The organism is Saccharopolyspora hattusasensis (assembly GCF_050972075.1).
Classification (GTDB): domain Bacteria; phylum Actinomycetota; class Actinomycetes; order Mycobacteriales; family Pseudonocardiaceae; genus Saccharopolyspora; species Saccharopolyspora hattusasensis.
Map to the genome: position 1 here is coordinate 3,025,211 of NZ_JBPCDC010000001.1, position 55,513 is coordinate 3,080,723.

A 55,513-nucleotide genomic window follows, 5' to 3' on the forward strand; every position below is an offset into this window, starting at 1 on the left:
ACCGCCCCGGCAGCGAACTCGGTAGTTCCGTCAGTCACGGCCGCGATCCGCAACAGCGCTGGCGAGATCCTGTTGATTCACAAAATTGACAACGATCGTTGGGCTATTCCAGGCGGAGGACACGACGCCGGGGAGTACATCACCGACACGGTCATGCGCGAGGTCAAAGAAGAAACCGGCTTGGATGTCGAGGTCTTGCGGCTGACCGGCGTTTACACCAACCCGAACCACGTCATGGCCTATGACGATGGCGAAGTACGACAGCAGTTCTCGCTCTGCTTCGCGTGCCGCTGGGTCGGCGGTGAGCCGCGGGAAGACGGCAGCGAAACGAAAGAGGTCCGCTGGGTTTCCCCTGCGGACCTCGATCAACTGAATATCCACCCGTCGATGCGCCTGCGAATCGACCACGCCTTGGACGAATCGCGCACGGAACCCTATCTGGGCTGAGCCTCCGCAAGCCGTTTTTCGGTCCGGGTAACGGATTCAGCGAGCGCGGGGCGCGCCTTAACCCAAGTTCGGTGAACGGGATCATCGGGTGCGTAGCGGCTGAGAATCTCGTCGATTCGCTGGTCGTAGCTCAGCCGCTCGCCACCTGGCCCAGTCGTTAGGTCAGCTGTAACGAGCGCGTCCAGCAACACGGAATCCTCGAACGGGAACTCTGAAAGCTCTTGCACCATTCCGCGTTCGGCAGCCTCGAAACGAGCGCCTGAATGGTGCGCGACAAGGTTCACCACCGCCGCCGGCCACTGCTGGCTCTGCAGCCACCGAGCCCCGTCGAGCGGGTGGAAGCGGGTGTGCCCGATCTCGGGCGAGTAGCCGATGTCGTGCAGCCACGCCGCCGCGACGAGCATGTCTCGATCCTGGGATGGGACTGCTGGGCTCAGCTCCGCCGCCCGCGCTGCGACTGCTTGGACATGCAGCCACCTCCGGCCGAGCGGTGCAACGAAGTGTTCGGCGGTCTCGGCTGCTCGCTGGGCTAGCTCCATGCGTGCTCACGCTACCTTTCTCGCTGCCGTCAGTAACTACGGTGGACGTCGGGAAATCGGGGCCCTCAGAGCGCCACAGACAAGATCGATGGGCGCGCCGAGTGTCTTTGGGTCGCGCCCGAATCAGAGCCCAACAGAGCCTGCGGCGTGCAGTTCACGTACAAGGCGACCAATCCGACGAGGCCAATAGGCCGTTGAACTGCTAAAACGTCGATACCCGGTACTGCCCTCCGGAGGCAGGTGTCACAGGTTCGAGTCCTGTCGAGGGCGCATTGCAGTGCTAGCGAGATCCGCCCCTGAGTCGGCAGAATGCCCTCAGGGGCGGGTCTGCTTTTCGGCCGGCCTGCTCGCCTGGCAGTCGTTGATCCACATCCCCGACGACGAGGCGCCCGCCGTCTTCGAGCACTTCCACCGCGCAATGCGCCCGGGCGGACCGCTCCAGCTCATGTTTCATGCTGGCGACGAGTCGCGGCTGAAGACGGAGGCTATGCCGGCCACCCGATGAGGGTCCACGTCCACCGCCGCCAGCCGGGCCAGGTGGCAACCTGGCTGCGGGAAGCCGGATTCATTGGTCGAGGCCCAAATACTGCTCGTCCCGGATGAGAATCACGCCGCCTCTCCTGATTTCCGCACATGTCCGACCTGGAACCGGAAGGCATACTGGCGCAAGAGATCAGCCCCTCGGCGGGTTGGCGGATTCTTGGGGTCCTTGCAACACCTGATGCCTATGTGGTTGCCAGTAGATCACGCAGACGCTCGGCTGGAGTTCTCCAGCCCGTGCAGGGTCTGGCCCGTGATGTGGCTCGCGCCCTCGGATGCCAGGAATTGCGCGGTCTCGGCGAGGTCGCTCGGGCGGCCCGGCCGCCCGTTGTGGGTCGAGTCGATCAGTGCCGTTCGGCGTTGTTCGCTGAGCTGCCCGTGGAAGAACCCGGTTTCCTCGATGTAGCCGGGAGCGATCAGGTTGGCCGTCAGGCCCCTCGGGCCGATCTGCGCGGACAGGCCGGCGTTCCAGGCCCCCAGCGCCGCCTTCGCCGCGCCGTAGCACGTCGAGGCGTATTCGGCGCCGATGGATCCGACGTTGATGATGGTGCCGCCCGGCCGCAGCTTGTCGAGCACGGCCGTCGTGGTGAGTACTGCGCTGAGCAGGTTGGCGTCCAGGTTTGCGCGCCACGCGTCCTTCACCTGCTCCAGGTCCGCCGGTTCCCCGGGCCGCTGGAGGTCGGTGTTGCCGCCGGCCATGTTGACCAGCACGTCGAGGTGTTCCCCAAGTTCGGCGGCCAGGTCTGCCAGCTGCCGGGGATCGGCCGCGTCGCAGGCGATCGAGCGGACGTCGAGCTCGGCCGCCGCGGCCGCCAGCCGTTCCTGGTCGCGGCCGGTGATGATCACGGTGTCCCCGTCAGCGCGGAATCTTGCCGCCACGGCCTTGCCGATTCCGCTACCGCCTCCGGTCACCAGCACGATGCGGTTCACTGTTGACCCCAAAATGATACGTTTAGAGCTAAACATATCGCGGGAGGGTTGTCGATGTCCAACGGTTCAGACGCCGAGGGTTATCCGCTCGCTTCGATCTCCACGTGGCCGGCGGCGGACATCGCCACCGCCTGGCAACGCGAACTCCCCGGCGTGAACACGGATTCCATCGAGGTCATCACCGCGATCTGGCGCATCGCGAAGGTCCTCGCCGACGACCGGCGGCGCACCCTTAACAAGCTCGGGATCGATCCGTCCACGCTGGACCTGCTCAGCGTGATCCGCCGCGCCGGGCCGCCGTACGAACTCACCACCCGCGAGATCACCCGCCGAACGCTGGTCACCCCCGGCGCGGTCTCCCAGCGCATCGCCCGGGCCGAACAGGCCGGGCTGGTCGCCCGAGCACCATCGACGGCATCGCGCCGAGCGGTGGCCGTCCGGCTGACCGACTCCGGTCACCGCCTCATCGAAGCCACCGTGCGCGAGCTGCTCGAACACGAGTCGCAGCTGATCAGCGCGCTCGGCGCGGCCGAACGTGCGTCCATCACCGGATTCCTCGCCAAGCTCGAACAGTCGCTCGTCGGACCGCCCCGGAACGAATCGGCGGGGTGAGCATCGTCCACTTCGGACTCGTTTCGGGGTCCTGCTCCGCCGGTTCAGCTTCCAGGTTGGGGCGGGGTGCCGAACAGATTCCACCTGCCGGGGCCCACGTTAGGTGACAGGAAGGTTCCCATGCTCCACCCGCCCGCAGAAGGCGAATCGCTGCCCAACAGCTCCGAAGCCGAACTGCGCCAGGTGACGCCGAAGTTCGCGGGCTGAACCGCTCCGGCACGTGATGGGCTTGCGGTCACTGATCGCTCTCGGCTCCGCCGGAGAACGAGCCGAGCTCGTAGAAGTCGTTGATGTGGCCGCGGACGAGTTCGACAGCCCGCGGCGCGTCGTGCTCCTCGATGACCCGCAGGATCTCCCGGTGCTCGGCGCGCACCGCCTTCGCGGTCTCGCGCCAGTCCGCCAGCTGCTCGTACGCGTCGATCATCTGGCGTTGGATGACGGTGCGCAGCGAGCTCATCAGGTAGGAGGCCAGCGAGTTCCCGGTGGATTCCGCGACCCGCACGTGGAATTCGGTATCCAGCCGGTTGAAGTCGCGGGCGGTGAGCTCAGGCGCGTCCATCTGGTCCAGGATGCCGCGCAACGCTTCGTGGTCCTCGTGGGTTGCGTTGCGCGCCGCGTCGGCGACCGCCCACTCCTCCAGCATCAGCCGGGTGCGGAGGACGTCGGTGTCGCTGAAATGCCCGAGCGCCAACTGCATCTTCAGCAGGATCGCGAAGCCCTCACCGGGACGGCCGACGAACACCGTCCCGCCTTCGGGGCCGCGGCCGGGCCGAACTTCGACAATGCCGAGCGCTTCCAGCACGCGCAGCGCCTCGCGCAGCGACGGGCGGCTGACGCCGAGGAGCTGTGAGAGTTCACGTTCGCTGGGCAGCCGGTCGCCCGGGGCGAGCAGCCCCTCCAGCATGCGCTGCTCGATCTGCGCCATGACCTGCTCGTAAGTGCGGACCTTGCGCACCGGCTCCCATGAGCTCGGGCTCGCGGAACTCATGCTTCTCCTCGATCTCCAGCGGTGGTGCCCAGGACCGCTCTACCTTACGGGCGACGTCCGCCGCTGTCCGGCGTCAGCCGCGCGTTGTCCTTTCCAGCTCGCGCCGCAACTGCACTGCCAACATCGTTTCGTCCACTTCGACGTCGTCCCAACCGAGCACGCCGCCTTCGGGAACGTCGTTGCGCAGCTTGAAACCACGCGCCAACCCCATCGGCAACGCCGCCCGACTTCAGCGACACCTCAGCCGGGGCAAGCCTGCCGTAAACCATGTAGCCGCCCTCACCGTTGAGGATTTCCCCGGCCTTGAGCGCGCGTTTGGCGACCGAGACCACGTCGCTGCGGAAGCCGGTCGGGCATCCGGTCGCCTCGCCGCGCACTGCGGCCGAAGTGACGCTGACGCCGAGTTCGAGCCCGATCATGTGGTACGGCCGGTAAAGCGAGCCGTAGCGTCCGGTCTCATCCGTACGCACACCGTATTCGGCGAAGCACTGAACGGCGTAGTCGGTGCGCGCTTCGAAGGTGACGTAGACGCCCCAACGCAGGTCTCGCGCCACCGCGGTGCCGTCGCGGTGCAGGCTGGAGGCGATCTCGACGGTGCCCCGACGGGTCAGCTGACCGCCGATCTCTGCAGGCCGGAACATGGTTGCCAGGTCGTCGACGCCGGACGGCGGGAAGAAGACCTTCGTCCTGCGGTACCAGCCCGGTGCCGTTGGCCACGGCCGCCCTCTCGATTGCCGACTTCGTCCCATCCAGGAACGAGTTGAACATCTTCGGCTTGAAGTCCCCGCGGTCGAGCCGCTCCGGCGTGAAGCCGTAGTGGTCCCACACCGTGTCCGGGGTAAAAGCGTGGTATTCCGGCAGGTACTTCGTGCCCTTGCCCGCGGCCACCACCTCGAAGCCGACCGTGCGCGTCCAGTCGACGAGCTCGCAGATCAGCGCCGGCTGGTCGCCGTATGCCATCGAGTAGACGACCCCGGATTTCCGGGCCCGCTCGGCGAGCAGCAGCCCCACCATGCAGTCGGCCTCGACGTTGACCATCACGACGTGCCGACCGGCATTGATCGCCCGGACAGCGTGATACGTGCCTGCCACGGGATCGCCGGTGATCTCCAGGACCACGTCCAGTCCCGAAGCATCGATCAACGCATCGGCGCTGTCGGTGACATGCGTCCCGCCACTGCGCAACGCCTCGTCGAAGTCGGCCGCCGCGTAACGCTCCGCTGGCCAACCGGTGCGCTCCAGCGCTGCGCGTGCCCGCTGTGGCGCCAGATCTGCGACACCGGCGACGTGCACGCCTTCGGTGCTCAACGCCTGGGTGAGGTACATCGAAGCGAACTTCCCCGCCCCGAGCACCCCGACCCTGACCGGTCCCCGATCCCGTGCCCGCTCACCCAACAAAGTGTGGAAATTTCATCAAACCCCTTACTGGGCATACGGTCTGACCATAACTGGCGTCGAACCTAACGCCGCCCCCGCCCACCGTCAATCCGCCACAGAGGGCGACAGCATGGGAACTTTCCTGTCACCCAAACCGCGACAGCACAGTTCGGAAGCGGGACCACCGTTCTCTCAATTTGTTGAAAACGATTATCATTGCATTGCTGGAGCGGTTTCAGCCGCCTCGGCTCTGCAGCAAGGGAACCTTCCTGCCATCCGAAGCGAACACGGACCATCAAATCCCCAGAGAGGACGCGATGCAGCACAACCTCGAACACCGCATCGGCGAGTACACCCTTCGGGCCGCCAAACCATCCGACGTCGACGGCGCACGAAAGGTCATGCTCGACACCTTCTACAAGGAGTTCGGACACGGCTACGACTCGACATGGCACACGGACGTGATCGGCATCGAGCACGCTTACCTCCAAAACCCCCGGCACGCCCTGTTCGTCGCGGTCCGCAACGGCGAGGTCGCGGCGACAACCGCAGTGCGCGCCAACGGACCCAGCAGCCCGCCACATCCACAATGGATCGTCGACCACTACCCGAGCGGCGAGACCGCCCAGCTGTTCCGGGTTTACGTCGACAGAGCGCATCGCCGACACGGCCTCGCACGCGCCCTGGTTGCGATGGCTTGCGACTTCGTCGCCGACACCGACGGATATTCGGCGATCTACCTGCACACCAACCCGGCGATCGAAGGAGCCGAACCGTTCTGGCGCGCGATGGCGAAGGAAATCTACGACGCGCGCGGAGATCACCAGCACAGCCCGGCCATCCACTTCGAAATCCCGATCCCGCGCTGAATGCACCCGAGGCGGACCGCGCCAGAGACAGGAAGGTTCCCATGCTTCACCCGGACAGCGTCACCACGCTCGCCGGGCGCGATAGCCATGCGAAGGAACGCGCGGCCGCTCAACTGCAGCATGGGAGCCTTCCTGCCGGCAACAGCCGCCGAACACCACGTTCAGGAAACTTAATGCGCGAGAAAGTAGCGACACCACGGAACACCTCATACATACGGCGACAATTCGCAATTAAGGACCGCCTATAGCCCCGGTCAGCCCTCGTTACATATAATTCCAACCATCACCACACCGACCCCTACCTGCCAAGACAGATCAGTCGATCAATGTTTCCACTACATAAGAGCACAATTCTGCGTATGGACGTCGCATCAACTGCCGCGTCAACATCGATTCATCCCGAAACGACGTACCGGTGATCGGTGCGCGCCGCCTGCGGCCGACGTCGGCCCCGGAGGATAGCGAGGAGAATTGACGTGAACGTGCGTCATAAGGCTGCCGCCTCTGCTGTACTCGGCTGCTTGTCCATCGTGGCTGTCGGTGCGCTGCCAGATCATGTAGAGCATGTGCTGGCCGGTAGCAGATCTAGGCGCGACCGGCCGGCGCCTGCATGTCACCGTGGGCGAACGCAACCTGCGGGACCGACAGCCCGGAGGCCTTCTACTCCTGCTCGAACGTGATCTTTGGACGACAGGGCACCGCGCAAACCGGCGCGCTCGAGGCTCAGCAACCCGCAGGCTTGACGCCTGCCGCCTCACACGACCAAGGCACCCATGAGACCACGCGACCCGCGACTCCCGCTTCGGCTACGTCCCTCTGGGATCGCGTGATGGGCTGGTTCGCCTGACCTCGAGCCCACCCCTGGGGAGAGCATGGGAACCTTCCTGTCACGGAGGTGGCAGGAAGGTTCCCATGCTTCAGCTCACGACGAGCCGATGCCGGTGAGGGAGCGCACTTCCATCTCCGCGCTTCTCGCTCACCTGGCTTGACCGCCCCCGCCCCGTACCCGATCACCAGGGTGCACAGGTAGAACACGGCCATCGTGAAGGTCGCCCAAACCACGGAGCGCCGTGCCTGCAGCGCATCGGGCACTGTGTAGAACCGCATCAGCACATGCGGCAGCCCAGCGACGCCCAGGACCAACGCCAGCGACAGCGACACGAAGTCCAGTTTGGTCACGTCGCTCTGCCCGTACTTCGCGCCGGGCGAGAAGATCCGGTCCCCCACCAGGTTCTGCTCCGCCGCGTGCTGCAGGAGCGAGGTGATGCTGAACCCGACCTTGCCCATCAGGAACAAGGTCATCATGACCGCGCACAGCAAGAGCATGCCTGTCTTGATGATCTGCACCCAGGTGGTTCCCTTCATTCCGCCCACCAGCACGTAGACGACCATGACCACACCGACGCCGCCGATGACCAGCGCCTGGCCGCCGGAGCTGTGCACGTCGAGCAGCAACGCCACCAGGGTGCCCGCGCCAGCCATCTGGTCGATCATGTAGACGAACGAAATTACCCAATGTGGACACTGCGGCGACCGCGCGGACCGGCCGCTGCCGCATCCGGAAGCTAACTAAGCACGTCACCCATCGTGAAGCGCCCGGTGTTGCGCAGGAGTTCGGCGACCAGCAGCAGGTTGATCAGCCAGCCGACTAGGAAGCCGATCGAGCAGAGGAAGCCGTCGTAGCCGTGCACCGCGATAGCCCCGGCGATTCCGAGGAACGACGCCGCCGACAGGAAGTCCCCGGACAGGGCGATGCCGTTCTGCGCACCGGTGAACCGGCCATCGGCGGCGAAGTAGTCGGTCGCGGTGCCGGTGCTCTCACGCGGTAGACCATGTAGAGCGTGATGAGCACGAACACCCCGAAGATGCTCATGTTGAGCACCGGGTTGGTGTCGATCATCGAGGGTCCTCCCCGACCGCGTCCTGGTAGAGCGCCTGCACCCGCGGATCGATCTGGCGAGCCGCGTACCGGAGGTAGAGAGCGGTGATCAGGATCGTGGTCGCGAACTGGCCGCCCCCCATGACGAGGACGATGTTGACCTCGCCGCCGAGCCGAATGCTCATGAATTCCGGCAGGTAGGCGGCGATGATGATGACTTATCCGAGGTACCAGATGAGGAATACCGCAGTCATCGGGAAGGCGAAGCGGCGCAGCCTGGCGCGCCGGTCGAGGAATTCGGGGCTTCGCGCGATGCGCTCGTAGTCCGGTGCCGACGGTCGATGAGCTCGCGGCGCGGGCTTGTCGATCTTACCGAAGGTCGCGGCCGCTGCGGGCCCGCCGCTGGGGGTGCGCGGCGGCGGGGGCTGAGTTGCGTTGGGCATGCGTCCTTCCAAGCAGTAGAACTGCATCGACGTGGTTTCGCCCGATGCTTCGGAGTTCCCCGCGCTCCGTGGCCGATCACCTGGATCCCGCTTCGATCCGGCGATATCGAGTGGTTTACGAATCCGAGGTGTCGGTGAACCGCGCTGCCTGCGCTGCCAACCAGCCCGGAAGTCTAGCCAGCGAACCCGGCCCACACAGCGTTTTGCAACAACACAGCACACACATTGATGAATTCGTCGATCACAGTATGTGGTCAACGTGATGTGCCTGATCAGCCCCGAAGCACCATCATGCCTACCTGCTAGCACCCGAAAAAGCCTGGCGAGCAGCCAGTTTCAGCTGGTCAACAAGGCAGCCAGCGGACTCGCCGGGAACCCGGGCGGCACTTCCCCCAGCCCCCTGGCCGAAAAAATCATTCGTAGCTTCAACATCTACCTATCGAGCGACAAAAGCGCATCCAGACATTGCCACAACGACCACAATCAGTGTTCACGACTTTCCCCATCCGGCACCGCCCCGGCAAGAATAATCTCCACCGGCGACGAATTCGCTGGTCAGCAAACCAAATCCGAGATACGGAGGAGATCATTTCGTTGAGGTAGTGTTCTGCCACCGACACTCGGCGACGAAGAATCCGGTGCGGCCGCGAGCACCCCCGACATCGATCGCAGGCTCCGGACTCCGGTGTCGACGACCGCACCGGCCACCAGCGAAAACCGGCCGCGAGCAGCGCCACCAGCCACCAAGACCTGCCGCGCACACCACAGACGGGCCCAGGCTGCCCACCACACGAACGCGCCGTCGGTGCAGACTTCGACCGCGCGGGAAAGGACTGCGTCGTGAGCAGCGGACTCGAAAACCCGGCCGCGAACGCAACCCGGGCGTCCACGTGGTCGCGCACCACACAAAAGCTCACCGGGTGGATCACCAATTGGCGCAACTGGAAACTACCGGTCAAGATCACCGCCGTCGTACTCGTTCCGGTGATCGTCGCACTGGTGCTCGGCGTACTGCAGATCCTCAGCCAGATCAACCAGGCCGACCAATACGCCAAGCTGGACCGGGTGGTCGCGGCCGGCAACGTCGTGCGCGCGGCCGTTGGCCAACTGCAGCAGGAACGCAGCAAGGCCGCGGAATTCCTGGTGCGCGGGCCGGTTTCCGCGCCGGAAGTGCAGGAACGCTACACCGCAACTGACCGGGCCCTGGACGAGATCCACCAGCGACTGCGGGCCGTCCCGGACAGCGATGCGGTCCGGTTCGCCCGGCAGGACACCGACCGGCAGCTCACCGGGCTCGCTCCGATCCGCCAGCAGGTGCTGGGCGGCCACCCGGACCCCGGGGTGGTGATCAACACCTACACCGAGTTCGTCGGGGTGCTGCTTGCGCTCGACCGCACGCTGACCAGCCAGATCTCGTCGTCCCAACTGGTGTCCACCGCCATCAGCGCGCACGAGCTGGCGCAGATCAGCGAGGAGATGCAGCTCCAGCAGGCCCTGGTACTCGTGGGGCTGACCCGCGGCAACTTCACCACCGACAACCTGACTCGGCTCGCGGCCAGCGAATCGCGCCGCACCTCCGCGGTCAAGGAATTCCGCGCGTCCGCCACGCCGCCACAGCGGATGCGCTACGACCAGCTCTACGCCAAGCCGGAGGTGCCGGCGCGGGAAACGTCGGTGCAGCTGGCAATGGTCGAACGCGACAACAGCAAGTCGCGGATCTCCACGCAGCTGATATCGCCCTCGGCGTGGAAGGACCAGTCCCGGACGGCGCTTGAAGCGCTCTACACGCTCCAAACGCACCTTGACCAGCAGCTGCACGACACCGCGTTCGCCTTGCAGGACACCTCCAGCAACATGGCCGGGCTGGAGTCTGTGATCCTGCTGTCCGCGCTGCTGATCGCGGGCGCGATCGTCGTGGTGGTCGCCAGGCACCTGCTCGGCTCCCTCGATATCCTGCGGCGCACCGCGCTGGACACGGCGAACCACCAGCTGCCGCAAGCTGTCGCCGACATCCGCGCCGGTCACGCCAACCGATCCCCCGTCGACCAGGTGCCGGTTGAAAGCACTGACGAGATCGGCGAAGTGGCGAGGGCCTTCGACGACGTGCACACCCAAGCCGTCAACCTCGCCACCGAGCAGGCCGAACTCCGCCGCAGCTACAGCGATTCGTTCGTCAACGTGTCGCGACGCAGCCAGAGCCTGCTGGAACGGCAGCTCCGGCTGTTCGAGCAGCTCGAACGCGACGAGGAAGACCCCGACCAGTTGGCGACGCTGTTCCAGCTGGACCACCTGGCCACCCGGATGCGCCGCAACAACGAGAACCTCATGGTGCTTTCCGGGGCTGACCCGGCGCGGCGGTTCTCGCAGCCGACGTCGCCCGCGGATCTGATCCGGGCCGCGGTGTCGGAGATCGAGCACTACCCGCGGGTGATCGTCCAGCCGCTGCCGGACGTCAAGATCGTCGGATACGCTGCCAGCGACCTGGTGCGGCTGCTGGCCGAACTCCTCGACAATGCGGCGAACTTCTCAGCCCCGGAAACCCAGGTCACGGTTTCCGGACATCGGCGCGGCGACGGATCGCTGGAAGTCGGCATCGTCGACCGCGGCATTGGCATGTCCCCGGATGAGCTGACCGCCGTCAACCAGCGGCTGGCCACCGACGAAGAGATCAAGCTGTCGACGTCCCGGCGCATGGGCCTGTTCGTCGTCGGCCGGCTCGCCAGCCGCCACGGCATCCGGGCCGAACTGCGCCCCGGGCCCGAAGCGGTCGGGGTGCACGTCGCGGTCAGCCTCGGCCCCGAACTGCTGGTGGATGTGGCGGGCCCGGCACTGCCGGTCGCGGCCAACGGCATCGTGCCCAACGACCGCACCGCTGACACGCTGGTCGAAGAGTTCGACTGGGAGGCGGCCGAACAGGACGCGTCCAGCCAGCGCCACCTCGTGCGCAACGGAATCCACCTGTTCCGTTCCCCTGCCAACGGGGCTCCGCCCGTGCCGCCAGACGAACTGTCCAACACCCAGGAGATCACCCCAGCGCCCGCACAGATCCCCGAACAGCACAACGACGAGACAGCCCCGGCACCGATCTTCAACAACCTCGCCTCCGCGTGGTTCCAGGTGCCGTCGCAGGTCTCCCACACCGCCACCCGCCCCGCCATCCAATGGCCCGCTCCCGCAGCAGATGCTGAGAGGATGGGAACCTTCCTGCCACCGATGACAGGAAGGTTCCCTTCCTCCCAGCCCGCGCGTAACGGTCACCGCGGCCAGAGCGTGTGGACCTTCGCGAACGACGAAGTTCGACAGCGGGCAGAGAAGGTAGCGGCCGCAGAACCCGCCGACTACACCACTGCGGGTCTTCCGCTGCGGGTCCCGCGAGCGAACCTGGTGGCCGGGAGCGCCGGAGCCGATCACAGCGAACGGGCACGGCCGCCCCGCGATCCGCATGTTGCCCGCGGCCGGTTGGCGAGCTTCCAGGCCGGTGTTCGGCGTGGCCGCCACAGGCAGCAGTCGGCCCCTCACAACGGCACCGCACCGGCAGGGGCGTCGCCGCAGGTGGTCCCAGAGCCGAGCACCAACGGCGCCGCCGCAGCACCCGAGCCCCTCATCGACCAGGAATCCGTCGACTACACCACTGCCGGGCTGCCCCGGCGAACCCCAAGAGCCCAACTGGTGCCGGGAACGGCTACCGATCCGGCTGTGACGCCGCGCCGCGATGCGGACCTGATGCGTGGGCGGCTGGCCAGCTTCCAACGCGGAGTCCGTGAAGGCAAGCACAGCCTCCGCGACGCGCGCTCAGCCGACTAACGCCGGTGACAACCCGAATCAGTGGAGAGGACAGGAGGGCCGATGAACGCCCAAAACTCCCAACCGAACCAATTCGGCTGGCTGGTCACGGACTTCACCGAGAGAGTTCCAGGCGTGGCGCACGCCGTGGTCGTCTCAGCCGACGGGCTGCTGCTGACGGCATCCGCGAGACTGCCCACCGACCGGGCCGACCAACTCGCGGCGGTCGCATCAGGGCTGCTCAGCCTCACCCAAGGCGCGGCGCGATGCTTCGAAGCCGGGGCCGTGAACGAAACCGTGGTTGAAATGGAACGCGGTCTCATGCTGCAGATGGCGATCAGCGACGGCTCGTGCCTGACGGTGCTGGCCGCGCCGCACTGCGACATGGGCCTGATCGCCTACGAAATGGCTTTGCTGGTGGAGCGAGTCGGCCAGATCCTGACCCCCGAACTGCGCTCCCAACTGCAGGGAACGAATCGGGTGATGACCGGCCAGTCGGTGTGAGGACGGCATGAGCACAGGTCCGGACTCGTCCGGGCGACACCGCTGGGATGACCGAGAGTCACCCGAAGCTGACGCCATGGCCGAGGTCTTCAACCGGTTCACCCTCGACAGCGGCCGTCGCGGGCGCCGCCGCAAACGGGCTCGCGACGAGCCCGAACCGCAGGAATCGGCACCGCCGACTCCGGAGCCGCCCTGGCCGTCGTCCGAACCGGTCGACCTCACGGCCCTGTCCGCGGCTCGTGAGCAAGCGAACCCCCAGGAGTTCGAAGCTGCAGCCACCTACATCCGGCCATACACATGGACGGGTGGGCGCACCCGGTCGAATCACCGGCTGGAGCTGGAAACCCTGGTGTCCACCAGCGAATCGGGTCCACCGGGGAGGCTACAGAGGCTCGAACACCACTCGGTCGCCGAGCTGTGCCAGCATCCGCGTTCGGTGGCGGAAATCGCTGCGCTGCTGAACGTTCCGCTCGGCGTGGCGAAGGTCCTGCTCGGCGACATGGCCGACCTCGGCCTGATCATGGTGCACCGAACAGTGAGCGAAAACGGCAGCAAACGGCACTTGTTGTTGATGGAAAGGGTTCTTGGTGGGCTTCGCCGGCTCTGAACGTCCGGGCGCGGATCTCATGGAGCAGCTCGCGAACCGCAGACGCCCGCTCGACTCGATACCTGAGGTTGGCAGACATGACACCTGAAACGCGATCCTGTCCCGCGCAAACCGGTGGTCGGTCCACGACCGCGACCTCGGCGAAGATCGTCGTCGCGGGTGGCTTCGGAGTCGGCAAAACCACCTTCGTCGGTTCCGTGTCGGAGATCGTTCCGCTGACCACTGAGGCCGTCATGACCGAAGCCAGCAAAGGCATCGACGACCTGCACGCCACCCCGAACAAGAACACCACGACGGTGGCCATGGACTTCGGCAGGTTGTCGCTGGATTCCGATCTGATCCTCTACCTTTTCGGAACCCCCGGCCAGCAGCGCTTCTGGTTCATGTGGGACGACTTGGTCCGGGGCGCGATCGGCGCCGTGGTGCTCGTCGACACCCGGCGCCTTGCGGACTGCTTCTCAGCCATCGACTTCTTCGAAGACCGCCGACTGCCCTACATCGTAGGGCTCAACTGCTTCGACGGAACCCTGCTCCACCGCGTCGAAGAGGTCCGGGAAGCCATCGCGATTCCAGCCGACGTCCCGATCGTCACCTGCGACGCCAGAAACCGCGAATCCACCAAGCAAGCACTGATCCGGCTGGTCGAGTACGCCATGCACTGGTGGCTGCGCCGCACCGCCTAGTCTGGTGCAGCAAGGGAACCTTACGGTCATCCCAGGCAGGATCCCCCTACCGCACTCCTACCTGTCACCTGGTAGCTGGCCGTTCGGCCACGTGAATGGGCTTTGCTGCTGGAACCGTGCGTCGTCGGCTGTTTCAGCGGTCTTGTCCTGTTCGCTGCCCAAGGCGACATCAACGGGCCGCTGGTTGCCGCCTGCGGAGTCCGCGACGGTGAGGGTGACCTTCGAGCCAGGCGCGTGGGCGCTGACCTGGGCAACCAGGTCCGAGAAGCTGCTGACCGCCCGGTTGTCGATTTTGACGATCGTCTCCCCTGCCTTGATGCCTGCACGGTCTGCGGCAGAACCGGGCACGACCGAGTTGATGGTCGCTGCTCCCGACTGGCTGTTGGTTCCGGTGACACCGAGTTGGGGCTTTGACGCCACGCCACCGCTGATGAGTTCGTTCGCGATGCGGCTCGCCGTGTCGATCGGGATCGCGAACCCCAGTCCGATGTTTCCCGAGGAGCTGCTGTTGGAAACGATGCTGGTGTTGATGCCGATCACCTGGCCGTCCACGTTCACCAGTGGGCCGCCCGAGTTGCCCGAGTTGATCGACGCATCGGTCTGAATGCCGTTGTAGATGACGGGCTGGCCGTCCTCCCCCTGCACTTCGACGGTTCGGTTCAGCGCGCTGACGATCCCCGAGGTAACCGTTCCCTCTAGCCCCAATGGCGAGCCGATGGCGACGACGGGCTGCCCAACCGTCAGCTCTGAGGACTTGCCGAGTTCCGCTGGGGTTAACCCACTCGCCCCGTTGAGCTTGATAACCGCCAGGTCGTATGAGGGTGAGGTGCCAACGACGCTTGCGCTTCTCGTCGTCCCGTCGGGCAGGGTAACGGTGATCTCGCCGCCAGAACCGATCACGTGGTTGTTGGTCAGCACGTATCCGTCCGGGGTCAACACCACGCCGGTTCCTTCCGAACCGCTTCGGCTGCCGCGAACAATGATGTCGACCGTGCTCGACGATGCTTTACCAGCCGCGTACTGCACGGTGCCGGTCTGAGCGTTGATCTGGGTGCCGGTAACAGGGTCATGCTGCGAAAGCACGAGGCTGGAGCCACCACCATCAGAGATGATCATTCCGCCACCGACCCCGATGCCTCCCCGATCACTCCGGCGATCAGCGCAGCCGCGACCACGCCTTTCCAACGTCGGGGCTCCGCGGTCCCGGGATTGGCCCGGTAGGTACTCGGGGTGCCCGGCAGCGGTCCGGCTGCAGGGCCGAATGATTCGGTAGGAGCGGTTTCCTGCCCCGGTGTGTGCTGCATGCCATCTCTGTACTCCGGCGCTCCGCCGGAACCAGCTGCTGTCATGGCACCAACAGTGCCGTGCAAATCTGAGAACTACCTTTGTGCCAGCTGTTGACTTCGTCGGAAACCAACCCGTTGGCCGGGCGCCGAACGGCTAGCCTGAGTGTCCCTCTTAACAGATCAACATCAGAGTTTCGGCTGATCAGAGGGCACGTTTCATGATCCCCAGCGTATTACCCAACTCGCTCGATCACCGCTGTGGCGTGCTCGCAGGTCACATCGGTGAGGCCGCGGAAACTCGATGTTACGCCATGGGCCGTCGGGACTGGCCGCTGCCGTACTGGGTAATACAGTGGGCCGGGTCGAAACCTAAGCGCCCCAAGGGAAATGCTGTCGAGCAATCAGCTAGCGGGGAAACTCAGGCTAGGAGCATGGGAACCTTCCTTTCATCGGATGGCAGGAAAGTTCCCATGCTCGCGCCCTAGCAGTCCGCTGCTCAAAAAAGGGTGCCCGACACAGTACCGAATCTGGGCAATCAGCGAAGCTATCGACTTGGCATGCTGGATAGTGCTTGGCATGCGTACAACGGTCACCAAAAGCTCAGTCATGCCGTGCACCGATCGACGGGTTCTTCGCGTCGTCGAGCTGGAGAATCTCGGGATCTCTCAGTCGACGTCGTATCGTCAGGCTCGCCCCGGCGGGCCCTGGACGCGGCTCGCTCCTGGCGTCCTGCTCATCGTGCCAGGACCACCGACGATCAGAGATCGCATCAACGCGGCGCTACTACGTGCCGGGCCCGGAGCGATGATCACGGGCCTGCACGCCGCACGGCTGCTCGGGTTGAGAACTCCCCCGGAAGAGGCGGACATTCACGTGCTGATCCCGCACCGCCGCAGGGTCCAGAGCTACCCCGGAACGAAATTCGAACGGACAACTCGACTACCGAAACCAATTCATGTCAACGGTATTCCGGTCGCCCCTCCGGTGCGGGCAGTCATGGATGGTGCCCGTACTTGGCAGACCTGGACCGTGACGGAAAGCCTGCTGTTCGAGGCGATTCAGCAGGAGAATCTCTGCCGGTTCGAGGACCTCGTCGCCGAGATGGAGCTCGGCAGCAGGCGCGGAACAGCAGTGCCACGTGCAATTCTCCGCACGTTCAAGGACTCACCAACGCCGTTCCGGGGTGTCCAGTCAGGTGGCGCGCCACCAGCGGCTCTGCGTGAACCGAACGCGGCCTGAGGGTCCATGGCATTGGGTCCGGGGCTGGTGCTCGACGGGTTTCCGGGGCAGCATGCCAGGCATCGACCGCGTCGTGGGAGGTGCTGTGGCAAGCGCTGGACAACCACCCACTCTGGTCACTGCCCGCCGGCTCGTCGCAATGGCCGACCAGCCGCACGTGGATGCGGGTCGGCCCGCTCTGGCGAGCCTGGGCGAATGGATTGTCGGCGTCGGTGATCTCGGTGACCTGCGCCGCCGCATGCCTGAAGCCGAGCTGGTGGACTTCGGAGACGCGACGATCGTTCCGGGGTTCAACGACGCTCACCAGCATCCGACGATGATGGCTGCGAACCAGCGGGGCGTCGACGTGTCGGCGGCGAGATCTCATGTTGCTTTGCTTGATGAGCTCAGGGGCGGCGCCCGCGACACGCTTCCCGGGCAGTGGGTGCTCGGGACTCGCTACGACCACGGAAAGTCGACTGGTGGCAACCCGCTGACCCGCGCGGACCTCGACGAGGTCACCTATACCCATCCGGTACTTCTGATCAACATCGGTGCCCATTGGGGTGTGCTGAACTCGGCAGGGTTCGCCGCAGCGGGTTTGTCCGATGCCCCGAATGGCTCGTACTGCCAGGTCAAGGCACGGAGTCCCTGGGCATCCTGTGGTTCGCCACAACGGGTCTGCTCAACGGTGTCGTCTACACGATCTTTCCGACCACTGTGGCCGGTTACCTGGGGGCGAAGAATCCGGGTGTGCTTCGCCGCAACGCGATCATCATGCCTTTCTACCAGGTGTTGTTGTTCGTTCCGATCCTTTTGGGTTTGGCCGCGGTGTTCGTGGTTCCTGGGCTTGAGGATTCCAACCTGGCGATGTTCAAGCTCGTCGTCGACTCGATGCCGGCTTGGCTGGTCGGCCTCGTCGGGGTCGCCGGGGCGTTGTCATCGATCGTCCCGATGGCGGTCTTCATGCCCGTGATCGGCACGATGTGGGGGCGGTCCGTCCTCGGCGTGCATCCCCGAACGGCACCACATCAGAAGCAGTTGTCCCAACTGGTCACCTTCCTCGTCGGGCTGGTGGCGTTGGTGTTCACCTTCATCTCGCCAAGCACCCTGGTGCAGTTGTCAGTCCTCTCCTACCAAGGCCTGGCACAACTCCTTCCGGTAGTGCTGATCAGTTTGCTCTGGAAACGCATGTCGACCGCGGGCGCTGCCTCCGGGCTCGCAGCTGGAGTGGTCGTTGTCGCCGTGCTCGTTGTCACCGGCAACGACCCTGGCTTGGGATCAACGTCGGATTGCTCAGGCTCGCGGTCAACATCATGGTCAACCTTGCGGTGACTCTCGCGCGCCCCGCTACCGCACCACCGGAACGACTCGCCGTGGATGAACTATCCGAAGCAGTATCACCGCGGGCGTGACTTTCGAGTGCAAGGGAACCTTCCGACCAGCTGGCAGGGAGGTTCCTTTGCTCTCATCGACGGGTCATTGGGCGTTGGGAGCTGATTCGGAAACCCCGAACCGACCGCTGGTGCTCGAGTTGCCACCGATGTCGACGGGTCCGGATGGCACTGGCTTGGCTGTGGGATACCACCGTTTGGCGATCTCCCAAGAAGCGTCGATCAGGGCACCCGCGTGCGCGAACGAATACGGCGAGAGGCCCACCACCGATGGGGCGGGCACCACGTAGAGCTCGCAGCGCGTCGCGTTCAACTGCATCTCAAGCCGCGCGGCAGACACCATCGCTGCCCCGAGCGCTGCGCCGTTCACTCCGCCGACCGACCTCGGCGGCGTCTTCGGCGGTGGCCAGGTCGCGATCGAACCGATCCCGCGCCTGCGCCGGTTGAATTCGAACGGTTCAGTGCCGCCGCACGGCAGCACGAAAACACGCTCCGCCCCGCGCTCAACAGCGCGGCTGATGGGCATGAACGCCGCCGGGCCACCGTCCACCAGCCAACGGTCCCCAACCTTCACCGGCGGGAACATCCCAGGAATCGAGCACGACGCGACCAGCGGAGGAAGCGCCGGACCGCTTTCGAAATACACCGGCTCACCGGTGTCCAGATCGGTTGCGGTCACGGTCACCGGGATCTGCGCGTCCTCCAACCGGCGAAACGGCAGGTTGTTGTGCAGCCAGCACGCCAACCCGTGGTTGCCCATCACGTGGTTCGACAAGCCGAGTTTCCCCGCGAATATCCGCGTGGGTTGGATCGGGAAGACATCCGTGCGCCGCATCGACATCCAGAGCTCGCGGAGTTTTGCCGCCCCACGAGGCGTCGGGTCGCCGGCAAACCATGCTGCGTTCAGCGAGCCAGCGGAGGTCCCGACGAGCAGGTCGGGTTCGACACCGGCCTCGAACAATGCCATAACGAGGCCGGCCTGGATTGCTCCGAAGGTGGAGCCACCCGGCAAGACCCAAGCCGTACGCATCAGCAATGTCCCTTCTGCGTTAGTCCTGTCCCGAGGCTAGTTGCGAACACCGGCGGCACACGTCAGCCGTCGCCGGGATCACCTCGACGACGCTGCCGCTTCACCTCGCCGCGCCGCTTTTTACCAGCGAGACGGCGCTGCTGCGATCCCTTGGTCGGCTTGGTGCGGCGCCGTTTGGGGGCGGGTGGAGCGACGGACTCGGCTAGCAGTTTTGCCAGCCGTTCCCGCGCCGCTTCGCGGTTTGCGAGCTGCGCGCGATACTCCGAGGCCGCAATCGTGATCACGCCATTGACGAGGCGGTGAGCGAGGCGCTCCATCGAACGTTGCCGTAGGAGTTCTGGGACCGACGCTGAGCGAGCTAGATCGAAGGAAAGTTCGACCCGCGAGTCCGTCGTGTTAACACCCTGCCCACCAGGACCGGAGGATCGCGAGAAGCGTTCGGATAGCTCGGCCGCAGGAATGGTCCAGCGGGTGGTGACGGGCAGGTCTGCGGGCATACCAATCAGGATGCCCCACACCGTTTCCGCAGTGCAGCGACGGCACCACCCGCCGAAATCGAGGCCGGAATACCTCGTCTGGATAGCGGCTCCGGCTGTTGAAGCATGGGAACCTTCCTGTCATGGCCGTGACAGGAAGGTTCCCATGCTCACGCTCCCAGCCGGGGGTTACCGCGCTGGGCGCCAGCCGGCTACGCCGCCGGGGACCGGGGCATCAGAGTCGTACGGAGTGCGGGTGAAGATGAACGTGTTCAGGTCCAGGTGCGTGGGAACACCGCTTTCGTCCCGGCCCACGCGCAGGATCTCTCCTGCGTAGTAGCCGTCCAATCCGGTCCAGGTGCCATCCGGGTTGGCCCGGAATCGTGAGGCTCGCCCGCGTCCCTGCCACGGCGAGAGGTCGAGCAGCCCATCGCGAAGAACCCGCAGCGCATAAGGTGTCGGGCCCCAATACCACTGGCCGGTGAGCTCCAGGAGTTGCAGGTCCACGTCTCCGCGGGGCTCCCACGCGGCCGGGATCCGTGGCTCGTGTTCTGCGAGCAAATCCAGCAGATCGGTCGCCAATGCCCCTGTGACACCTGCTGTGGTGTTGGCCATGAAGATCACGCCGGTGGCTTCGGCGGGGTCTGTCCAAACAGTCGCCAGGAAGCCGGGCATCGAGCCGGTGTGCCCGGCCAGTCGACGTCCGCGGTGTCGCATCAGCTGCAATCCGAGCCCGTAGCCGCCCCGCCATTCGGGGCCATCGTCGACCGACCCGGGCAACCGCATCTCGGCAACCGTGGCTGGGTGCAGCACCTCGCCGGTGTCGCCACTCACGAAACGCGCCCAGCTGGCCATGTCTTCGAAGGTCGACCACAGCTGGCCGGCAGGGGCCATCGCCCCCGCATCCTCGGCTGGCTCAGGAAGGACCACGTCCGCCCACGGGTGCACGGCGAACCCCTCCGCGTGCGGCGCGACGGGGCTCAGCGTGGTCCGTTTCATGCCGAGCGGTTCGAGGATCTCGCTTTGCAGGACCTCACCCCACGGAGCTCCGCGCAACCGGGATACGAGCTCGCCCAGCACCCCGAAGCCGACGTTGGAGTAGTGGAAGCCGTGCCGAGGTGTCGGGCGCCGTGCGTGTTCGTCGATGGTGGACAGCAGTTCGTCGGCGCTGCCGCCCGGGGTTCGCTCCCACCACTGCCCAGCGGGTTCCGCAGTCAGCCCACTCGAATGCGAGAGGATCTGGCCGATGCTTTGCTTTCCGATCGAGGTGCCCGGCACGTACTCGTCGAGCTTGTCGGCGAGGTCGAGACGACTCTCGTCGCGCAGCCGCATCACCAGTACCGCGACGAAGGTTTTCGTGATCGAACCAACTCGGTACTGGGTGTCCGTTGTGGAGGGCCGACCGCCGACCTGTCCGCGGGTGTCCACCCAGATCGTCTCACCATCGCGGATCAGCCCCGCGATCAACGAGGGGACACGGTTTTCACTCTGTTCCACTGCCAGACGCCGCAACAGTGCGCGCTGGGTGGAGGGCAGCAGACTCGTCATGCCCCCATGCTTTCACTCCGCCAAATCGCGGTGGTGCAGCATTTCCGCCAGTCGGCTTGTTCCTCGATGAGCGACAGGAAGGTTCCCATGCTCTCGTGGAGTCGTCAGCGTCGACTGCGCCGGTTGACTCCTCGGGTGATTCCGACCATCTCTGCAGGAAACTGCACCGGCAGTTTCCCTAGCATTACGAGGACCAGGATGAGCAGGACGAGCACGATCCATCCGGTCCACCCGAGAAGGCCCACTGATCCGTTGTCGACGGGATGTCCGGCCATGCTGAAAACCGTGCCCAAACCAGCCGCCGCATTGAGGAATCCATGGGCGATCGTCGGCGGCCAGACACTGCGCGAAACGAGCCTGAGCCAGCCGAGCAACGTCCCCACCAGGGTGCAGAAGCACACCATCATGATGACCGCCACCACGATCGGGAGCGTCGGGTAGTTGTAGCCGAGGATCAGCACCGGCACGTGCCAGAGACCCCAGAGCACCCCGGTCGTGAGGAACACGCCGGACTGCCCGAGGGGCAGCAGCGCCTGAGTGAGGTAGCCACGCCACCCCAGTTCTTCACCGAGCGCGGGAATGATCTGCAACCAGCCCAGTCCGAAGACCATTGCGATCTGGATGAGCGCGATCATCCCGGGTGGCGTTTGCGGTGCCGAACCCACCACTGTGGGCCCGGTCTGTTCTGCGAGTCCGGAGAAACCTGTCCAGTCGGCTTGGTAGACCCCCAGCAGATAGCCCACCAGCAGTGCGAGGGCCATGACCAGTGGAGGCCCCAACCAGGCGATCAGGACATAAGGCCACCATTTCTTGATGCCGCCGGGGTTTGTGATTCCCAGGCTGCGCAGCAATTTCGGTCGTGGGCTGATCCACTTGTTGACCACTAACGCCGCGACTGCGGGCATGAACATCATGATCACGAGAATGAGCGGTGCCCAATTCCACGACAGTCCTTCGCCGGTCAACCACAGCGGCAAGGTCAACAGCCATGCCGGCACATAGGCAATTGCGACGAAACTGACAACGCCCCGGACATCGACCCGGTCATGCTCGGTGTTCACGTCAGCATTTTGCCAACCCTTTCTGAGCTCCTGCTGAGGGTCACACCTGCTGTGAGCATGGGAACTTTCCTGTCACGGGTGGCAGAAAAGTTCCCATGCTCACCCCTCCACCCGCAGAAGTGATCAATTCGGGAACCAGGCGGAGGTACATCCGGAGATCGCTGTGAAGGCGCTTCTCTGGCACGCTCGCAGGCCTGCGCCGACCGCAGCGCCGCGTCCGCGAGCCGGTCCTCTCAACCTGGCTCGGCATCGAAAAAGGTCCGTGCCCGCCGAACGAGCGGGCACGGACCTCATCTGCGTCAGATCCCTTACGGGGTGCCCGGCAGCGGTGCTGCCGGTAGGCCTTCGTGGACCTTCGTCATCGCGGCAAACCAGGTTCGGGCCGGCACCTTGCCGCCGTAGATGTTGCCGCCGTTCTTGCCGCACAGGTACGGGGGCGCGTCGCCACCGCCGTCGCAGATCCCTTGGGGGCTGTTCCCGTCAGCGTAGGTCAGGACCGCACCCGCCATCTGCGGGGTTGCCGCCAAGAACCCCGCGGACTGGTGGAGTTGGGTCGTCCCGGTCTTGCCGATCATGGGGCGGTTCCAGCCGACGCTCTGCGCTGCCGCGCGCGACGTGCCGTCGGTGTCGTCCTTGCTCATGCCCTGGGCCAGCGCCGCCGCGACCTGCGGGGACACGGCCTGCTCGCAGCCGGGTTCATTGAGCTGCACGGGGTTGCCGTGCCGGTCCTTGATCTCTTCGATCGGCGTCGGCGGGCAGTAGACGCCGTCGCTCATGATCGTTGCGGCGACGTTGGACAGTTCCAGCACGCTCGTCGGGGTGTAGCCGAGGGTGAATGCGCCGCGGTTGCCCTTCTTGATCGCGTCGGCCTGGGACGGGCCGTTCGAGCCGTCGGGCTTCAGGCCCTGGCCGCTGGTGTTGACGCCGGTCATCCCGTTCCGCAGCCCAAGACGCGCGGCCATGTCAACGACGTTGTTGAGTCCGGCCCTCTCCTGCAATGCCACGAACGCCGTGTTCGGGGACGTGGCCAACGCCATCTGCAGCGTCCTCGGCCCCGGCTGCACCCCGTCAGCGTTCGAGACGGTGTACGGCGCGGTCCCGTTCTTGTACACGCGGGACGTGTAGGACGGCGGCACGTCGAGCGTGTCGTAGATGCTCATGCCTTGTTCGATCGCGGAGGCCGCTGTGAACACCTTGTAGATCGAGCCAGCACCGAAGGGCTGCACCCTGCTGACGATGTCGTAGGCCGTCTGGCCCTTGCTCGCGTCGTTGCCGTAGTCGCGGTTGGCGACCAGCGCCCGGACCTTGTGCTTGTCCTTGCCTGGTTCGACCATCGCCATCGCGTTCGCGATGCCCTCGGTCTGGGTAGGCACCTGCGCTTCGGCGGCGGCCTTGGCCGCGTCGGTGGCCTTGCGGTCGAGAGTGGTGCGAATTGTGTAGCCGCCGCTCTTCAGCTTGTCGCTTTCGATGCCGAGCCGGTCGAGGTAGTCGACGAGGTAGGTGCAGAAGAAACCGTCGGTGGCACCGTCGCCGACGCCGACGCAGCCGTTCGGCGGCCGCCCGAGAGGCGACATCACGCCGAGCGGCTCCTTCTTGGCGATTTCCGCGTCTTCCTTGGTGATGCGGATGTTGTTGTTCGGGTCCGCCATCAGGTCGATCACGAGGTTGCGCCGTTGCATCGCGTCTTGCGGGTTGCTGTTGGGGTTCAGCGAGCCCGGCTGGTTGACGATCGCGGCGAGCAGCGCGGCCTGGGCGATGGTCAGCTTGTCGGAGGTGGTGCCGAAGTAGGTCTGGGCCGCCGCACCGACGCCGAACGTCTGGTTGCCGAAGGGCACCACGTTGAGGTATCCGGTGAGGATTTCCTCCTTGGTCATGGTGTGTTCGAGTTCGACGGCGATCTTCGCCTCGCGGAGCTTTCGGGCGACCGTCGATTCCTTGGCCTTCTCGGCCTCCACCGCGTTGTTCGCCGCGACGTGCACGAGGTAGTTCTTCACGTACTGCTGGGTGATCGTGGATGCACCCTGCGCGGCCGAACCGCTGCTGACGTTGGTCGCCAGCGCACGCATGGTGCCGTGCCAGTCGACGCCGCCGTGGTCCCAGAAGCGCTTGTCCTCGACCGCAGTGATCGCGGCCTTCATGGTGTCCGAGATCTGGTCCGGCGGCGTTTCGATGCGGTAGTCCTTGAAGAAGTACGCGATCGGCGCGCCGTCCTTGTCCGTGACGGTGGTTACCTGCGGCATGTCCCGCCTCGCCAGGGAACCTGACATTCTGGACATGGCGTCGCTCGTCTGGTTGACCATCGCCCCGGCACCGGTCGCCATCGGCAGCAGCAACGCCGCTACCAGCACGCCGGCCAGGACGCACAGCCCGAACATCTTCAACAGCACGCCGCTGCGCACGCCAGCCCCAATCACCAAGTGTCCAAACGACTTGACCACCGATCGCGGGGCGCAGTGCCCACCCAGGCCCCGTCTTGTCCATCCACCGACTGGCCGACGAGCTTACCGCCGACCCGCACACGCGAAACCAGTCGACACCTGTTTCTCTTTGCTGTCAGTCGATTCGTTGATATCACATCCGCCGATCCCGGCGGCGCTGCACCAAATGGCCGAGTCCTGGCCGACAACCCCACGGGTCCGGATCAGATCACTACACTTGGTGACCAGGCGTAGTTGATCACGCGGAGGAAAAATGACCGACCCGTTCCTGGATTCCCTGGCCACCGCGCTCGCCGGTCAGGTTGCCACCGCGCTGGGCAAAGCCGGAAGCCAGGCCCTGGTGAAGGTACGCGAGCTCGTGCGCCGCAGGTCGCAGAACGATCCGGAGACGCAGGCCGCGCTCGAAGCCGCCGAGCAGGAGTCCGCGGGTAAGCCGCAGATCAAAGCCCTGGCCGAACGGCTGGACCAGGTTTGCGGAGAGGATGCCGCTTTCGCCGAGCAGCTGCGCGCCGAAGGCGCCGAAGTGCACAAAGCCATCTCGGCCGCCGACGACGGCGTGGTCAACGTGAACCACGGCGAGGTCAACAACCTGATTCAGGCGCGCGAGATCAAGGGCAACATCACGTTCAGCTAGCGCGCCGATCCGACTCGTTCAACTCCGCCAGGTACTGGTTGTAGGCGGCGAGTTCCGGATCATCCCCAGCATCGACCGGCGGCGCCGGTGGCGGCACGAGCGGCCGCTTCCGCCGCATTACGGGCGGCGCCTTCTCGGTGACCTCCGGTCCGACCGCCTCTTCCTGAACTGCAGCTTCCGGTTCTGCCTCGTCACCGCGGTGCACCTCCATGCGCGTCAGGCGGATCCACAAGAAGATCGTGAACACGCCGAACAGCGGCCACTGCAGCGCGTAGCCGAGGTTCTGGAAGCCCCCCCCAGCTTCGTGCGCACGATCCCACTGCCACACGGCCAGGAAACCGGTGGCGACCGTGGCCACGACGAACAGCGCGTGCAAAAGCAGCCAACGCGGAGTCAACAGGCTGCGGTACACGCCCCGCATTGTAGGCGGTCCCGAGCAGGCGGGGCGGCCCGGCGTCGTCACAGCCCCCGTCACAGCGCCGTGCACACTCGCCTCATGAATCACGATCCGGCGCGCTGAAATCACGCGGCACTTGTGTCCAAAAACACACCACAACCTCACCGGCTGGCGTGAGCAAGGGAACCTTCCTGTCACCGCTCGTCGGCCAGTATCCGGCCCTTCTCAATCACCACTCGTGCACCGGATGGCAGGAAGCTTCCCATGCTGCACGTTTTCGGCCTGTCCAAGGCACGCGGCAGGACCGGCCCTGCATTTGCGGTGAACGCCGACGGCAGCCGCTGGTGACAGGAAGGTTCCCTTGCTCTCAGCTCCGCCTGCGGCGGGCGGTCGTCAGGGGGATGCAGATGGTGATGAGGATCGCCGCGACCGCGAAGGTCGTCGGGTAGCCGGACAGGGTGACCAGGGCGCCGAAACCGATGGCGCCGAGGCCGTGGCCCGCGTCGTAGGCGATGTTCCACGCGGTGCTGGCGGGCCCGGACTCGGTTCGTTCGAACATCACGACCAGGGTGATGTTCTGCACCGCACCGAACCCGGCTCCGAAGGCGGCCGCGCCGAGCAGGGCGAGCGGGTCGGCTCCCCACGCCGCAACCGCGAGCAAGCCCGTGCCCAGGCCTGCCAGCAGCACGGCGGGGACCAGGACGCGGTGTTGGCCGAGCCGGTCGCCTAGCTGTCCTGCTGCCCACCGGCCCAGCATCGCGGATGCGCCGAAGGCCATCAGCGCGGCTGGGACCACCGACCCGGCGACTGCCAGCGGCAGGAACGCCGTGAGCCCGCCAGCCGCCACCGCTGCAGCGGTCATGACGATCCAGGACGGCAGCAACGCGAGGGGGAACGTGGAGGTGCCCGAGCGCTGCGCGGGTTTGGCCCGCACCCGCGACATCCCCAGCACGGCAGCGGTGGCCGCCGCGGGCAGGGCACCAGCGATCCAGAACAGCGGGCCGAATCCGATCTGCTGCGTCAACCACACGCCAGCGGGGAGGAACAGAACGTTTGGCAGGCCGACCGACAACCCGTAGAGCCCAGCCGCCCGGCCGCGTTGCGCAGCGGGTACGAGCTCGACCACCAGCGCTGCGCCGGTCACCGTGAGGAGGCCGAAGCCGACTCCTCGCATGCTGGAAACACCGAGCAGCAGCCACAGGTCGCTGGACAGCGCGTACAACGGGGTCGGCAAGCCGATCAGCATCGTGCCCGAGGCGAAAGCAACGCGGTGGTCGATGCGTTTGAGCAGCCATGGCATGCCGAGCTGGGTCAGAACTGTCACCAGCATGAAAACGGCGTTGGTCGCGCCGGCCGCAACCTCACCAGCACCGCCCGTTACCGCCCATAGCGGGAGGACCGGAAGCAGCAGCACGTATCCCGCAAACCCGCCGACGGTCGCTACCAGCAGATGCCGAAAAGACCGATGCTGCAACGCTGTTGTGTCCTTGACGCGGGGTTCTTCCGGGATTCGCACCAGTTCTTGATAGGCGTGCAGCCAACTTTTGTCCATCCGGCTCCAAGAGTCCGAGATGCCCACTCATGGCCGATTGTGGCTTTGGTCGTGATCGGTTTGGCTGGGGCGTCACGGCGACGGCGAGGAGTTCTGCATGAACCGGATGCGCGTGCTGACCCTGGCAGCCGACCGTCCGGAGTACTCCAAACAGCTCAACGTGGCCGCATACAACGCGCTGCAGGCCGCGGCCAGCAAGACCCCCGACTTCGGCGACATCATCCTCTACCCGCAGGACATCAACCTGCCGGGCACCGGACTCGGCGCGTTCCAGCTCAACGGCAGCGGCGTGGTGCTGTTCGGTGCGCGGCCAGCCCCAGACCCTCGGCGAGCAAGCATCGCGGGATGCTGACCCGAGCGGTCTACATCGGACTCGAAGGGATCCTCTCGTCGGTCGCCAGCGGCCAGGCCGGCCACTCGACCCGCCGCCTACGACCGGAACCCGCCGACCGACCGCGGCCAGCAGACCATGACGGCGACCACCGACATCGAATCCCGACCAATCGATCAGCCGTGAGCGGCGCTCGTCGACTGCATCCGCGCATCGCGAGCGCCGCTCGTCTTACGGACACCATGGAAAAGACCTGGTCGCGGTAGGTTCCCTGGGTGGTAGGTGACAGGAAGGTTCCCATGCTCACATCAGCTCCCCCGACGGGACTGGGGTTCGGGCGCTGCTGATCGTTTGTTGGCGCATGCCGCTGCCGCTAGGGCCAAAGCCGCGAGTGCGAAGGTGACGGTGCTGAAGGCGGATACCGCTGCAGGGCCGCTGGTTGGCGCCAGATCCAGGTAGACCGTGCCGAAAACAGCGACTCCCACCACCCCGCCGATCTGCAGGATTGTGTTGAACAGTCCACTCACGTCAGGCGCGTGGCGGGTTTCGACGATGCTTGTCACGTGGTCGAGCGTGGCGCTGAACGCCGCTCCATACCCCAACCCACCGAGGCCGAGCAGGGCGATCAGCAGGCCCCCGTTGGACGTGACCGGCCACCACCGGCAAGCGCCAATCCCGGCGAATGCGGTGGCGAGCAGCAGGCTTCCGATCGGTGCCACCGGTCTCCGGAGGTAGGCGGGGCAGTCGGCTGAGCAGCTGACCCGACACTCCGAAAGCCATCACCCAAGACACCAGGACCAGGCCCGAGTAGGCGGCCTCACCACGTCCCTGCTGAAGGCCCGATGCGGACAGGTCATCGCGGATCGACGGCGCGGCGATGGCTATGTCCACATTGCCGAGGACAATCCCGCCCAGCAGCGCGGCGAGCTGCCAGTTGGACCCGCGCACCTGTGGTGCCGGTCCGATCAACGAACCCCCTCTTCACCACGACCAGGCTTCTTGCCTGACATGAGTGAATCGGAGGACGAGGACCGATGCTGGCGAGCTTCGGACGTGGCAATCCGGCTCAGCGCCGCGGGATTCAGGACCCCAGTTCGTCGAGCGCCGCCTGCGCCGCGGCGAGTTCCGCGCGCAGTTGCTCGACGCGAGCGCGCTGCTGTTCGCGGGCGGCGTCGACCAGCGGTTCCACGGCTGCCGCGACGTCGTCGTGCAGCGCCTTCGCGGCTTGGGCGACGGCGTTCGCGGCGACCGGTGTCGGGCGCACCACGCGCTTCTTGCCGGTGCTGACCTCGACGCTCCACTGACCGTCCTGGTCGGCTGTCAGCGTCACCGTCGCTCCGCCGATCGGCTTCGCCTGCCGCGGCTTGCGGCGTGGCGCCGCGTCCCCGGCCGGCTTCGCCGACGTCGAGGCACCCGCGGGAGCCGAGGCCGCAGCGGCGCGGGGCTTTGCCGGAGCCGCTGGTTTCGCCTGCTCCGCAGTCGGCTTCGCCCGTCCCACCGGCGGCTTCGCCGGTGGAGCGTCGGCCATCCGCGGCTTCGCCGCGGGCTTCGCGGGTGGCTCGGGTGGTGCCGCTTTCTTGCGGGGTGGTTTAACCTTCGTGACCTCGGTGGCCGAGAAGGACAGCACGTCCTTCGATCCGGCCGGGCGGACTTGGATGAAGTCGCCTTCAGCTGGTTCGCCGAGCGCGACGACCTTGCCGGATCGGCCTTCCGGGACGCCTACGGCCGAACCGGTGAACCACACCGTCGGGGTGGTTCCGGTGCTCAGTTCTTCGCGGAGTTCACGGAGTTCGTCGGACGACAGCGGTGACATCGCCGCCCCTTGCTCAAGGGTGAGCCCCGGTCGGGGCTGCTAGACAGTGACGCCACCACTATATCGAACGCCCGTGCGAAGCTTCAACGGGATTGGCGGACCGTCGTCCGTAGTCGGCCAGGTCCGCCTTCCGGGTTCGCAGCCAGTACTTCCAGGTGAATCCGGGCCGGATCGTGCGGTTGACGCCGTTCTCGTCGAGGTACCAGCTCCGGCAGCCACCGGCCGACCACACCGCGTCGGCGAGCGCGGTCTGGATGTCGGAGTTGAAGGAGTCCTGCACCGACTGCCGCACGTCGATCTTCCCCAGCTTGCCGCGGCAGACCGGCCGCAGACAGCTGAGCACATAGTTGATCTGCGACTCGATCATGAACACCACGGAGTTGTGGCCGAGCCCGGTGTTGGGCCTCAGCAGGAAGAGCTTGCGTCCGTCGCCGTCGACGATGCTCAGGTGGTCGAACGCGTCGGCGACGTGGAAGCCGGTACCGTAGGTGATCGCGTCGACAGGGTGCTCCTGTCCGTCGCCAGTCAGCACGGATTGCGGCCTGACCTCGGCCACCCCAGTGGTCATCACGTCTACATTGGACAGGTTCAGCGCCGGGTAGTCGATACAGAGCAGGATCCGCTTGCAGCCCATGGCGTCGTCCGGCGTCACCGCGGCGCGCAGCCTCGGGTCTTTGACGGCCTTGCGGACGTAGCGCTTGGTCAGCTGCTCGACGAACTTGCCGAGGCGGCGGTTGAACACCGCGAAGTAGCGCGCTTCCGGCACCCAGTACAGCGCCGCGCGGGCAGCCCGCTGGACCAGTGGAGCGTTGCGGAAAAGGCGCTGCACCGACTCCGGGATGGGCCGGTCCGGTTTTGGCTGGACCCACGGCGGAGTGCGCTGGACAGCTGCAGTTGAGAGCCTTCTTGGCGATGCGCGGCACGAACTGGATGGCGCTGGCATCGGCGCCGATCACCGCGACCCGCTTGTCTCAAGGTCGTAGTCGTGGTTCCACTCGGCAGAGTGGAACACCTCACCCTCGAAGCTCTCCAGGCCGGGCAGTTCCGGGTAGCTCGGGATGCGCAGGGCGCCGACGCCGGACATCAGCGCGCGACCGAATTACTCAGTTCCGTCCGCGGTGGACACCGTCCAGGTGCCCTTGCACTCGTCGTATTCGGCGCCGGTGAACTCCACGCCATAGTGGTGTGGCCGCGCACCTGGCATTTGTCCGCGCAGTGCTGCAGGTAGTCGGAGATTTCGCCCTGCCTGGCGAACATCCGGGACCAGGACGGGTTCTGCTCGAATGAGAAGGAGTACATCAGGGACGGCACGTCGCAGGCGCAGCCCGGATAGGTGTTGTCCCGCCAGGTGCCGCCGAGGTCTGCGGCCTTCTCCAGCACGATGAAAGTCGCCGATCCCGGCTTGCTTGAGCCGGATCGCCATCCCGAGCCCGGAGGAACCGGACCCGACGATGATCACCGTGGTCTGGTAACTGCGCTGGCCCCGCGTTTGCCGTTGCGCCATCAGGTCCTCCTCCGGACCCCAGCATGACCAATCTACTCAACAGTAGCTTACTGTGGGTAGGTTACTTACGGTAGGGTAATTTTCGTGGAGACGCAGCAGGCACCGATCACCGGACGCAAGCGGATGCCCCGAGCCGAGCGGGAACGGCAGATCCTTGCCGTCGCCGAGCAGGTGTTCGCAACAGACGGCTACCAGGGCACGTCGATGGACGACATCGCGGCGCGGGTTGGCCTGTCCAAGCCGATGCTGTACGAGTACTTCGGTTCGAAGGAAGGGCTGCTGCTCGCCTGCCTGCAGCGGTCCAAGCGCGAACTTCTGGAAGCCACCACGGTCGCGGCTGCCGGCGCCGACACCCCCGAGCAGTTGCTGCACGACTGCTTGCTGGCGTTCTTCAAGTTCAGCGACGAACACACCCAGGCCTGGGCCCTGCTGCGCAACGAGTCCGCGGTCCCGAGCGCATCGGTGAGCACCGAACTGGAAGCGATCCGGACGCAACAGGTGGAATTCACCTCCGGACTGCTCGGGGCCGCGCGCCCAGACCTCGATCCGGTGCGGCTGGAGGCGTTTACGGAGGCGATCATCGGCGCCTGCGAGCGGCTCGCCCTGTGGCGGGACCGCCGCCCGGATATCACCGCGGAGCAAGCCACGAGCCACCTGATGGAACTGTTCGCCCCCAGCCTCACCCCGGACCTCTGACACATCCGGCCGCCCCGACACGCACAGGAAACCCACCGCGCATCCGGGCTCGCCTTGGAGCAAGGGAACCTTCCTGTCACCCGCGTGCCAATAGCTCCCGGCGTTTCCGCAGCAAGGGAACCTTCCTGTCACCTAACGCCTGCCAGCACACCTCTCGTGCCGTTGCAGCATGGGAACCTTCCTGTCATCCCCACCGGACGCCGTCCCGCGTTTCCGGAGCATGGGAACCTTCCTGCCATCCGCCGAGCGGGGCGCCATTTCCGGTGCTTGCCGGCGCCGGTCCCCGAGGGGCTCCGGACGCGGGCCCGAGGCGGCGGTTTGCAGGATTCTGTCGCTCAGTGAACGCCGTGAGTCTGCGTGAAACCCACTCGTTCAGGCGATTGGGTTGGGTATGGGCTCAAGATCGGCAGAGGGGTCTCCGATACCGAGTCAGCCGTGCCAACACGTCAGACCCAAGGAGAACAAATCTTGCGCCCCTGGACCACGCGCAAAGTGAAGGCAGCCGTTGTGGCCGCGGGGTTCGCCGCAGTCGGGACCGGTGCCACCGCTACCGCGGAGAGCACCGCCCTCCCGAAGCCGGACCTGTCGTCCGTTCCGGACCAAATCGGGGTCCTCGCCCCGTTGAACGCCTGCCAGCTGCAGGACGGCCCCGGGTACGGCCCGACCAAGGCTCCGTGCGCGGACACCGAACTGCACGTGAACACCCAAAACCTGGTCAAGAAGGTGGGCGCGGACATCACGACCACGGCCCACGGAATGGGCGGCGAGTTGCGGGACGGCCGCCCGCTGCTCGCCCCTGGAAAGCCGAACCAGGTGCTCGGGCATGTCTTCGCCGAGACCACCCGCGTCGAGCAGATGACCAAGACCCGGCCGGTCGTCGGTGGTTCGGTGGTCCCGAACCACCTCGGCGTCGTCACCGAACGCGTACCGAACGCCGCTTTGCTGGACACCGAGGTCGGCCCGCGCGAGCCCGGCCACCAGGGCACGTCGGCGCTGGACACCGCGATCGACCTGACCGCCGCCCAGGGCTACGAGACGGAACCGCTGGCCAACCCAGTCGGTGCCGTTGCTCCCGTCTTGCAGAACGACCTGCGCCCCGGTGCACCGGTCGCCCTGCCGCAGGCGGCGAGGCTCCTGCCAGCGGTCGGCAAACTTCCGGTGACCTCCGAGCTGAACGGCGGCTTGGGCACGGCGGCGAACGACCTCACCCAGCAGGCCACCGGTCGCCTCCCGCAGGCTCCGGTGCACCGGATCACCGGGCAGCTCCCGACGATCGACAGCGTCACCCGCCCGCTGCGCTGATCGACGATCCGATCGAGTGGTCCCGGATTTGGCTCCGGGGCCACTTTTTCGTTCTCCTGCAACGCTCGAATAACGCCCACATTGGAATAAATCACTCCATGGTGGGAACTTGTGCGGAAACACACGATTCGGTTCGACTTCGCCGATGGCCTCGCGCAGACTCTGCCGCGCGGTCGCCTTCGTACGGGGCGTCTTCCCGCGATTTCCCGGCGTCGCGCGGTATGACCGGCTGAATGTTCAGTCACCTAAGGAGAAGCACAGTGCGTATCGGTGCAGCGATTGCTGGTGTTGCCACGACGGCCGCGGCGATGATGGCAATCGCCGCCCCGGCCTTCGCCGACAGCGCGAACAACCACGGCGTCAACCTGCTGGACGACAACAACGCCAGCGCCGTCCCAGTGCAGGCCTGCGGCAACAACGTCGCCGTCCTCGGCGCCGTGGTGTCGCTGCTGTCGCCGCAGATCAACAACTGCGTCAACGCGCCGGCCGTCGACCACCCCAAGATGGGCTGATCACGGCCAGCCGGAAGAGGCGCCGGGACCGTGCGGTCCCGGCGCCTTTCCCGTTGGGAGCTCAGGATTTCCGGATCGCGTCCAGTGCGGTGGTCAGCTGCGCGAGCGCGTCCTCGATCCAGGGCAACGCGGTCGGGTCGCCGCTACGCAGCGTCATCAAGGAAGCACCGGTCCGGCAGCATGGCCGCCGCGCTGGACACCTGGTCGCCGTTGCGAGATCGCGGTAGATCTCGTCCGAGACAATGGCGATCTGTTTCGGCGCTGGCAGGATAGCCGATGTTGGCGAGCTCCGGCAGCACGGTCAGCTCCGCACCGTCGTCGGCTTCTTCGTGCACCCGCTAGGCGAAACGCTCGGCGTTCCCGGCGGGTCCAGGTATTCGATCTCGCCCTGCACGGCCGCTGCGGTTAACTTGGCACGCATCTGGTTCCCTCCGTCCTATGCGGACACCGGCGTGGGTTCGGCGATCCGGGCGCGGTGCCGCGGTCAGCAAGCTGACGGTGACGGTGACGGTGACGGTGACGGTGACGGTGACGGTGACGGTGACGGTGACGGTGACGGTGACGGTGACGGTGCAGTTCAGCACCATGTCAACCAATCCGGTGCTCAGTCCAAAGATGACGTTGTGACCCGGTGGTGATCAGGGCGAACGCGAACACCTCGCCGACGAGGACGCCCGCGATGACACCGGCTTTGGGCACCCGCGGCCAGGTCAGCGACAGCAGCACCGCCGGAAAGAACTGGCTGACGCCCGCATCCGAGCTGGCCGGGGAGGACCACCCATCCACCTCGCGCACACCAACGCCCACCTGCGCTGGCCATGGCGTTCGACCAGGCACCCTTCCTGCTGGGTTACCTGCTGGGCATGGTGCGCGACGACGTCGCGACGCTGCCGCAGAACCCCGGCATGCTCACCGACGAACTGCGCCGCGTCCGCGACGGGGACTGCTTCGTCGCGCTCTCCATCCACCGCTACAGCGCGGACACGGTGCGGGCCTTCGGCTGGGCGAAGCGCCGGGGCGCGACGGCCATCGCGCTCACCGACAACCCGGCCTCGCCCCTGGCCGGCGACGCCGACCACGCCTTCTACCTGGACACGACCGGGGTGTCGGTGCAGCGGTCGCTGACCGCGTTCACCTCGGTCGTCCAGGCGTTGACCACGGCCGTCGCCGCCGTCCAGGGCAAGCCGGCCCGCTCCGCGCTGCTGGTGGAGGAGGAACTGCTCGACGAGTTCGGCGTCTACGCCGGCTCGCGCATCACGCCGCCGTAGCGGCGACGATGGCCGGGTCGGGTTCACCGAGGTCGAACGGCTCCCCCGCCTCGGCCCGGTGGACCAGCGAGGCCGGCGGCTCGAACCGCTGCCCGTAGCGTTCGGCCAGTTCCCGGGCGCGCGCGACGAATCCGGCCAGCCCATCCGGGTAGCCGTTCATGTACTGCACGACACCGCCGGTCCAGGCGGGGAACCCGATGCCGAGGATCGATCCGATGTTGGCGTCCGGGACCGACCGCAGCACGCCCTCGTCGAGGCACTTGACGGTTTCCAGCGCCTCCACGAACAGCATCCGCTCCGTGAGGTCGGTCAGGCTCACCTCGGCCGGATCCCGCTCGGCCGTGCCGAAGTGCTCGACCAGGCCCGGCCACAACCCGACCCGCTTGCCGTCGACGTAGTCGTAGAAACCGGCGCCGCTGGAACGGCCCTTGCGGTCGAACTCGTCGACCATGCGGTCGAGCACCTGCTCTGCCGGATGCGGGGTCCAGGTTCCGCCGGCCGCCTCGACGGCGCGCTTGGTCTCGTCGCGGATCTTGCGCGGCAGCGTCAGGGTCAGCTCGTCGAAAAGCTGCAGGACGGGCGCCGGGAACCCGGCCTGCGCCGAGGCCTGCTCGATGGACGCCGGGTGCACGCCTTCGGCGAGCATCGACACGCCCTCGTTGACGAAGGTGCCGATGACGCGGCTGGTGAAGAAGCCGCGGCTGTCGTTGACCACGATCGGCGTCTTGTTGATCTGCTGCACGACATCGAACGCGCGCGCCAAGGCCCGCTCGCTGGTGTGCTCGCCGCAGATGATCTCCACCAGCGGCATCTTGTCGACCGGTGAGAAGAAGTGCAGGCCGATGAAGTCCTCGCGGCGGCGCACACCCTCGGCGAGGCCGGTGATCGGCAGCGTGGAGGTGTTGGAGGCGATCAGCGCGTCGCCTTCGACGACGTCCTGCACCTCCGCGTACACCTGGTGCTTGATCTTCGGGTCCTCGAAGACGGCTTCGATGACCAGGTCGCAGCCGGCCAGCGGTTCGAGCTGGTCGGTGGGCGTGATCCGGGCCAGCAGCTCGTCGGCCTTGGCCTGCGTCGAGTGGCCCTTGGCGACGGCCTTCTCCAGCAGCTTCGCCGAGTAGTCCTTGCCTTTCCCGGCCGCGGCCAGCGAGATGTCCTTGAGCACGACCTCCATACCGGCCTTGGCGCACACGTAGGCGATACCGGCGCCCATCATGCCGCCGCCTAGCACCGCGACCTTCTGTGCCCGCCACTCGGGTTCACCGGCTGGGCGGCTGCCGCCGGAGTTGATGTGCTGGAGGTCGAAGAAGAACGCCTTGCTCATGTTCTTGGCGGTCTGGCCGCAGACCAGTTCCACGAAGTAGCGGCCCTCGATGGTGAGCGCGGTGTCGAAGTCGACCTGCGCGCCTTCCACCGCGGCGGCCAGGATGTTGCGCGGGGCCGGCAGCGGCGCGCCCTTGAGCTGCTTGCGGAGGTTGGCGGGGAACGCCGGGAGGTTCGCGGCGAACTTCGGGTTCGACGGTGTGCCGCCGGGAATCTTGTGCCCGGGCCGGTCCCACGGCTGTGCGGCGTCGGGGTTGACCTTGATCCATTCCTTGGCGGCGGTCAGCAGCTGTTCCGGCGTGTCGACGAGCTGGTCGACGATGCCGATCTCCGCGGCCTTCTCGGGCCGCAGCCGCTGGCCCTGCAGCAGCACGTTGAGCAGCGCGTCGGCGATGCCGAGCAGGCGGACCGTGCGGACCACGCCGCCGGCGCCGGGCAGCAGGCCGAGGGTGACCTCGGGGAACCCGAAACGGGCCTTGGGGTTCTTCAGCGCGATGCGGTGGTGGCACGCCAGCGCGATCTCCAGGCCACCGCCGAGGGCGGTGCCGCCCAGCGCGGCGACCACCGGCACGCCGAGGGTTTCGAGGCGGCGCAGCTGCCGCTTTACGCCGGTGATGGTCTCGGCGACCCGTTCGGCGTCGCCGGGCCGGGCCTGGACCAGCTCGCGGAGGTCACCGCCGGCGAAGAAGGTGCTCTTCGCGGAGGTTAGGACGACGCCGGTGATGTTGTCGCGCTCGTCCTCCAACCGCTGCACGGTTTCCGCCATGCTGCGCTGGTAGCGCTCGTTCATGGTGTTGGCCTGCTGTTGCGGGTCGTCCAGGGTCAGCACGACGATGCCGTCGGCGTCGGACTCCCAGCGGATGGTGTTCTGCTCGCTCATGTGTGATGTGTCCTTCAGCCGATCCGTTCGACGACAGTCGCGATCCCCATGCCGCCGCCGATGCACAGCGTCGCCAGGCCGTAGCGCAGGTTGCGGCGTTCCAGCTCGTCGATGAGGGTGCCCAGGATCATCGCCCCGGTGGCGCCCAGCGGGTGGCCCATGGCGATGGCCCCGCCGTTGACGTTGACGTTGTCGTGGCTCACGCCGAATTCCTTCATGAACTTCAGCGGGACCGCGGCGAAGGCCTCGTTGATCTCGATCAGGTCGATCTGGTCGATGCTCAGGTCTGCCTTGCCCAGCGCCTTGCGCACCGCCGGGCCTGGCCCGGTCAGCATGATCGTCGGGTCGGCGCCGCTGAGGGCGGCGGCGACGATCCGGGCGCGGGGGCGCAGCCCGGTGCGTTCGCCGAGGGCTTCGCCGCCGATCAAGGCCAGCGCGGCACCGTCGACGATGCCCGAGGAGTTCCCGGCGGTGTGCACGTGGTCGATGCGCTCCACCCAGTGGTACTTCTGCAGCGCGACGGCGTCGAATCCGCCGAGCTCGCCGATGTCGGCGAAGGACGGCTTCAGCCCGCCGAGGCTGTCGACCGTGGTGTTCGCGCGGATGTGCTCGTCCCGGTCGAGGACGGTGCTGCCGTTGCGGTCGGTCACCGGCACCACGGAGCGGGCGAAGCGGCCGTCGGCCCAGGCCTTGGCGGCGCGGTTCTGCGACTCGGCCGCGTAGGCGTCGACAGTGGTCCGGTCGAAGCCCTCGATCGTGGCGATCAGGTCGGCGCCGATGCCCTGCGGCACGAAGGAGGTGGCGAAGTTCGTTTCGGGGTCCATCGCCCAGGCTCCGCCGTCGGTGCCCATCGGCACCCGGGACATGGATTCGACGCCGCCGGCGAGCACGGCGTCCTCCCAGCCGGAGCGCACCTTCTGGGCGGCGATGTTGACCGCCTCCAGGCCGGAGGCGCAGAAGCGGTTGAGCTGCACACCGCTGACGGTGTCGGGCAGGCCCGCGGCGAGCGCGGCGGTCTTGGCGATGTCGCCGCCCTGGTCGGCGACGGGCGAGACCACGCCCAGCACGATGTCGTCGATCAGCGCGGGATCCAGCTGCGGGTGGCGGCGCTGCAGCTCTTGGATCAGGCCCACGACCAGGCTGATCGGCTTCACCCCGTGCAGCGACCCGGTGTTCTTGCCGCGACCGCGTGGTGTGCGGATCGCGTCGTAGACGAACGCCTCGGACATTTGTGGCGTGCCTCCTCGTTGCGGCAGGTGCTCCACTCAGAGTGTGACACCAACACTGTCACAGTCAAGGTGCTCTTGGCCTGCCCGCAAGCCCCTCTTATGGGGCAGATATCGGGCAAACATGCTTCACGAGCAGCTGAGCAGGTCTCCAGTCACCTGCTTCCAGTCCTACCACCTTGTCTGAGTTGGCTCACGGAGACCGGCTCGCACACACCGACTTGCATGGCGAGCAGTTTCCGCATCGGCCCGGACGGTGTGCACGTGATCGACTGGGTCTTTCCCGGCGCGGCGGCCCCGTGGATCGACGGCGCGTCTCTGGTGCTGCGGCTGGTCGAAGCGGGCCACGAGCCCGGCGCAGCGGAATCCTGGGCCGATGCCAACCTGTCCGCGTTCGCCGACGCCACCGGCGACCACCTGATCTCGTTCGCCGCGTACCTGGCGGGCATGTGGTCATACTGGGCCGCCACGAAGAACGGGCCCGGGATGCAGCACCTGGGCACGGCTCGCTCGGAACTACGCGTCATGGCGCCTGCAACAGGCGGTCGCCGCAACCCGCTGAGAACGCCCGGAAAGGCAAATCCACCCCGCACCCGGCGAACGGATGCGGGGCGCAGTGCGCTGGTGCTCAGCTCTGGTTGGAGGTCGGACTGAATGTAATCGCCAACCTGCTGGTGCCCTCGTTGTCGGGTGACACCGCGATCTGGGAGAAGTCTGTGCCGGAAGTCTGCCAGTAGTCGTCGGTGCCGGGATTGCGGATGAAGAACTGTTCACCGTCGCCAGCGGGCTCGAGCGTCCACGGCCGGGACTCTCCGCGCATGGGGTCGATGTAGGCCAACTGGTCCTTCACGTAGACACTGCCGTAGTGGGCGGTCGTTCCCAGTAGAGCCCAACGGTGCCGTCGTTGTTCACCTCGACGGTCCACACGGCTTCCTCGTCGTAGCCGGTAACGAAGGCCTTACCTAGAGAGCGTGTTTGAGGAATTTCAACGGACTCAGCGGCGGCTCTTCTGGAAAGACGCTTCGCCGCGCCCCCACAAAGTGACGTCGCTGAGCGGGCACTTGGGAAAGTCCTCCCGCAGTACCCCGGTGAGGAACGCGGCCATACCGCAGTTGTACCGGTCGAACTGGATCTCACCCCGGTTGAATACCAGGACGGGCCACTCAGCCGGGTCGTCGCTGGCGGCGTCCCAGCACATGAGGTCGGCGCTGGCGGTGACGCCCCAGGTGATCAGCAGCGGTGACGCGCCCTCCAGTTCGGGGGCCTTAAAAGCGTCCTGCCAGGTGTCCTCGGCGTTCGCCGTCTCCTCCAGCATCCCGTCGAACTGCATTGTGGGCGCCTTCGGCTCCGGCCCCAGGATCACCAGGAAGTCCTGGACGACACCGGCCCCGACACGTCCATGAACCGCTGGTAGTCGGGCGGGAACGGCCGTCCCAGTACTTGGCCATCCGGTGCCAGTCGACTACGGTGCCGCCGGCGTCCGGTGGCGGCACCAGCCGCAGTAAGGAGTCCACGTCATCTGTCGTACTCATCGGTCTCCTTGCTTCTGCGGCTCGTCAGGGCGCCGACCTAGTCGGGGTGGAGGCGTTCTTAAATTCTCAAATTGTGAACCCCTTCTCAACACGCTCCAAGCCGCGTACGTGACCTCAGGAACGACCGGCACACCGAACCACGCCGTTTCTGTTAGCACCTCCAAGAACGGCCTACCGGGCGCCCGCAGCGCTCATCAGGTCTTCCGTTGGCGCTCGGCGTTCTCGGTCCGGGTCTTGCGGTCGTGGCACTCTGCCAACAGTGATTGGGCGTTGGCGTGGTCGAACATCGCGCCGCCCTGGCTCGGGGGCAGCGAACACTTCAACGCTGTATGTCCACACAGCATTGTTCAACAACGGCGCGCCCATCTCCGGCAGTGAGCACTTACCGGCATCCACGGCTCGAGTCAGGCAAGCCAGGACACCATCGGGCGGACGTTCCTGTACACCTTCAAGGCCGGGGACGTCGTGACGCTCCACTCGTACCGCATCGGGCAGGGCGCCGCCGCCGTCCTCAGCAACTCCGACGGACGCACCGGAGGCATGGCGCACTGGGTGGACCCGGCGTAGGGTCCGACCAGCTTACTTTGGCAATCTTCGCGGAATGTACAGCTGTCCCCGGCTTCGGCCGGGGACTTTGCTGTTGGCTGGTGCGGGTCTTGTGGGCATGGGAAACCTCCGGCCGGTTCGGTTCCGGGGCTAGGCGCCGGCCCGTCTGCGCAACCAAGACCCGACCTCCTGGCGCTCGATGGCAGGAAGGTTCCCATGCTCACGTCCGGGACGACAGGAAGGTTCCCATGCTCACACCCGACGTGCCTCGGCTAGGCGGCTGGCCGGTGGTGGCGAAGTGGGTGCGAGGCCGGCGATCGGGTCGCCGACCTCGCGGGGGTGTCGTTCAGTCGCGCAGCAGGGTTTCGACGCCCTGGCCACGGATGGACGCGTCGAGCACTTGGACGGTGTGCGCCATCGCGAGGTGCTCGCCGCGGCGCTCGAGCGCGGTGCGGATCTGCATCGAGCAGCCCGGGTTCGCCGTCACCAGCAGCTTCGCTCCGGTGGCGAGGACGTTCTCGGCCTTTCGGTCGCCGAGCTCGCGCGCCGGCTCCGGTTGGAGCAGGTTGTAGACGCCAGCGGAGCCGCAGCACAGTTCGCCGCGGTTGATCTCCTTGAGTTCAAGCTCGGGGATCGCGCGCAGCAGTTCACGGGGCTGCGACCGGATGCCTTGGCCGTGCGCGAGGTGGCAGGCGTCGTGGTAGGCGATCTGCACCGGCAGCGGGTGCCGCTTCGCGACCGGTCCGAGTTCGACGAGCAGCTCGGCGATGTCCCGCACGCGCGCGGAGAAGCGCTCCGCGCGTTCGGCGTATTCGGGGTCGTCCTGCAACAGCCGCGGGTATTCCTTCAGCGTGGAGCCGCAGCCGGCCGAGTTGATGACGACGTAGTCCACTCCGGATTCTTCGAAGGTGGCGAGCAGGTCGCGGGCGAACTTGATCGCTTCCTCTTCCCGCCCCGAGTGCTCGCTGAGCGCGCCGCAGCAGCCCTGCGCCGGTGGGATAACGACGTCGCAGCCCTCGGCGGCGAGGATGCGTGCCGTCGCCGCGTTGACGTCGGGGAAGAAAGCGCTCTGCACGCAGCCGGTGATCATCCCGACGGTCGCGCGCCGCTTGCCGCGCGCCGGTATCCGGTGCCCCAGCTTCGGGGCGCGGCCGATGGGCGGCACGAGGGATTCCATCACCTGCAGCCCGTCCGGCAGTAACGCCTGCAGCCCGGACCGCTTGAGCAGGTTTCCGATGCCGAGCCGCTGGTAGAGCGCGAGCGGTCCGCGCATCGCCTTGAGGCGGCGCGGGTACGGGAACAGCGTGAAGATCGCCGTGCGCGGGAGCCGTTCCCAGCGTCCGCGCTGGTGGTTCCGCTCGACCTGCGCCCGCGTCTCGGTGATGAGCGTGCCGTACTGCACCCCGGACGGGCAGGCGGTCACGCATGCCATGCAGCCGAGGCACGCGTCGAAGTGGCCGACCATGGTGTCGGTCATGGGCTCTCCTTCGAGCCCTTCCTTCATCAGGTAGATGCGGCCGCGCGGCGAGTCCATCTCCTCGCCCCACAGGTCGTAGGTGGGGCAGCTGGGCAGACAGAATCCACAGTGGACGCAGTCGTCGACGAGTTCGCGCTGCGGCGGGTGCAGCGCGTCGAAGGCGCCCGGGCGGGCCGGGGTCTCGGTCATCAGATTCCTCCCACGAACCGACCGGGGCCGAGCCGGTGTTCCGGATCGAACTGGTCTTTGGTGCGGCGCATCAGCGCCAGCAGTCCCGGTGCGATCGGCCCCCACGGGTCGATCGCGGCATCCTTCGGCGCACGGACCAGCACCGCGTAGTCGCAGCCGGTGCGCAGTGCCTTGACGAGTTCGACGACAGCTGCGGGGTCGGTGTCGCCGGGCAGCCCGGCGTTGAGCACGCCGAGCCCGGCCGCTCCGCGTATCGCCAACGGCAGGCCGCTCGCCGCGGCCGCTTCTTGCGCGCCGCTGAGCACTCGGGGCAGTGCCGTCGGCTCCGCACCCAGGCGCAGGCCGATCCCACCCACCGGGTCGAACGGGTAGCGGCCCCACCAGGACGGGGCCTGGTCCAGCACTTCCGCGCCGTGCCCGATGGCGGCGGCCAGCTCGACCGCGCGGTCGTGCGTGGCGTTGGGCCTGCCCTCGATCTGCGCGCAGATCGTGATCGGTCCGGCGGGCTCGGGACGATCGAGCTCGATCGCGGTGGGCATCGCCTGGGAATGCCGGACGATGTCGGCTGCGGTCGCGGCCGTCGCGGGGGCGTCGGTGGTGACGGTGATCCAGCGGTGCTCGGCGGCGACCGGGTGCAACCGGAACACTGCCTCGGTGATCACCCCGAGCGTGCCGAAGGAACCGGTGTAGAGCTTGCCGAGGTCGTAGCCGGCGACGTTCTTGACGACCTTGCCGCCGGCGGTGGTCACGGTGCCGTCGGCCCGCACGACCGTGATGCCGACGAGCAGGTCACGCACCCCGCCGAAGAGGTGCCGGCACGGGCCAGCGGTGCCGGTGGCGATGATCCCGCCAAGCGTCGCGGTCGGCAGCGGCTGATCGATCGCCAGCTGCTGCCCGGCGGCGCGCACGGTGTTGTTGACCTCGGCGATCGGTGTTCCCGCCAGGGCGTGCACGACGAGGTCGCCCGCGGCGTGGTCGACGATGCCCTTGGCGGCCGACACGTCGAGCAGCAGGTCCACCGCCTCCGGAGCGCTGCCCCAGTCGAGCTTGCTGCCCGACCCCTTGGGCACCATCCGCAGGCCGTGCTCGGCGGCGACCTTCATCGCGACCGACGTCCGCTCGGTTCCGTCCACAGTGGACACCCAGTGCGGGCGGACGCCCGACACCGCGTCGGTATTCGTCGCGTCCCGCACGCATTCGGCACCGAGCGCGGCCACGAGTGCTTCGCGCGCGGCGTCCTTGGTTGTGGTGGGCATCAGAACTGGTCCGCCAATCCCGCTTCGGTCAGTGGATGCGCGCCGCGCCGGGGCCCGGGCACTTCGCCGCAGAGCCTCGGCGTCGGGAAGACCTTGCCCGGGTTGCAGATCCCGACCGGGTCGAAGGCGCAGCGTACGCGCTGCATGGTGTCGAGGTCGTCCGCGGTGAACATCCGGCCCATGTACTTGACCTTGTCCGCGCCGACGCCGTGCTCGCCGGTGATCGAGCCGCCGTGCTCGATGCACAGGTCGAGGATCGCGCTCGAGACCGCCTCGGCCCGCTCGTTCGCGCCCGGTTCGGCGTCGTCGAAGAGCACCAGCGGGTGCAGGTTGCCGTCGCCGGCGTGAAAGACGTTGGCGACCCGCACGCCGGATTCGGCGGACAGCCGGGCAATGCGGCCGAGCACCTCGGGCAGCGCGGTCCGCGGGATCACCCCGTCCTGCACGATGTAGTCGGCGCTGATGCGGCCCACTGCGGCGAACGCGGACTTGCGTCCCTTCCAGATCATCGCGCGCTCGCCGTCGTCGGCGGCGACCCGGATCTCGAACGCGCCGTGCGCTTCGCAGTGCCGCTTGACCTCGGCGAAGGTGTGCGCGACCTCGGCGGCCGGGCCGTCGAGCTCGACGACCAGCACCGCACCGGCGCCTTCCGGGTAGCCGCACTGCACGGCCTGCTCGGCGGCCTCAATGGCCAGCGCGTCCATCATCTCAATCGCCGCCGGGGTAACCCCGTCGGCGATGATCGCCGACACCGCCGCGCCCGCCTCGTCGGTCGATGGAAACCCGGCCAGCAGGGTCTCCACCGCTTCGGGTTTGCGCAGCAGCCGCACGGTGATCTTGGTGACCACGCCGAGCGTGCCCTCGCTTCCGATGAAGGCGCCCAGCAGGTCGTATCCGGGGGCTTCCCGCGCGTCGCCGCCGAGTTCGACGATGTCTCCGTCCGGGGTGACGACTTCCAGGTCGAGGATGTGGTTGGTGGTGAAGCCGTACTTCAGGCAGTGCGCGCCGCCGGAGTTCTCCGCGACGTTGCCACCCACCGAGCACACCTGCTGGCTGGACGGGTCCGGCGCGAAATAGTAGCCCTGCGCGGCGACGGCTTTGGTGACGTCGAGGTTGATCACGCCCGGTTCCACCACGGCCCGCTCGTTGGCGAGGTCGATCTCCAGGATCCGCCGCATCTTCGAGGTCACCACCAGCACGCCCGATGCGTGCGGCAGCGCCCCAGCGGACAGCCCGGTGCCGGAGCCGCGGGCGACGAACGGGACCCGGTGCTCGGCGCAGATCCGGACGATCTGGCGGACCTGCTCGGCGGTTTCGGGCAGCACCGCCACGGCGGGCACGACTCGGTAGCTCGCCAGTCCATCGCACTCGTAGGTGCGCAGCCGCTGCGGGTCGGTGATCACCGCGTTGGGTGGCAGTGCCGCGTGGAAGCGCTGCACGACTTGGTCGAGCGCCTGCTCGGCCTCGGTGCTGGTCGACTGCATGCTCAGCCTCCAGGACTTCTTCCGGATGTGGAAAGACCATTCCGGTCACGGGAACCATGGGTTGTTCACAACATAGATACAAGAGGTCGACAAGATGGCCCCGTCGTGACGGTCGAGTCCCGCACAGAACCAGGATCGCCCCCAGCACCCGCCATGACCAGAGCAAGGGAACCTTCCTGCCACCCCACCCGCAAGGCGAGCCGGGCGGCGGCGCAACACGGCCCCGCCGCCGGGCTGGCAATGACAGGAAGGTTCCCATGCTCACGCCCCCGGACCGGCAGGCGACAGGAAGGTTCCCATCCTCGCGCCGAGTGGCCCACCGCGCCGGCCGCGGCAATGAGACAGATCCACCAAGACGCCGCGAATCAAACGGAACCGGCAGCTCCTGACCGACGTCGAAACCGACAGAGAGACGACAACCAGTCAATTCACACTGAGGGAGGCGCCGTGGGCGGCGAGCTGCGGATGACGCCCGGGACCTTGTCCGGGCACGGCGGTGGCTGCGAGAGCCTGGCCGACAAGTTCGGGCAGTTGGCGCAACTGCTCGAACAGGCCCGGACCGACGACCAGTGCTTCGGCCCGATCGGCAATGCCGTCGGCATCAGCGACAAGTACTTCGAGACGCTGCAGGGCTGCCAGGAGATGGCCCAGAAGGCGCAGCAGTTCCTCGTCGAGACCAAGCAGTCCCTCGACGACACCGTCAAGGATTACAACGACACTGAGCAGCAGATCATCGAACTGCTCAACAAGGCCGGGGAGGGGCTTGCCGGATGACGGGGCCAGGGACGTTCACCGAACTGAACCAGGGCGACTCCACCCGCAAGAACTGGGCGGAGCAGACCCTGACCCGCGGCTCCTCCGCCGCCAACGCCGCGTACGGCCTCCGGGACGCGGCGGTCAACACCGACGGCGGCAGCCTCGCCGACGGCTCCGCCGCACCCGAGTGGACCTCCGCGGTCATCTCGGCGCGCCAGGAGCAGATGGAACTCCTGCAGAACCCGGGCCAGGCGCTGCTGGACAACGGCCTCGGCTTCCTGGTGTCGATCGTGATGACGCCGCTGATCGAGATCGCCGAGCAGGCCATCGGCGACCCCGAGCAGATGCGGGCCACCGGCAAGGGCTGGGAAGAGGTCGCGAAGTGGCTCGACTCGGTCGGCGAACAGGAGCCCAAGCGCGCCGAGGCGACCGCCGCGTCGTGGGTCGGCCAGGACGGCGACGCCTTCCGCAACCAGATGAACGAATTCGGCGAGGGCACCAAGGCGCTGGCCCAGGACGTCCGCGGACTCAAGGAAACGCTCGACGGGATTGCGGACATGTTCGACATGTTCGTCGAGCTCGTCATCAACATCCTGACCGAACTCATCATCAGCCTGATCATCCAGTGGCTCGCCGCGCTCGCCGCCTCGTGGATCACCGCAGGCGCCTCGGTCGGTGCCGCCAGCGCCACCACGACGGCATCGGTCGGCATCACCGGCGGCCGGATCGCCGCGCAGGTCGCCAAGATCCAGGCCCAGCTCTACAAGTGGCTCAAGAAGCTGGAAGAACTGCTCAACAAGATCCGCGAGTCCGGCCGGCTCGGCAGGCTGCTCACTCGGCAGCTCTCCAAGGGCAAGATCGAGCAGGTCAAGGATCCCAACACCGGTGAGGTGCTGCGCGAGTTCGCGACCTCGAAGACGAGCAACGTCTTCATGAAGAGCCAGGGGCTGCACAAGACCGGTGAGGAGGCGCTGGCCGCCAACCTCGCGGGCAAGGTCATCGGCGGGGCACTCGGCGGGAAGGCATCCCTGGGTGGTGCTGCCGTCAGCGGCGTGATGGAGACTGCCGAGGGACAGGCCGTGAAGGAGATCCCGAAGGCCATGTACGACGAGACCAACCAGCGGATCAGCGGGCAGCTCACTCCGGAGGAGAGCAAGTCCGCGCAGGAGAAGGGATTCTCGTGACCTCGTGGGGGCGTCGAGCTGAATGACTCTGGACCACCTGATCCTCAGCGCACGCTCGTGGTGGTGCGAGCCGAGCGAGCCGATCGTCTGGGCCTTCCCCGACCCGTACCACATCCCGCTGTTCGAAGTGGATGGTCTCGACGAGCACGGCAAGCGGCGGCGGAACATCCTGACCCGCGCCGCGTTCCAGGTGGGTTCGCTGCCCTTCCGCATCAACTCGCTGATGACCTGGGGCGATGAACCCGCCGATCAGCGCAACCTGCCCACCGCGGTGGTGGCGGCCCGGGGTGCCGACGCCACCGCGGTCAGGATGACCGGCACGCAGGGCGAGGCCTCCCCCGGAGAACTCCCCGGGGTCCTGGTGGCCACTCCCGGCCGCTTGGCGCTGCTGGAGCTGACCGAGATCCCGGAAGGCTCCAAGAACTGGTTCGATAAGGGCCTGGAGAAGATCAAGAAGGCCACCGGCCCCGCCTACCAGATCGCCGACGACTTCGCGGGCACAATGGGAAGCACGATCAACAACAAGGGCCGCTACTTCGACCACGACGGCCAGACCCGGACACCGCAGGTGGTCGAACGCGCGAACGTCGGGACCGAGCAGATCAGCGGCTACGACGTCGTGCCACGCGAATTTCGCGGGCACGACTACGACAAGGACAACCGCAGCAGCTCCTACCTGCGGATCAACTTCGCCGACGGTTCCAGGCTCGAACTGCGGATCCCGGCCGGAACCGATCCGAACCGGGTCCTCGGCCTGGTGCGCGGAAACGGGGGCGGAAGTTGGTAACAACACCGAAGGACCTCGCACAGGTGGCCGCGCAGAGCTGGCTGCGCCAGGGCGAGTCGATGCACCGGATCTTCGAACGCCGACCCGGCTTCCTGGCGTCCACAGTGGCCGGTAGCCCGAAGGCACCGCACGTGCCGGTCAACCCGGTGCCGAAGTGCGCCCAAGCGGTGTCGGCGGACTACCTCAAGCCGTCCGAGCTCGTCGCGCGCGGCGAACACGTCGGCGACGAGTGGGTGCACGACCGCGGGATTCGCGGATGGGCGACGGCCGCCGACGGCCACCAGCTCGCCGTGCAGGTCGCGGACGTGCTGGCGGCCGGCAACGGCTACGCCTGGCTGGTCACCACGACGCAGCGCATCGCCGTGGTCATCCCGGCACGATTCGTCGACCAACCCGCGGCACCGCTGGTCACCTGGTGGGAGCAGCCGCCGAACGCGGTACGCGGCATCCGGGACGTGCTGCTGGGCCGGGCGTTCTTCGGCGCGCCGTTCGCATCCATCGACTTCGCCGACGGCTCCAACCTCCTGCTCCGGCAGTAGGGCGTCACCGCCGGCGGTCAGGTGACAGGAAGGTTCCCTTGCTCCCTTCCCAGATCAACACGATCGGGGCCTTCAAGTACTGGTAGGCGGCATCGAGCTGGGCCAAGTAGTCGGTCTCGGCGAAGCTGCGGCGTTCTCAGTGGTTCACGGATGCCACCAAACCTGGTACCCCCCGGATCATGCGTTCGCCGGGGGGGACAGGGTCATGCCGGGTCTGGCGACCACGGGCGGGTTTGCACGTCGTCAGATTCGCCGGACATCACGTTCACCAATGCTGATGTGCAGCCGGTCCGCCATAGCCGTCCAACTGCAGTCGGCAATGTAAGTCTGATCGTGGGCCGTTGATTGGTTTCGACCTACGACTGTTCCCACCCCCAAATAGTCGACCACCTTTCCCTTGTGCACGACAAGGAACCCGTGCGGTCCCGCGAAGGCATCCAATTCATTAAAAGCCTCCTGGGTCTCGTCAAACAGGGTGTCACTGGCGCCCCGCAGACTGAGGACGTAACCGCGTAACGACCGTGCGGATGAGGTCGAAGAATCGTTCGAGACGACGAGGAAGCTGGCTGCCGCGAAGCATATTCGAGAATCGCCCTTGGTCGGAGTCGTACTCGGTTCTGCCGATCACTGAGCCATTCCGGGTAACGGTTGGTGACGCGCTGTGTTGATCTTGGGGTTTGGTGTGGGGCTGTCCACATGAGAGCGCGGGATCCCTGGTACGAAGTAGTCCTTCCACAGATCAACTTCGTAGGGAACCCGCGCTGCTATGAGTGTCACATACGAGGCTGTCCTGGACGTATCCGAGGACACGGTGTTGTTCTTGTCCGGGTTGTTGCATGCCGAGCGGCTGCGGCGTGGTACTCGTGCGGGACGGCGCAAGCTGAGCACCTACAAGCAGGCGGTGCTGGTGTTGCGCTGGTTCCTGGACGACACCCGGATGTCGGCGTTGGCCAGGGATAACAGGATCTCGAAGTCGACGGCGTATGAGTACCGCGACGAGGGTATCGCGGTGCTGGCGGCCCGCCGACCGACGTTGCACGGGGCGTTGCTGGCGGCGAAGATGGCGGGGCATTCGTTCGTGATCGTGGACGGGACGTTGATCCACACCGACCGGATCTCCATCCCTGGCCCGACCAAGGACGTCGATTTGTGGTGGAGCGGAAAGCACAAACATCACGGCGGCAACATCCAGGTAGTGTCCGCCCCGGACGGGTGGCCGCTATGGGTCTCCGACGTGCGGCCCGGACGCGAGCACGACATGACCGCCGCCCGCGCCGACCCCGAACTGCTGGAGCGGGTCGCCGACTGGATCAGCGAGGGCAGCCACGCCCTGGCCGATCTCGGCTACGAAGGCGCCCCGGACACCTTCACGATCCCATTCAAAAAACCCAAAGACGGGGAACTGACCGTCGACCAACAGGCCTACAACGCAGTCCACGGCGCGCTGCGCTGCCTAGGCGAACGCGCCAACTCACTACTCAAAACCACCTACAAAGCACTACGCCGCCAACGCGGCTGCCCCTGGCGCATCGGCACCATCGCCGCAGCTGCCCTGGTCCTGCTCCACCACGAACACGCCCGCACCACATGACCATTACAGAAGATGATCACACAAAGCAACCAAGGGTTACGCGGAAAGGCTCAGTGAGACTGACCGGAGAACACCAACTCAAAAACCGGATCACGTGTATCGTCGCGTTGCACGGCGAACGAGTTCCTGACCAGACATTGGTAATCGAGCAGCCGCTGCCACTCACCCGAATCTTCGGCCCGGTCGCGCGGATCGATCCTGGCGACGCCGAGCTGCTCGATCTTCCGGGCCACGGATTTCCTGTGGTGGGCCGAAACGTGGTGGTAGTCGCGCGACGCGTCACGACCGATGTTGGCGTACATCACGGCGCATCCGCCGGGGTGCTGGCACTCGGCCCAGCTTCGAAACCGGCGAGCGGGGAATCTCGTATATGTTCCCTGCCGGTCGTCTCAATGGCGGGCGTCGCGGATGCGCAATGTATAGTGATCGGCGATCAGGTTCTCGACGTCACGGAATTCACTGGTGTTCACTTTCTGGTCATGTCTTCGCAATCGAGTGAATCCTTGTTCTCCGCTGCAGGGAATCCGGATGCAAGAAATCAAAGAATCGGGAGATGAGTGGGCCGGAAGATCAATTCTTCGATACGTTTCGTGCGATAGAGCAAGCGCGGCGGCACGATAGCCCAAGATCGCCGGGTGCACGAAAGTCCTAGATTGAGTGCGCTTGTGTCCGTGGCATGTGTTGGCCCGCCGCCTGGTTTCAGGAGCGAGAAGTCGTCTTACCTGGTAGACGCATGGCGCGAGCCTGGCGGGGCATCGAATTGCCGGGGTGGGCACCGACGGGTCACGGTTGATGTGTCCAAAGTGGACCCCTGCGGGCAGGGCGGAAGTCAGTTCGTCGCGTCGCGCCGCGAGCTTACAACTGACGGCACGTAGCTCGGCCAGTCGTCGGCGGTGGGCTTCACAGGTGGGCGAGGGCTTTGATCGACGGCAGGGCCGTCTTGCCCAGGCGGTCCACCGCGCGCTGCACGTGGTCTCCCGGATAGCGGAAGCGCAGCTGGTCCGGGACCGCCAGCCCCGCCGCGCGGAACCCGCACAGCCCGGCCGCGACCACCGGGACCGGATACGCCGGGCGGCCGTGGAGCTTCCGCGCCCACCCCGGCAGCACCGAGTACGCGAGGTGCCCGAGGGGCAGGTAGCCGAGGTTCACCGGCAGCAGCCACCATGGCGCGAACGGCTGGTGCAGGAACCGGTAGACCAGGTCCGAATCATCCGTCCGCCGCAGTTCGGGCCGGACCTGGTCGAAGTACTCAGCCATCTCGCGGCTCGATCCGGGCACCTCCGCGGGGTCGAGCCCGACCAGCGCGGCGGCCCGGCGCTGTTCTTCGAAGTACCGGTCGAGTTGCGCTTCGGTCAGCGGGAATCCCGCGCGCCGAACCACGCTTGCGAACGAGGCGACCTCGGCGCAATGCACCCAGCGCAGCAGGTCAGGATCGTCCAGGCGGATCTCGGCGCCGGTGCGCGGATCAGTCGCGCGGAGCGTGCGGTGTACCCGGCGGACCCGTTCGGCAGCGGACTCGGCTTCCGTCGTGGTGCCGTAGGTCGTCGTGGCGACGAAGTTCCCCGTGCGCATCAGGCGGCCCAGAGGGTCTTCCCGGAACCGGGAGTTCTGCACGACCGCCGCCACCACGCGGGGATGCAGCGCCTGCAGGTAGAGGCTGCAGATGCCGGCGACCCACATCGCCGGATCGGCGTGCAGCTGCCAGGTCACGGTTTGCGGCCCGAACAGCCCTTCGTCGCACATCGACCCTCACCCGCCCAGCACGAGCACCGGCACCAACTGCTCGGCCGAGGTGAGCGACCCGTGGTGCCCGCGCAGCGCGGACTCGCCTGGCTCGACCACCGACCGGATCACCCCGGAATCGCGCATGATCGCCAGCACGTCCCCGATGCGCGGGCGCACCGAATCGGCCACCACGGGACCGAACCAGCCCTCGTCGATAGCCTGCTCGCCGGTGAGCACCACGCCCCGGTCGCCGATCGTCTCCCACCACGCGGCATGCACATCGGCCAGCGCACCGGGCTCGACGTAGACGTGGCGGGCACGGACTTCGCCGCCCAGCAACCGCACACCGGCTTGCAGCGCCGGGTCGGTGTCTGCATCGATTGCCTCAACCGGGTCGACCTGGACCATGCCGTGGTCGGCGATCACGGCCAGCACCGCGCCCGGCGGGAGCCGCTCGGCCAGCGTCGCAACCAGCCGGTCGAGCACGGTCAGTTGCAGGCGCCAGGGCAACGAGCCCGGGCCGTGCACATGCCCGAGCAGGTCGAGATGACCGTGGTAGCCGTAGCTCAGCGCCGGGCCGCCGGCACTCAGCGCGGCGAGCAGCTCGGCTGCGAGATCGCCCAGGGCCCGCAAGCCCCGGAAATCCCCGCCGCGAAACGCTGCCCTGGTCAGCCCCGTGTTCTTGAACTCCGCCGGCACGGCGGTCCGGACTTCGACGCCCGCCGCGACCGCCCGTTCCAGCACCGTCGGCGTCGGTTGCACCTGCTCCGGCGGCCACTGGTCGAGCAGACTTCGACGGCCTCCGGTGGAATCGCCGACCGTGCCGTGCGTTCCCCAGCTCAGCGGATGCAACAGGCCGCCCGACGGCTCGGCGAAGCTGTAGCCGACGAGACCGTGCTCGCCCGCGCACCGGCCGGTGCCCAGCGAGGTGATGCTGGTGACCGTCGTCGTCGGGAAACCCGCCTTCAGCGGTGGCGTCGTCAGCAGGCTAGCCATGAACGGCGCGTCCCCGGCGTGCTCCTGCAGCAGGTCCCGGCCGAGACCGTCGATCAGCAGCACCCCGGCGGTGCGGCAGGCCGGGAACCCGATGGTGTCGGCGAACCCGGTCACGCCCATCGCGCCGAGCAGCGACGGGAGGACGTCGGGCAGTGCGCGCCCGGCACCGTCGGGAGCGACGATCCAATCCATGGCGCCCTGCCTCTCTCGTGAGCGCGGCGGCGCTCACGACCGTCAGAATCCCATCGACCGCCCGATGATCTCCTTCATGATCTCGGTGGTGCCGCCGTAGATCGTCTGGCTCCGGGAATCCAGATACGCCTTGGCGACCGGGTATTCCGTCATGTAGCCGTAGCCGCCGTGCAGCTGCAGGCAGCGGTCCACGACCCGCTTGTTCAACTCGCTGAGCCACCACTTGGCCATCGCGGCGTGCTCGACGTCCAGTTCACCGCGAACGTGGTCCATGATGCAACGATCGGTGAACACCCGGCCGATCTCGACCTCGGTGGCCATCTCCGCCAGCTCGAAGCGGATGTGCTGGAACTTGCCGATCGGGCGGGCGAAAGCGGTGCGGTCGCGGCAGTAGTCCTTGGTGATCGACAGGACTTTCTCGGCGGTGGCGGCCGAGGCCACCGCGATCGACAGCCGCTCCTGCGGCAGGTTCTGCATCAGGTAGATGAAGCCCTGGCCTTCCTCGCCGAGCAGGTTGCGCGCCGGCACCCGCACGTCGTTGAAGAACAGTTCCGCGGTGTCCTGCGACTTCAGGCCGATCTTGTCGAGGTTGCGGCCGCGTTCGAAGCCCGGCATGCCGCGCTCCACGACCAGCAGGCTGATGCCCTGATGTCCGGCGTCCGGGTCGGTGCGGGCCACCACGATCACCAGGTCCGCGAGGATGCCGTTGCTGATGAAGGTCTTCTGCCCGTTGAGGATGAAGTCTCCCCCACTCGCGGCTTCGCTCGAGCGGGAGGCGCCCCCAACGTCGCGCACCGCGGTGGTGCGGATGCCCTGGAGGTCGCTGCCCGCGCCCGGCTCAGTCATGGCGATCGCGGTGATGATCTCGCCCCGGCAGAACCCGGGCAGCCAGCGCTGCTTCTGCTCTTCGTCGGCAAGCGCCATCAGGTAGGGCGCGATGATGTCGTTGTGCAGCAGGGAACCGAAGCCGGAGATGCCCGCGTTGACGAGTTCCTCGTCGAAGACCACGTTGAACCGGAAGTCGTCGACGCCACCGCCGCCGTACTGCTCGTCAACGGCGAAGCCCAGCAGCCCCTGCGATCCGGCCGCCAGCCACGCCTCGCGGCTGACCACCCCGGCGGTCTCCCACTCCTTGATGTGCGGCACCAGTTCCTTGTTGACGAAGGTGCGAACCGTCTCGCGGAACGCCTCGTGTTCGGGCTCGAACAACTCCCTGCGCATCGGTTGACGCCTCCTGATCTTTCGGTGCTCGCGCCGGTCGTGCGAGGAAGGGAACCTTCCTGTCACCCCAGCCCCGGTGCGGCGAGAGCATGGGAACCTTCCTGTCACCGACCGGCCTGGTCCAGCCGCGGGCACGCCTGGGGCGCGGGTGGGGGCCGGTGCGAGGAAGGGGACCTTCCTGCCACCCCCCGCCCGGTCGGCGCGCTGCCGGGGCGGAGACGTTCATGGCTTCCCCAGACCGAATGCGCCGGAGCCGAGCAGTTCGGACGGGATCTTCCAGTCCCGCAGCACGGCTTCGGTGTCGGCGCCGGGCTCGGCCACCGGTCCGGGCGGCGGGTTGGGGGTCCGGCTGAACCGCGGCGCGGGCGCCGGTTGCAGGGCGCCGTCTCGCCGGACGAGGGTTTCGCGGGCCGACATGTGGGGGTGGACTTCGGCTTCGGACATGGAGAGCACCGGGGCGACGCACGCGTCGGAGTCCGCGAACACCTCCGCCCACTCCTGCCGGGTGCGCTGCCGGAAGGTCGCGGCGAACCGTCCCCTCAGCTCCGGCCAGTTCGCCGGGTCGTCGCGGTCTGGCACCTCGCCCGCCAGGCCCAGCCGGTCCAGCAGTTCGGCGTAGAATTGCGGTTCCAGCGCGCCGACGGAAACGTGCTCGCCGTCCGAGGTTTCGTAGACGTCGTAGAACGGGGCTCCGCTGTCCAGCAGGTTCGTGCCGCGCTCGGTGCGCCAACCGCCGTTGGCCAGTAACCCGAACAGCATGGTCCCCAGGTGCGCCGCACCGTCCACAATGGCCGCGTCCACGACCTGGCCGCGGCCGCTGGTGCGGGCCTCCAGCAGCGCGGCGAGGACGCCGACCGCGAGGTACATCGCGCCGCCGCCGAAATCGCCGAGCAGGTTCGCCGGGACCTGCGGCGGACCACCCTTTCGGCCGATGGCGTGCAGCATGCCGGTCAGCGAGATGTAGTCGATGTCGTGCCCGGCGGTGGACGCCAACGGCCCCTGCTGCCCCCAGCCGGTCATGCGCCCGTAGACCAGCTTCGGGTTGACGGCCCAGCACTGCTCCGGCCCCACCCCGAGGCGTTCGGTGACGCCGGGACGCAACCCTTCCAGCAGCACGTCCGCCTGCTCGACCAGCGCCAGCACCGCCTCCGCGCCGCGCTCGTGCTTCAGGTCCACCTGCACGGAGCGCTTGCCGCGGTTGAGCAGATCGGTCTTGCCGCCGACGGCGGTGGGCCGGTCCACCCGCACCACGTCGGCACCGAGGTCGGCCAGCAGCATTGCGCAGAACGGGGCGGGCCCGATCCCTGCGAGTTCGACGACTTTGATCCCGGCCAGCGGCCCGCCTGTACCTGTCACGCCACACCTCTCCGCAGCCTGTGCCGCGCATCACAAGCATTGCGACGAATCTAGTGTTACACCGTTGGTGTTACGGCAGTCAAGGCCTTGACCTGCCCGAAAGCCCCTACGTTTGGGGCAGATTTGGGGCAGACATGCTTCACCAGATACCAGGCATGCGCCGAGCCGCGTGCTTGGTCCTCTCCCTCACCTCCGCAGTGGCCCTGGTCTTGGCGATGCCGTCCCTGCTCCCGACCGGCACATCGAGCTACCGCTGCTGCCGACCAAGCCTGCCGCACCGGTGCCCGCGCCGGAGCCGCCGGTGGTGATCCGATGAGCGCGCGACTCGAACTTCTGATCGCGGTCGCTTACGGCTGCGTCGTCGTCATCGTCATGGCGGCGGCCATGCTGTTGCACTTCGGTCCTGAGCTGGCGTGCGCCCTGTTGACCATCGTCGCCGCGGACCAAGCGCGCGTGATCTCGGCCGTGGCCGGGTGGAGCCTCGGCGTCGTCATGGGCACCGGAGCGCTGCTGGTGCTGCGCCGGTTCGGGGGTGTGCGATGAGCCGCCGGTTTCGCGAGCCAGAGCCGCAGCACGTCACCGCCAATGGCTG

The 55,513-nt window shown here is 66.8% G+C and carries 54 protein-coding genes and 4 pseudogenes (2 of these 58 cut by a window edge); 26 read left to right on the forward strand and 32 right to left on the reverse strand.

From position 1 onward, the window contains the following. A protein-coding gene (locus tag ACRXBZ_RS13620) for an NUDIX domain-containing protein (protein ID WP_433879448.1) crosses the window boundary here: on the forward strand, positions 1–447 show its 3' portion. The gene continues 30 nt to the left of window position 1, outside the view; only the last 447 of its 477 coding nucleotides appear in the window; its start codon lies off the left edge, out of view; the stop codon is at positions 445–447. On the opposite strand, the gene ACRXBZ_RS13625 is transcribed toward ACRXBZ_RS13620, so the two are convergent. Both ACRXBZ_RS13625 and ACRXBZ_RS13630 read right to left on the reverse strand, forming a co-directional pair. Further along, positions 435–986 (reverse strand): HD domain-containing protein, encoded by a 552-nt coding sequence (locus ACRXBZ_RS13625; protein ID WP_433879449.1) that lies wholly within the window; start codon positions 984–986, stop codon positions 435–437. The two genes, ACRXBZ_RS13620 and ACRXBZ_RS13625, sit on opposite strands and share 13 nt — an antisense overlap. Before the next feature lie 744 nt (positions 987–1,730). After that, positions 1,731–2,456 (reverse strand): SDR family NAD(P)-dependent oxidoreductase, encoded by a 726-nt coding sequence (locus ACRXBZ_RS13630; protein WP_433879450.1) that lies wholly within the window; start codon positions 2,454–2,456, stop codon positions 1,731–1,733. A 54-nt stretch (positions 2,457–2,510) separates the two neighbouring features. Here ACRXBZ_RS13630 and ACRXBZ_RS13635 point away from each other — a divergent pair, with 54 nt between their 5' ends. After that, the gene (locus tag ACRXBZ_RS13635) at positions 2,511–3,068 is read left to right on the forward strand and encodes a MarR family winged helix-turn-helix transcriptional regulator (protein WP_433879451.1); all 558 of its coding nucleotides are present in this window, start codon (positions 2,511–2,513) and stop codon (positions 3,066–3,068) included. Positions 3,069–3,303: 235 nt separating this feature from the next. On the opposite strand, the gene ACRXBZ_RS13640 is transcribed toward ACRXBZ_RS13635, so the two are convergent. Beyond that, positions 3,304–4,056 (reverse strand): FadR/GntR family transcriptional regulator, encoded by a 753-nt coding sequence (locus tag ACRXBZ_RS13640; RefSeq protein WP_433879452.1) that lies wholly within the window; start codon positions 4,054–4,056, stop codon positions 3,304–3,306. A gap of 73 nt (positions 4,057–4,129) precedes the next feature. Beyond that, the gene (locus ACRXBZ_RS13645; RefSeq protein WP_433884142.1) at positions 4,130–4,267 is read right to left on the reverse strand and encodes a hypothetical protein; all 138 of its coding nucleotides are present in this window, start codon (positions 4,265–4,267) and stop codon (positions 4,130–4,132) included. A gap of 92 nt (positions 4,268–4,359) precedes the next feature. On the opposite strand from ACRXBZ_RS13645, the gene ACRXBZ_RS13650 reads away from it, so the two are divergent. Further along, complete coding sequence (locus tag ACRXBZ_RS13650) at positions 4,360–4,491, forward strand: hypothetical protein (protein WP_433884143.1); 132 nt, start codon at positions 4,360–4,362, stop codon at positions 4,489–4,491. Between the two features lie 26 nt (positions 4,492–4,517). Here ACRXBZ_RS13650 and ACRXBZ_RS13655 read toward each other — a convergent pair. Next, positions 4,518–5,382: pseudogene (locus ACRXBZ_RS13655) on the reverse strand (flagellar biosynthesis protein FlgA); the annotation flags it as partial. Between the two features lie 368 nt (positions 5,383–5,750). On the opposite strand from ACRXBZ_RS13655, the gene ACRXBZ_RS13660 reads away from it, so the two are divergent. Continuing rightward, positions 5,751–6,302, forward strand: coding sequence for a GNAT family N-acetyltransferase (locus ACRXBZ_RS13660; protein ID WP_168585145.1), 552 nt, complete (start codon positions 5,751–5,753; stop codon positions 6,300–6,302). 987 nt (positions 6,303–7,289) lie between these two features. Here the strand turns inward: ACRXBZ_RS13660 and ACRXBZ_RS13665 are convergent. The 3 genes and pseudogenes from ACRXBZ_RS13665 to ACRXBZ_RS13675 all read right to left on the reverse strand — a co-directional run. Beyond that, positions 7,290–8,202, reverse strand: a pseudogene (locus tag ACRXBZ_RS13665) (solute symporter family protein); the annotation flags it as partial. Then, positions 8,199–8,396: a DUF485 domain-containing protein gene (locus ACRXBZ_RS13670; RefSeq protein ID WP_433883869.1), complete on the reverse strand. Its 198-nt coding sequence runs from the start codon at positions 8,394–8,396 to the stop codon at positions 8,199–8,201. The pseudogene ACRXBZ_RS13665 and the gene ACRXBZ_RS13670, both read right to left, overlap by 4 nt. 3 nt (positions 8,397–8,399) lie before the next feature. Continuing rightward, a complete protein-coding gene (locus ACRXBZ_RS13675) occupies positions 8,400–8,624 on the reverse strand; it encodes a DUF485 domain-containing protein (RefSeq protein ID WP_433879453.1) in 225 nt (74 codons plus the stop codon). Positions 8,625–9,464: 840 nt separating this feature from the next. Between ACRXBZ_RS13675 and ACRXBZ_RS13680 the strand changes: the two genes are divergently transcribed. From ACRXBZ_RS13680 to ACRXBZ_RS13695, 4 genes are all read left to right on the forward strand, one after another. Continuing rightward, positions 9,465–12,428, forward strand: coding sequence for a sensor histidine kinase (locus ACRXBZ_RS13680; protein WP_433879454.1), 2,964 nt, complete (start codon positions 9,465–9,467; stop codon positions 12,426–12,428). A 42-nt stretch (positions 12,429–12,470) separates the two neighbouring features. Next, a complete protein-coding gene (locus ACRXBZ_RS13685) occupies positions 12,471–12,911 on the forward strand; it encodes a roadblock/LC7 domain-containing protein (protein WP_168585148.1) in 441 nt (146 codons plus the stop codon). Between the two features lie 7 nt (positions 12,912–12,918). Further along, positions 12,919–13,518 carry a DUF742 domain-containing protein gene (locus ACRXBZ_RS13690; protein WP_433879455.1) on the forward strand — a complete coding sequence of 200 codons (600 nt, stop codon included), beginning with the start codon at positions 12,919–12,921 and terminating at the stop codon, positions 13,516–13,518. A 77-nt stretch (positions 13,519–13,595) separates the two neighbouring features. Continuing rightward, entirely contained in the window at positions 13,596–14,201 is a 606-nt protein-coding gene (locus ACRXBZ_RS13695) for a GTP-binding protein (RefSeq protein WP_168585150.1), read from the forward strand. Between the two features lie 57 nt (positions 14,202–14,258). Here the strand turns inward: ACRXBZ_RS13695 and ACRXBZ_RS13700 are convergent, their stop codons facing one another. Further along, on the reverse strand, positions 14,259–15,317 hold the full coding sequence (locus tag ACRXBZ_RS13700) for a S1C family serine protease (protein ID WP_433879456.1): 1,059 nt from the start codon (positions 15,315–15,317) through the stop codon (positions 14,259–14,261). Between the two features lie 974 nt (positions 15,318–16,291). Between ACRXBZ_RS13700 and ACRXBZ_RS13705 the strand changes: the two genes are divergently transcribed. From ACRXBZ_RS13705 to ACRXBZ_RS13715, 3 genes and pseudogenes are all read left to right on the forward strand, one after another. Further along, positions 16,292–16,726 carry a hypothetical protein gene (locus tag ACRXBZ_RS13705; protein ID WP_433879457.1) on the forward strand — a complete coding sequence of 145 codons (435 nt, stop codon included), beginning with the start codon at positions 16,292–16,294 and terminating at the stop codon, positions 16,724–16,726. Between the two features lie 238 nt (positions 16,727–16,964). Next, a pseudogene (locus ACRXBZ_RS13710) lies at positions 16,965–17,252 on the forward strand (amidohydrolase family protein); the annotation flags it as partial. Positions 17,253–17,266: 14 nt separating this feature from the next. Further along, positions 17,267–18,040, forward strand: a complete 774-nt coding sequence (locus tag ACRXBZ_RS13715; RefSeq protein ID WP_433884144.1) for a hypothetical protein — start codon at positions 17,267–17,269, stop codon at positions 18,038–18,040. 144 nt (positions 18,041–18,184) lie between these two features. Here ACRXBZ_RS13715 and ACRXBZ_RS13720 read toward each other — a convergent pair whose 3' ends face one another. The 5 genes from ACRXBZ_RS13720 to ACRXBZ_RS13740 form a co-directional block, all read right to left on the reverse strand. Beyond that, positions 18,185–19,129, reverse strand: coding sequence for a patatin-like phospholipase family protein (locus ACRXBZ_RS13720; RefSeq protein WP_433879458.1), 945 nt, complete (start codon positions 19,127–19,129; stop codon positions 18,185–18,187). 62 nt (positions 19,130–19,191) lie between these two features. Further along, positions 19,192–19,626: an alternative ribosome rescue aminoacyl-tRNA hydrolase ArfB gene (arfB, locus tag ACRXBZ_RS13725; RefSeq protein ID WP_433883870.1), complete on the reverse strand. Its 435-nt coding sequence runs from the start codon at positions 19,624–19,626 to the stop codon at positions 19,192–19,194. A gap of 168 nt (positions 19,627–19,794) precedes the next feature. Further along, positions 19,795–21,153, reverse strand: coding sequence for a serine hydrolase domain-containing protein (locus ACRXBZ_RS13730; RefSeq protein WP_433879459.1), 1,359 nt, complete (start codon positions 21,151–21,153; stop codon positions 19,795–19,797). A 104-nt stretch (positions 21,154–21,257) separates the two neighbouring features. Continuing rightward, complete coding sequence (locus tag ACRXBZ_RS13735) at positions 21,258–22,214, reverse strand: CPBP family intramembrane glutamic endopeptidase (RefSeq protein WP_433879460.1); 957 nt, start codon at positions 22,212–22,214, stop codon at positions 21,258–21,260. Between the two features lie 308 nt (positions 22,215–22,522). Continuing rightward, positions 22,523–24,589 carry a transglycosylase domain-containing protein gene (locus ACRXBZ_RS13740; protein WP_433883871.1) on the reverse strand — a complete coding sequence of 689 codons (2,067 nt, stop codon included), beginning with the start codon at positions 24,587–24,589 and terminating at the stop codon, positions 22,523–22,525. Between the two features lie 316 nt (positions 24,590–24,905). On the opposite strand from ACRXBZ_RS13740, the gene ACRXBZ_RS13745 reads away from it, so the two are divergent. Then, the gene (locus ACRXBZ_RS13745) at positions 24,906–25,286 is read left to right on the forward strand and encodes a hypothetical protein (RefSeq protein ID WP_168585161.1); all 381 of its coding nucleotides are present in this window, start codon (positions 24,906–24,908) and stop codon (positions 25,284–25,286) included. Here the strand turns inward: ACRXBZ_RS13745 and ACRXBZ_RS13750 are convergent. Continuing rightward, positions 25,279–25,707 carry a hypothetical protein gene (locus ACRXBZ_RS13750; protein WP_433879461.1) on the reverse strand — a complete coding sequence of 143 codons (429 nt, stop codon included), beginning with the start codon at positions 25,705–25,707 and terminating at the stop codon, positions 25,279–25,281. The two genes, ACRXBZ_RS13745 and ACRXBZ_RS13750, sit on opposite strands and share 8 nt — an antisense overlap. Before the next feature lie 343 nt (positions 25,708–26,050). Next, entirely contained in the window at positions 26,051–27,235 is a 1,185-nt protein-coding gene (locus ACRXBZ_RS13755) for an MFS transporter (protein ID WP_433879462.1), read from the reverse strand. Between the two features lie 97 nt (positions 27,236–27,332). On the opposite strand from ACRXBZ_RS13755, the gene ACRXBZ_RS13760 reads away from it, so the two are divergent. After that, complete coding sequence (locus ACRXBZ_RS13760; RefSeq protein ID WP_433879463.1) at positions 27,333–27,587, forward strand: hypothetical protein; 255 nt, start codon at positions 27,333–27,335, stop codon at positions 27,585–27,587. A gap of 287 nt (positions 27,588–27,874) precedes the next feature. On the opposite strand, the gene ACRXBZ_RS13765 is transcribed toward ACRXBZ_RS13760, so the two are convergent. The 3 genes and pseudogenes from ACRXBZ_RS13765 to ACRXBZ_RS13775 form a co-directional block, all read right to left on the reverse strand. Next, positions 27,875–28,285, reverse strand: a complete 411-nt coding sequence (locus ACRXBZ_RS13765; protein ID WP_433879464.1) for a hypothetical protein — start codon at positions 28,283–28,285, stop codon at positions 27,875–27,877. A gap of 362 nt (positions 28,286–28,647) precedes the next feature. Further along, positions 28,648–29,379 (reverse strand): DUF6319 family protein, encoded by a 732-nt coding sequence (locus ACRXBZ_RS13770; RefSeq protein WP_433879465.1) that lies wholly within the window; start codon positions 29,377–29,379, stop codon positions 28,648–28,650. Between the two features lie 58 nt (positions 29,380–29,437). After that, positions 29,438–30,883: pseudogene (locus tag ACRXBZ_RS13775) on the reverse strand (flavin-containing monooxygenase). Positions 30,884–30,967: 84 nt separating this feature from the next. On the opposite strand from ACRXBZ_RS13775, the gene ACRXBZ_RS13780 reads away from it, so the two are divergent. The 5 genes from ACRXBZ_RS13780 (at position 30,968) to ACRXBZ_RS13800 (ending at position 34,661) form a co-directional block, all read left to right on the forward strand. After that, positions 30,968–31,579 (forward strand): TetR/AcrR family transcriptional regulator, encoded by a 612-nt coding sequence (locus ACRXBZ_RS13780; protein WP_433879466.1) that lies wholly within the window; start codon positions 30,968–30,970, stop codon positions 31,577–31,579. Between the two features lie 468 nt (positions 31,580–32,047). Beyond that, positions 32,048–32,881 carry a hypothetical protein gene (locus ACRXBZ_RS13785; protein WP_433879467.1) on the forward strand — a complete coding sequence of 278 codons (834 nt, stop codon included), beginning with the start codon at positions 32,048–32,050 and terminating at the stop codon, positions 32,879–32,881. 260 nt (positions 32,882–33,141) lie between these two features. Then, on the forward strand, positions 33,142–33,393 hold the full coding sequence (locus ACRXBZ_RS13790) for a hypothetical protein (protein WP_433879468.1): 252 nt from the start codon (positions 33,142–33,144) through the stop codon (positions 33,391–33,393). A gap of 498 nt (positions 33,394–33,891) precedes the next feature. Continuing rightward, on the forward strand, positions 33,892–34,020 hold the full coding sequence (locus ACRXBZ_RS13795; RefSeq protein ID WP_433879469.1) for a hypothetical protein: 129 nt from the start codon (positions 33,892–33,894) through the stop codon (positions 34,018–34,020). 191 nt (positions 34,021–34,211) lie between these two features. Continuing rightward, a complete protein-coding gene (locus ACRXBZ_RS13800; RefSeq protein ID WP_433879470.1) occupies positions 34,212–34,661 on the forward strand; it encodes a MurR/RpiR family transcriptional regulator in 450 nt (149 codons plus the stop codon). On the opposite strand, the gene ACRXBZ_RS13805 is transcribed toward ACRXBZ_RS13800, so the two are convergent. Together ACRXBZ_RS13805 and ACRXBZ_RS13810 are read right to left on the reverse strand one after the other, a co-directional pair. Continuing rightward, positions 34,648–36,864 (reverse strand): 3-hydroxyacyl-CoA dehydrogenase NAD-binding domain-containing protein, encoded by a 2,217-nt coding sequence (locus ACRXBZ_RS13805; protein WP_433879471.1) that lies wholly within the window; start codon positions 36,862–36,864, stop codon positions 34,648–34,650. The genes ACRXBZ_RS13800 and ACRXBZ_RS13805 overlap by 14 nt on opposite strands. A 14-nt stretch (positions 36,865–36,878) precedes the next feature. Next, entirely contained in the window at positions 36,879–38,093 is a 1,215-nt protein-coding gene (locus tag ACRXBZ_RS13810; protein ID WP_433879472.1) for an acetyl-CoA C-acetyltransferase, read from the reverse strand. A 222-nt stretch (positions 38,094–38,315) separates the two neighbouring features. Here ACRXBZ_RS13810 and ACRXBZ_RS13815 point away from each other — a divergent pair, with 222 nt between their 5' ends. After that, on the forward strand, positions 38,316–38,744 hold the full coding sequence (locus ACRXBZ_RS13815) for a hypothetical protein (RefSeq protein WP_433879473.1): 429 nt from the start codon (positions 38,316–38,318) through the stop codon (positions 38,742–38,744). Here ACRXBZ_RS13815 and ACRXBZ_RS13820 read toward each other — a convergent pair. The 5 genes from ACRXBZ_RS13820 to ACRXBZ_RS13840 all read right to left on the reverse strand — a co-directional run bounded on the left by ACRXBZ_RS13820 (position 38,719) and on the right by ACRXBZ_RS13840 (position 44,574). Beyond that, on the reverse strand, positions 38,719–39,015 hold the full coding sequence (locus ACRXBZ_RS13820; RefSeq protein ID WP_433879474.1) for a hypothetical protein: 297 nt from the start codon (positions 39,013–39,015) through the stop codon (positions 38,719–38,721). The genes ACRXBZ_RS13815 and ACRXBZ_RS13820 overlap by 26 nt on opposite strands. A 69-nt stretch (positions 39,016–39,084) precedes the next feature. Then, positions 39,085–39,453, reverse strand: a complete 369-nt coding sequence (locus ACRXBZ_RS13825; protein WP_433879475.1) for a hypothetical protein — start codon at positions 39,451–39,453, stop codon at positions 39,085–39,087. A gap of 1,061 nt (positions 39,454–40,514) precedes the next feature. Continuing rightward, positions 40,515–41,834 (reverse strand): (Fe-S)-binding protein, encoded by a 1,320-nt coding sequence (locus tag ACRXBZ_RS13830; protein WP_433879476.1) that lies wholly within the window; start codon positions 41,832–41,834, stop codon positions 40,515–40,517. Continuing rightward, positions 41,834–43,090, reverse strand: a complete 1,257-nt coding sequence (locus ACRXBZ_RS13835) for an FAD-binding oxidoreductase (RefSeq protein ID WP_433879477.1) — start codon at positions 43,088–43,090, stop codon at positions 41,834–41,836. Before ACRXBZ_RS13835 ends, ACRXBZ_RS13830 begins: the two co-directional genes overlap by 1 nt. Then, positions 43,090–44,574 (reverse strand): FAD-linked oxidase C-terminal domain-containing protein, encoded by a 1,485-nt coding sequence (locus ACRXBZ_RS13840; RefSeq protein ID WP_433879478.1) that lies wholly within the window; start codon positions 44,572–44,574, stop codon positions 43,090–43,092. The genes ACRXBZ_RS13835 and ACRXBZ_RS13840 overlap by 1 nt, the downstream gene beginning before the upstream one ends. 447 nt (positions 44,575–45,021) lie before the next feature. Between ACRXBZ_RS13840 and ACRXBZ_RS13845 the strand changes: the two genes are divergently transcribed. The 5 genes from ACRXBZ_RS13845 to ACRXBZ_RS13865 all read left to right on the forward strand — a co-directional run bounded on the left by ACRXBZ_RS13845 (position 45,022) and on the right by ACRXBZ_RS13865 (position 49,431). Beyond that, a complete protein-coding gene (locus ACRXBZ_RS13845) occupies positions 45,022–45,348 on the forward strand; it encodes a hypothetical protein (RefSeq protein ID WP_168585170.1) in 327 nt (108 codons plus the stop codon). Continuing rightward, a complete protein-coding gene (locus tag ACRXBZ_RS13850) occupies positions 45,345–46,514 on the forward strand; it encodes a WXG100 family type VII secretion target (RefSeq protein ID WP_433879479.1) in 1,170 nt (389 codons plus the stop codon). The genes ACRXBZ_RS13845 and ACRXBZ_RS13850 overlap by 4 nt, the downstream gene beginning before the upstream one ends. A 22-nt stretch (positions 46,515–46,536) precedes the next feature. Further along, a complete protein-coding gene (locus tag ACRXBZ_RS13855; protein WP_433879480.1) occupies positions 46,537–47,301 on the forward strand; it encodes a hypothetical protein in 765 nt (254 codons plus the stop codon). A gap of 23 nt (positions 47,302–47,324) precedes the next feature. Then, positions 47,325–47,840: a hypothetical protein gene (locus ACRXBZ_RS13860; RefSeq protein ID WP_433879481.1), complete on the forward strand. Its 516-nt coding sequence runs from the start codon at positions 47,325–47,327 to the stop codon at positions 47,838–47,840. A 766-nt stretch (positions 47,841–48,606) separates the two neighbouring features. After that, positions 48,607–49,431, forward strand: coding sequence for a transposase family protein (locus ACRXBZ_RS13865; protein WP_433879482.1), 825 nt, complete (start codon positions 48,607–48,609; stop codon positions 49,429–49,431). 50 nt (positions 49,432–49,481) lie between these two features. Here ACRXBZ_RS13865 and ACRXBZ_RS13870 read toward each other — a convergent pair whose 3' ends face one another. The 6 genes from ACRXBZ_RS13870 to ACRXBZ_RS13895 form a co-directional block, all read right to left on the reverse strand. Next, the gene (locus ACRXBZ_RS13870) at positions 49,482–49,733 is read right to left on the reverse strand and encodes a hypothetical protein (protein ID WP_433879483.1); all 252 of its coding nucleotides are present in this window, start codon (positions 49,731–49,733) and stop codon (positions 49,482–49,484) included. 87 nt (positions 49,734–49,820) lie between these two features. Continuing rightward, a complete protein-coding gene (locus tag ACRXBZ_RS13875) occupies positions 49,821–50,072 on the reverse strand; it encodes a hypothetical protein (RefSeq protein WP_433879484.1) in 252 nt (83 codons plus the stop codon). Positions 50,073–50,331: 259 nt separating this feature from the next. After that, positions 50,332–51,174 carry an oxygenase MpaB family protein gene (locus tag ACRXBZ_RS13880; protein WP_433879485.1) on the reverse strand — a complete coding sequence of 281 codons (843 nt, stop codon included), beginning with the start codon at positions 51,172–51,174 and terminating at the stop codon, positions 50,332–50,334. Positions 51,175–51,180: 6 nt separating this feature from the next. Beyond that, positions 51,181–52,344 (reverse strand): alkaline phosphatase family protein, encoded by a 1,164-nt coding sequence (locus ACRXBZ_RS13885; RefSeq protein ID WP_168585176.1) that lies wholly within the window; start codon positions 52,342–52,344, stop codon positions 51,181–51,183. A 42-nt stretch (positions 52,345–52,386) separates the two neighbouring features. Continuing rightward, positions 52,387–53,565, reverse strand: coding sequence for an acyl-CoA dehydrogenase family protein (locus ACRXBZ_RS13890; RefSeq protein WP_433879486.1), 1,179 nt, complete (start codon positions 53,563–53,565; stop codon positions 52,387–52,389). 222 nt (positions 53,566–53,787) lie between these two features. Next, complete coding sequence (locus tag ACRXBZ_RS13895; RefSeq protein ID WP_433879487.1) at positions 53,788–54,921, reverse strand: CaiB/BaiF CoA transferase family protein; 1,134 nt, start codon at positions 54,919–54,921, stop codon at positions 53,788–53,790. Positions 54,922–55,233: 312 nt separating this feature from the next. On the opposite strand from ACRXBZ_RS13895, the gene ACRXBZ_RS13900 reads away from it, so the two are divergent. Further along, positions 55,234–55,464 (forward strand): hypothetical protein, encoded by a 231-nt coding sequence (locus ACRXBZ_RS13900; protein ID WP_433879488.1) that lies wholly within the window; start codon positions 55,234–55,236, stop codon positions 55,462–55,464. Beyond that, positions 55,461–55,513, forward strand: partial view of a hypothetical protein gene (locus tag ACRXBZ_RS13905; protein WP_433879489.1) — the 5' portion only. Its footprint extends 349 nt past the window's final position; 53 of the gene's 402 nt are visible here — the first part of the coding sequence; it begins with the start codon at positions 55,461–55,463; its stop codon lies beyond the right edge, outside the window. The genes ACRXBZ_RS13900 and ACRXBZ_RS13905 overlap by 4 nt, the downstream gene beginning before the upstream one ends.

Bases quoted from the DNA above. Each gene is read 5' to 3' on its own strand.
- ACRXBZ_RS13625 (WP_433879449.1), bottom strand. From the start codon at position 986: ATGGAGCTAGCCCAGCGAGCAGCCGAGACCGCCGAACACTTCGTTGCA.
- ACRXBZ_RS13635 (WP_433879451.1), top strand. From the start codon at position 2,511: ATGTCCAACGGTTCAGACGCCGAGGGTTATCCGCTCGCTTCGATCTCC.
- ACRXBZ_RS13640 (WP_433879452.1), bottom strand. From the start codon at position 4,056: ATGAGTTCCGCGAGCCCGAGCTCATGGGAGCCGGTGCGCAAGGTCCGC.
- ACRXBZ_RS13645 (WP_433884142.1), bottom strand. From the start codon at position 4,267: ATGGGGTTGGCGCGTGGTTTCAAGCTGCGCAACGACGTTCCCGAAGGC.
- ACRXBZ_RS13660 (WP_168585145.1), top strand. From the start codon at position 5,751: ATGCAGCACAACCTCGAACACCGCATCGGCGAGTACACCCTTCGGGCC.
- ACRXBZ_RS13675 (WP_433879453.1), bottom strand. From the start codon at position 8,624: ATGCCCAACGCAACTCAGCCCCCGCCGCCGCGCACCCCCAGCGGCGGG.
- ACRXBZ_RS13685 (WP_168585148.1), top strand. From the start codon at position 12,471: ATGAACGCCCAAAACTCCCAACCGAACCAATTCGGCTGGCTGGTCACG.
- ACRXBZ_RS13690 (WP_433879455.1), top strand. From the start codon at position 12,919: ATGAGCACAGGTCCGGACTCGTCCGGGCGACACCGCTGGGATGACCGA.
- ACRXBZ_RS13695 (WP_168585150.1), top strand. From the start codon at position 13,596: ATGACACCTGAAACGCGATCCTGTCCCGCGCAAACCGGTGGTCGGTCC.
- ACRXBZ_RS13700 (WP_433879456.1), bottom strand. From the start codon at position 15,317: ATGATCATCTCTGATGGTGGTGGCTCCAGCCTCGTGCTTTCGCAGCAT.
- ACRXBZ_RS13705 (WP_433879457.1), top strand. From the start codon at position 16,292: ATGATCACGGGCCTGCACGCCGCACGGCTGCTCGGGTTGAGAACTCCC.
- ACRXBZ_RS13720 (WP_433879458.1), bottom strand. From the start codon at position 19,129: ATGCGTACGGCTTGGGTCTTGCCGGGTGGCTCCACCTTCGGAGCAATC.
- arfB (WP_433883870.1), bottom strand. From the start codon at position 19,626: ATGCCCGCAGACCTGCCCGTCACCACCCGCTGGACCATTCCTGCGGCC.
- ACRXBZ_RS13730 (WP_433879459.1), bottom strand. From the start codon at position 21,153: ATGACGAGTCTGCTGCCCTCCACCCAGCGCGCACTGTTGCGGCGTCTG.
- ACRXBZ_RS13740 (WP_433883871.1), bottom strand. From the start codon at position 24,589: ATGTTCGGGCTGTGCGTCCTGGCCGGCGTGCTGGTAGCGGCGTTGCTG.
- ACRXBZ_RS13745 (WP_168585161.1), top strand. From the start codon at position 24,906: ATGACCGACCCGTTCCTGGATTCCCTGGCCACCGCGCTCGCCGGTCAG.
- ACRXBZ_RS13750 (WP_433879461.1), bottom strand. From the start codon at position 25,707: ATGCGGGGCGTGTACCGCAGCCTGTTGACTCCGCGTTGGCTGCTTTTG.
- ACRXBZ_RS13755 (WP_433879462.1), bottom strand. From the start codon at position 27,235: ATGGACAAAAGTTGGCTGCACGCCTATCAAGAACTGGTGCGAATCCCG.
- ACRXBZ_RS13760 (WP_433879463.1), top strand. From the start codon at position 27,333: ATGAACCGGATGCGCGTGCTGACCCTGGCAGCCGACCGTCCGGAGTAC.
- ACRXBZ_RS13770 (WP_433879465.1), bottom strand. From the start codon at position 29,379: ATGTCACCGCTGTCGTCCGACGAACTCCGTGAACTCCGCGAAGAACTG.
- ACRXBZ_RS13800 (WP_433879470.1), top strand. From the start codon at position 34,212: ATGGCGTTCGACCAGGCACCCTTCCTGCTGGGTTACCTGCTGGGCATG.
- ACRXBZ_RS13805 (WP_433879471.1), bottom strand. From the start codon at position 36,864: ATGAGCGAGCAGAACACCATCCGCTGGGAGTCCGACGCCGACGGCATC.
- ACRXBZ_RS13810 (WP_433879472.1), bottom strand. From the start codon at position 38,093: ATGTCCGAGGCGTTCGTCTACGACGCGATCCGCACACCACGCGGTCGC.
- ACRXBZ_RS13815 (WP_433879473.1), top strand. From the start codon at position 38,316: ATGGCGAGCAGTTTCCGCATCGGCCCGGACGGTGTGCACGTGATCGAC.
- ACRXBZ_RS13830 (WP_433879476.1), bottom strand. From the start codon at position 41,834: ATGACCGAGACCCCGGCCCGCCCGGGCGCCTTCGACGCGCTGCACCCG.
- ACRXBZ_RS13835 (WP_433879477.1), bottom strand. From the start codon at position 43,090: ATGCCCACCACAACCAAGGACGCCGCGCGCGAAGCACTCGTGGCCGCG.
- ACRXBZ_RS13840 (WP_433879478.1), bottom strand. From the start codon at position 44,574: ATGCAGTCGACCAGCACCGAGGCCGAGCAGGCGCTCGACCAAGTCGTG.
- ACRXBZ_RS13850 (WP_433879479.1), top strand. From the start codon at position 45,345: ATGACGGGGCCAGGGACGTTCACCGAACTGAACCAGGGCGACTCCACC.
- ACRXBZ_RS13855 (WP_433879480.1), top strand. From the start codon at position 46,537: ATGACTCTGGACCACCTGATCCTCAGCGCACGCTCGTGGTGGTGCGAG.
- ACRXBZ_RS13865 (WP_433879482.1), top strand. From the start codon at position 48,607: ATGAGTGTCACATACGAGGCTGTCCTGGACGTATCCGAGGACACGGTG.
- ACRXBZ_RS13870 (WP_433879483.1), bottom strand. From the start codon at position 49,733: ATGTACGCCAACATCGGTCGTGACGCGTCGCGCGACTACCACCACGTT.
- ACRXBZ_RS13880 (WP_433879485.1), bottom strand. From the start codon at position 51,174: ATGTGCGACGAAGGGCTGTTCGGGCCGCAAACCGTGACCTGGCAGCTG.
- ACRXBZ_RS13885 (WP_168585176.1), bottom strand. From the start codon at position 52,344: ATGGATTGGATCGTCGCTCCCGACGGTGCCGGGCGCGCACTGCCCGAC.
- ACRXBZ_RS13890 (WP_433879486.1), bottom strand. From the start codon at position 53,565: ATGCGCAGGGAGTTGTTCGAGCCCGAACACGAGGCGTTCCGCGAGACG.
- ACRXBZ_RS13900 (WP_433879488.1), top strand. From the start codon at position 55,234: ATGAGCGCGCGACTCGAACTTCTGATCGCGGTCGCTTACGGCTGCGTC.